Below are 53,936 nucleotides of genomic sequence, written 5' to 3'. Positions count from 1 at the left end.
TCGGCCTCGAACACGAGAGCAGCCGCGCGGTGCTGACCCAGGCGGTGCTCGAAGGTGTCACCTTTGCGATCCGCGACAATCTCGAGGCGCTGAAATCAGCCGGTACCTCGATTTCCCGCGTCACCGCGATCGGCGGCGGCTCGCGTTCACGCTACTGGCTGCAGTCGATCGCCACCTCTCTCGGCGTGCCGGTGGATATTCCGGCCGACGGCGATTTCGGAGCCGCCTTCGGTGCCGCCCGGCTGGGGCTGATCGCTGCAACCGGTGCCGACCCGCTTTCCGTCTGCTCGGCGCCGAAGACCGACGAGACCATCGAGCCGGTCTCGGGGCTGTCGGAGGCTTATGAGGCTGCCTATGGGCGCTACCGGGCGCTCTATCCGGCGATCAAGTCGCTGGCGCATTGAACGGCTTCCACTTGGAGGTGCGTTGAAAAGACCCCTCCCAACCCCTCCCCACAAGGGGGAGGGGCTTTATTGCCCCGAGTTCCGCTTTTCCGATTGGGCAAGGCGGTGCCACCAGCGTTCTCCCCCTTGTGGGGGAGATGCCGGCAGGCAGAAGGGGATCTTTAGCGCTCTCAAATACTCGATAGGAGAAACACCCCATGAGCACAGGCTTTTTCGGAGACATCCAGAAGATCAAATACGAAGGCCCGGATAGCACCAATCCGCTGGCCTTCCGCCACTACAACCCCGATGAGATCGTCGCGGGCAAGCGCATGGAGGATCACCTCCGGTTCGCCGTCGCTTATTGGCATACCTTCACCTGGCCGGGCGGCGATCCCTTCGGCGGCCAGACATTCCAGCGCCCGTGGTTCTCCGACACGATGGAAGCGGCGAAGATGAAGGCGGACGTCGCGTTTGAATTCTTCCAGCTGCTCGGCTCGCCCTTCTACTGCTTCCACGATGCCGACGTGCGTCCGGAAGGCAACAATTTCGCCGAGAACACGAGGAACCTCAACGAGATCGTCGACTATTTCGAGAAGAAGCAGGCCGAGACCGGCGTCAAGCTGCTCTGGGGCACTGCGAACCTCTTCTCCAACCGCCGCTACATGTCGGGTGCCGCCACCAATCCGGATCCGGACGTCTTCGCGTTTGCCGCGGCAACGGTGAAGACCTGCCTCGACGCCACCAAGAAGCTCGGCGGGTCCAACTACGTGCTGTGGGGCGGCCGCGAAGGTTACGAGACGCTGCTCAACACTGACCTGCCGCGCGAGCTCGACCAGATGGGCCGCTTCCTCAATCTGGTGGTCGAATACAAGTACAAGATCGGTTTTGAAGGCACGATCCTGATCGAGCCGAAGCCGCAGGAGCCGACCAAGCACCAGTACGACTACGACGTCGCGACCGTCTACGCGTTCCTGCAGAAGAACGGGCTTGAGAAGGAAGTGAAGGTCAATATCGAGCAGGGTCATGCGATCCTCGCCGGCCATTCCTTCGAACACGAGATCGCCATGGCCAACGCCTTCGGCATTTTCGGCTCGATCGACATGAACCGCAACGACATGCAGTCCGGCTGGGATACCGACCAGTTCCCGAACAACGTGCCGGAAATGGCGCTCGCCTATTACCATGTGCTCGCCGGCGGCGGCTTCCAGAACGGCGGCACCAATTTCGACGCGAAACTGCGCCGCCAGTCGCTCGACCCGCAAGACCTGCTGATCGGCCATATCGGCGGCATGGACTGCTGCGCCCGCGGCATCAAGGCGGCGGCGAAGATGCTCGACGACGGTGCCTTGAAGGCCCCGCTCGATGCCCGCTACGAGAAGTGGGACAGCCCCGAATACCAGAAAATGCTGCGCGGCGAATACAAGCTCGACGACATCGCCTCCTGGGTCGAGAAGCAGAACATCAACCCGGAACCGAAGTCGGGTCGCCAGGAGTATTTGGAAAACGTCGTCAATCGTTACGTTTGAACGTTTGCGTTTGATGGGCTCGCGCTGCCCCTCACCCTAACCCTCTCCCCGCTTGCGGGGAGAGGGGACGTGCCACGAGCGGCGTTGGAGAGGGGACGGAACGGTGCAGCATATGTCCTTCTCCCCGGTACGACGGGGAGAAGGATCCGCAGGACGCAGCCGGATGAGGGGCCGACGCTGCGTTGGAAAAGGACAACAACGCGACAAACGACAACCGGCAGGAGGTTTGCGCAAAGTGTCCCCACGTTCGCGTGTGAGCCTGGGAAATCTGCTTTACGTACCTCAGAATCTGGGCTAGCGTTCTCGTAGGGAGGAGCTTGGGTTGCAGATTATCATATACAGGCGTGCTGTCGGTAACGCAGCGGTCCACTGTCGGGCCGTGCTCTGCCCTATGGTCATGGGTGGCGCGCGATGAGTTCTGTGGACGCCAGCCCTACCGCGCCGCTTTTCGAAGCGACAGGTCTTTCCAAGACATTCGGCATCGTCGAAGTCCTCAAGGACATCAACCTTACCGTCCGCGCCGGCGAGGTTCACGCCATCATCGGCGAAAACGGCGCCGGCAAATCGACGCTGATGAAGATCATCGCCGGCAATCAGCCGCCGACCCGCGGCGAGATGAAGATCGATGGCGAGACCGTCAACTTTTCCGGTCCGGTCGATGCGGAACATCGCGGCATCGTGCTGGTGCACCAGGAAATCCTGCTGGCGCCGGATCTGACCGTCGCCCAGAACATCTATCTCGGCCGCGAGCTGCACAAGGGCGTCTTCATCGACGACCGCGCCATGAACGAGGGCGCGGCCAGGGCCGTCCGCGATCTCGGCAGCGATATCGATCCGAACACGATCGTCAGCCGCCTGTCGATCGCCCAGCGCCAGCTGGTGCAGATCGCCCGCGTGCTGCTGGTGCCGCACCGCATCGTCATCTTCGACGAGCCGACCGCGTCGCTGACGCCGCATGAGACCGACGCGCTGCTCAAGGTCATCCGGCAGATCCGCGCCAAGGGCGTCGGCGTGCTCTACATTTCCCACCGCCTGCCGGAGGTGAAGGAGATCGCCGACCGGGTGACGGTGCTGCGCGACGGAAGGCTCGTCGCCTCTCATAATACGAGCGAACTCCAGCCCGCCGACATGGCGCGGCTGATGGTCGGTCGCGACGTCGCAAAACTCTATCCGGACCGCCATGCGGCGCAGGCGCGCGAGACGGTGCTCGAAGTCGAGCATTTCAACGTTCCAGGGTATGCGCAGGATGCCTCGTTCCAGTTGAAAAAGGGGGAGATCCTCGGTTTTGCCGGCCTCGTCGGCGCCGGCCGCACCGAGCTTATGGAGGGCATGGTCGGCCTTCGCCCCAGCCGCGGTACCGTCCGCCATCTCGGCAAGCCGGTCAATTTCAGGGACGTGCATACGAGCCTCAAGGCCGGCATCGTCTATCTGTCCGAAGACCGCAAGGGCAAGGGCCTGCTGCTTACCAAGGACCTGATCGTCAACCTGACGCTCGCGTCGCTCGGCAAGTTCGCGGGCGCCCTGCAGATCGACCGCAAGCGCGAAAGTGCAGCACTCGACAAGGCGATCCGCGATTTCGACATTCGCACCGGCCGCAAGGACATCCTCGCCGGCCAGCTTTCCGGCGGCAACCAGCAGAAACTGCTGCTCGCCAAGATGATGCTGCTCGATCCGTCGATCGTCATCATCGACGAGCCGACGCGCGGCATCGATATCGGCAACAAGGAACAGATCTACAAATTCATCGCCAACCTGGCCGAGGAGGGGCGTTCGATCATCGTCGTCTCCTCCGAAATGCCGGAACTGATCGGCATCTGCGACCGCATCCTCGTCATGCGCTCCGGCCGGATCGTCGGCGAAGTGACGGGGGACCATATGAACGAAAACGAAATCGTCGTGCTGGCCACGGGCGTCACCAAAGGGGAGGCCGCGTGATGGCGAATGTCGCAAGCGAAACCGCCAAGGCGCCGAAGACCTCCAAGGACTGGGACATGGCGGCGATCGCTCCGTTCATCGCGCTCGCCCTTCTTCTGGTGCTCGGCTATTTCGCCAACTCGAATTTCATGACCACGGCCAACCTGCTGAACGTCGTGACCCGCAGCTCCTTCATCGCCGTCATCGCGCTCGGCGCCACCTATGTGATCACCGCGGGCGGGCTCGACCTTTCGGTCGGCGCCATGCTCGCCTTCGTCGCCAGCCTGATGATCCTGTTCCTGAATTCGGGAACAGTTGCCGACCCGGCCCTGGCGCTCACCGCCGGCATGGCGCTGGCGATTGCGATCGGCGCCGCCTGCGGTCTCGCCAACGGCCTGATCACCACGATCGGCCGGATCGAACCCTTCATCGCCACGCTCGGCACGATGGGCATCTATCGCGGCCTCACCACCTGGCTCAGTCAGGGCGGCGCCATTACCGTGCGCGACCGCGATATTCTGGCGCTCTACCGGCCGGTCTATTCCGGCTCGTTCGTCGGCGTGCCGGTGCCGATCATCGTCATCTTCGTCACCGCGGCGATTGCCGCCTTCGTGCTCTATCGCACCCGTTACGGCCGACATGTCACCGCGGTCGGCTCGAACGAGGACGTGGCGCGCTATTCCGGCATTTCGATCAACCGGGTGCGCACCGTCACCTATGTCATCCAGGGGCTCTGCGTCGCGGTCGCCGTGCTGCTCTACGTGCCGCGCCTCGGCTCGACATCGGCCACGACCGGCAGCTTCTGGGAACTGCAGGCGATCACCGCGGTCGTCGTCGGCGGCACCGCCCTTCGGGGAGGGGTCGGGCGCATCTGGGGCACGATCTGCGGCGCCTTCATTCTGGAAATCGTCGGCAACATCATGCTGTTGTCCAACTTCGTCAGCGAATACCTGATCGGCGCCATCCAGGGAGCGATCATCATCATCGCCATGCTGGTTCAAAGGTCGCTGATGCGGAAATAGGCCGCTGACGCGGATATAAGCCACGGAGGATTGACCGGGCTGATGGGTCGCGCCCGGTCCTGAAATATTAAAGACCCTGATATTGTGGGAGAGAGAAACAATGCGCAGACAAATTTTGGGACTGGCCGTGGCGTCGCTGGCACTTTTCGCCGGCACCGCCTTCGCCCAGGACAAGAAGGTGACGATCGGCGTTTCCATTCCGGCTGCCGACCACGGCTGGACCGCCGGCGTCGTGTTCCATGCCGAACGCGTCGCCAAGCTGCTGATGAAGGAACATCCGGGCCTCAACGTCATCGTCAAGACCTCGCCGGACGCGGCAAGCCAGGCCAACGCCGTGCAGGATCTCGCGGTCCAGGGGCTCGACGCGCTGGTCATCCTGCCGTCCGATCCGGATCCGCTCGTCAACGCCATCCAGCAGGTCAAGGACAAGGGCACGTTCGTGGCGCTGGTCGACCGCGCGCCTTCCGTCAACGACAGCACCATTCGTGACCTTTATGTCGCCGGCAACAATCCGGCACTCGGCCAGGTCGCCGGCGAATATATCAAGAAGACCACGCCGGACGCACAGGTCGTCATCATCCGCGGCCTGCCGATCCCGATCGACCAGCAACGCCAGGACGGTTTCGACAAGGGCATTGCCGGCTCCAAGGTGAAGATCCTCGATCGCCAGTTCGGCAACTGGAGCCGCGACGACGCGTTCAAGGTGATGCAGGACTTCCTGACCAAGTATCCGAAGATCGACGTGGTCTGGTGCCAGGACGATGACATGGCCGTCGGCGTTCTCGAAGCCATCTCCCAGGCCAAGCGCACCGACATCAAGTATGTGGTCGGCGGCGCGGGCTCCAAGGACATGGTGAAGAAGGTCATGGACGGCGACAAGATGATCCCGGTCGACGTTCTCTATCCGCCGGCAATGGTGGCGACCGCCATGGAACTCACCGCCGGCAATTTCTACGACAAGGTCCCGGTCAGCGGCACCTACATCCTCGACGCCACGCTGGTGACGAAGGACAATGCCAAGAACTTCTACTTCCCGGATTCTCCGTTCTGATAACCGACACGGCCGTGCCCGCCTTTATTTTTTGGCGGGCACGGCCACAACCTCACCCTCATTCCTGTGCTTGTCACAGGAATCCAGCCACGGCGCGTCTGCGCCGTGAAAAGGCTCTTCCGCGCCCAAGGACTTGGACGCACTGGATTCCTGTGGCAAGCACAGGAATGAGGGAGGAGAAGCAGTCCAGGCACGCCAATTTCTGAAGAGGAAAAATCATGAAGACGATCAAGGGCCCGGCCATCTTTCTCGGCCAGTTCGCGGGCGATGCGGCACCGTTCAACACCTGGGACGGGATCACCAAATGGGCGGCCGACAAGGGGTATCTCGGCGTGCAGGTGCCGACCTGGGCCGGTCAGCTCATCGATTTGAAGAAGGCTGCCGCTTCCAAGGATTATTGCGACGAATTCGCGGGTGTCGCGCGCGCCAATGGCGTCGAGGTGACCGAGCTCTCGACCCATCTGCAGGGCCAGCTCGTTGCGGTGCACCCGGCCTATGGCGAGGCCTTCGACGGTTTTGCGGCACCGGAAGTGCGCGGCAATCCGAAGGCGCGCCAGGCCTGGGCGGTCGATCAGGTCAAGATGGCGCTCACCGCTTCGAAACATCTCGGCATCAAGGCGCATGCGACCTTTTCCGGTGCGCTCGCCTGGCCGTTCATCTACCCCTGGCCGCAGCGCCCTGCCGGTCTCGTCGAAGCGGCCTTCGATGAGCTTGCCAAGCGCTGGACGCCGATCCTCGACCATGCCGATTCCTGCGGCGTCGACGTATGTTACGAAATCCATCCCGGCGAAGACCTGCATGACGGCGTCACCTTCGAGATGTTCCTTGAGCGGGTGAAAAACCACCCGCGCGCCAACATGCTCTACGACCCGTCGCATTACGTGCTGCAATGCCTCGACTATCTCGACAACATCGACATCTACAAGGACCGGATCAAGATGTTCCACGTCAAGGACGCGGAATTCAATCCGACCGGCCGTCAGGGCGTCTATGGCGGTTACCAGGGCTGGGTCGGCCGCGCCGGCCGCTTTCGCTCGCTCGGCGACGGCCAGGTCGATTTCGGCTCGGTCTTCTCCAAGATGACCGCCAATGATTTCGACGGCTGGGCCGTGGTCGAATGGGAATGCGCGCTGAAGAATTCCGAGGACGGAGCCCGCGAAGGCGCCGAATTCGTGAAGGCCCACATTATCCGCGTCACCGAAAAGGCGTTCGACGATTTTGCCAGCGGCGGCACGGACGAGGCGGCGAACCGGCGGATGCTGGGGCTTTAAGGAAACAGATCCCCTCCCCACAAGGGGAGGGGTTTAGCCTGCCGCATTGCTGACGCCCGATTTTGGACGGGTGATAGCCGCGAATCATCTCCCCCCTTGTGGGGAGATGGCCGGCAGGCCAGAGAGGGTCTTCTCGGGAGGCGAACTTGAGATACCTAACAAGTTGGGTTATTGATATATGGTCACCGTCCTGCGGCAGCACGGCCTGCGGTTCGTCATCTACACGGCGGACCACGAGCCTGCTCATGTGCATGTCTATGGCGACGGCGAAGCGCGGATCGATATCGAGACACTGAAGGTCCTGACCCAGGGCGGGATGTCCGACCGAGACGTTCGCCGAGCTGCCGAGGTTATCGAGGCCAACCGGCGGTTATTCCGGGAGACGTGGAGAAAGTACCATGGTTGAGATCACGGATGCCGAACTCACCCAGGCAAAACGACGGTGGGATACGGAGCGGGCGCAAAGGCCCGTGCCAGTCTCCGTCCGTTTCGACGCGCCTTTGGGCCGCATCGTCGTTGAGTTCGCCAATGGGGCCGCTTTCATGGTCCCCGCTCGTTCGCTCGAAGGGCTAACGGAGGCAGAGGATGAACAGCTGGCCGAAGTCGAGCTGCTCGGGGAAACCGGCCTGCATTGGGAAAGCCTCGACGTGGACTATTCGATTTCTGGTCTCATGAGCGGCGTCTTCGGCAGCCGGACCTTCATGGAAGCACAACGTCGCGGCGGACAATCCAAGTCGCCGGCAAAGATCGCCGCGAGCCGCGCCAACGGCGTCAAGGGCGGCCGGCCGCGCAAAGTCATCAAGGGCTCCTGATTGCCCGGCAGCCCCATCCATATTCAATTTTTCTAGGAGAATCATCATGGCAATTGAAGGCAAGGACGAACAGGCGCGGGAGCCGCGCATCCGGCTCGGCATGGTCGGCGGCGGGGCGGGGGCGTTCATCGGGGCGGTGCATCGCATGGCGGCAAGGCTGGACGATCAGTTCGACCTGGTCGCCGGCGCGCTGTCGTCGGCGCCGGAAAAGGCGATCGCATCGGGCCGCGATCTCGGTCTCGATCCGTCGCGCACCTATGGCAGCTACAAGGAGATGGCGATCCGCGAGGCGCGGCTGAAGGACGGCATCGAGGCGGTGTCGATCGTCACCCCGAATCACGTGCATTACGATGCCGCCAAGGAATTCCTGAAGCGCGGCATCCATGTGATCTGCGACAAGCCGCTGACCTCCAACCTCGCGGACGCCAAGAAAATGAAGAAGGCGGCCGACGAGAGCGGCGCGCTGTTCATCCTCACCCACAATTACACCGGTTATCCGATGGTGCGGCAGGCCCGCGAAATGGTCGCCAATGGCGATCTCGGGAAAATCCGCGTCGTGCAGGTGGAGTATCCACAGGACTGGCTGACCGAGGCCGTCGAGCAGACCGGCGCCAAGCAGGCCGTCTGGCGCACCGATCCGGCCCAGTCGGGCGCCGGCGGTTCGACCGGCGATATCGGCACGCATGCCTATAACCTCGCCGCCTTCATCACCGGCCTGACGCTCGAAAGCCTCGCCGCCGATCTCGACAGTTTCGTCGAGGGTCGCAGGCTCGACGACAACGCGCATGTGATGCTGCGCTACGAAGGCGGCGCCAAGGGCATGCTCTGGTGCAGCCAGGTGGCGCCCGGCCATGAGAACGGCCTGAAGATCCGTGTCTACGGCACCAAGGGCGGCATCGAATGGGTGCAGGCCGATCCGAACTATCTGTGGTTCACGCCGTTCGGCGAGCCGAAGCGGCTGATCACCCGTAACGGCGCCGGTTCCGGCCCGTCCGCCGCCCGCGTTTCCCGCATCCCGTCCGGCCACCCGGAAGGTTACCTCGAAGCCTTCGCGACGATCTACACGGAAGCCGCCCGCGCCATCAACGCCGCCAAGAAGGGCGTCGCAGTCGACAAGGCGGTGATCTACCCGACCGTCGACGACGGGGTGAAGGGGGTTGCGTTCGTCGAGGCATGCGTGGCGTCCTCGAAGAAGAACGGGGCGTGGGTGAAGCTTTGAGGGGGCTTGCGCCTCAGGCCAAAATATCGCCGACAAGCGCACCGGCCGGGATGTGCCATGCCCGGCTGATCTTCCTGATCTGATCGAGATTGATCTCGCGCCGGCCGTTCAAAAGATCGGCGGCGCGCGATTTCGAGCCGACGATCTCGATCAGGTCGGCGCGGGTGTAGTTGTTCGCTTCCATGACCGATTTCAGCACCTCGATCGGCGAGGCCTGCGGGATAGGGTAATGCTTGGCCTCGTATTCCTCGATCAGCAGCACGAGCGCATCGAAATGCGCGGCTGCGATTGTTCCGGCTTCCGGTTCGTTGTCGAAATAGGCGCGCACGGATTTCAACGCCGCTTCGTATTCCGTCTCGTCGATGAGGGTACGTACAGAATCGATATCCATTTCATCAGGCCTTCTAAAGTTCTGCCACGTCGATGCGATCATATTCGGCGTGGGTTCCGACAAACAGAATGAAAACCCGCTGGGTTCGGAAGCCAATAAGCGCAACCACGCGATATTTGTTACCACCGACGTCAAAGACGATCTTTCCACCGGAGACGTAGTCCGCCGAATTAAATGTCGCCTTGACGTCCGCAAAATTGGCCCAGGCGGCATTCGAAACCGTCGCGTACCAATCCGCCATTGCAGCTTCCGCGGTCGCCCTTGGTCCCTTCGGCAGCCGCTGACAGAACTTTACGAGGGTCGATTTCGCTATGACACGCATTCCGCTTCCAGATATCATGTTCCCATTTTGGAAACAAGGCTGGCGCAGGGTCGGATTCTGGGAAACAGCGCAGCACTTTTCACGGCCTTGGAGAGGATGGCCCGGGCGGAGATCCTGCAACGTTTCAGAATTCTCATCTGTACAACAGCGCCCCGCTTGGTTAAACCGCCGCGAAAGATGGTCCGGCAGACCCCTCGCAACAGAATTGGCGGCATCCTCATGACCGATCCCAAGATGAGCAATCCCCAGCCCCGCAATCTCAAAACGCCCGACGCCGAAAAATTCGCGGCGGGGTTTCCCGGCGATTTCCTCTGGGGGGTCGCGACGGCTTCCTACCAGATCGAAGGGTCTACCAAGGCGGATGGCCGCAAGCCCTCGATCTGGGATGCGTTCTCGAAGATGCCGGGCCGGGTCTATCAGGGGCACAACGGCGATGTCGCCTGCGATCATTACAATCGCTGGGAAGAGGATCTCGATCTCATCAAGGAGATGGGCGTCGAGGCCTACCGTTTCTCGATCGCCTGGCCGCGGATCATTCCGGACGGTACCGGCCGGATCAACGAGCAGGGGCTGGACTTCTACGATCGCCTCATCGACGGCTGCAAGGCGCGCGGCATCAAGACCTATGCGACGCTCTATCATTGGGACCTGCCTCTTTCGCTGATGGGCGAGGGTGGCTGGGCGGCGCGCTCGACGGCCTACGCCTTCCAGCGTTACGCCAAGGTGGTGATGGCGCGGCTTGGCGACCGGCTGGATGCGGTTGCCACCTTCAACGAGCCCTGGTGCATCGTCTGGCTCAGCCACCTCTACGGCATCCATGCGCCGGGCGAGAAGAACATGCAGGCGGCGCTCGCCGCCATGCACCATGTCAACCTTGCCCACGGGCTCGGCGTCGAGGCGATCCGGCATGTGACGCCGGACGTGCCGGTCGGCACCGTCATCAACGCCGCGTCGATCATCGCCGGCTCCGATAGCCCGGCGGATCTTGCCGCCGCCGAGCGCGCCCACCAGTTCCATAACGGCGCCTTTTTCGATCCGGTCTTCAAGGGCGAATATCCGAAAGCGTTCCTGGAAGCGCTCGGCGACCGCATGCCGGTCGTCGAAGACGGCGATCTCAAGATCATCAGCCAGAAGCTCGACTGGTGGGGTCTCAACTACTACAAGCCGGACCGGGTCCATGATGATGCGACGCGGACCGGCGATTTCCCCTGGACGGTCGAGGCCAAGCCCGCCAGCGACGTCAAGACGGATATCGGCTGGGAGGTCTATGCACCGGGCCTGAAGCTGTTGGTCGAGGATCTCTACCGCCGCTACGAACTGCCGGATTGCTACATCACCGAGAACGGCGCCTGCTACAACATGGAGCCGGCGGGCGGCGAGGTGGATGATCAGCCGCGTCTGGATTATTATGTCGAGCACCTTTCGGTGGTCGCCGACCTGATCAGGGACGGCTATCCGATGAAAGGTTATTTCGCCTGGAGCCTGATGGACAATTTCGAATGGGCGGAGGGCTACCGCATGCGGTTCGGCCTCGTGCATGTGAACTACGAGACCCAGGAACGGACGATCAAGAAAAGCGGCAAGTGGTATCGCGAGCTGGCGATGCAATTCCCGAAAGGCAACCATAAATCGGCGTAAATTCGAAGATCCTTTTTTAAGGGGTGCTGTGATACCCATCGCCTCCTGATTGCGGGAGATAGTGTGATGGCTGGTTGTGTGGGATGCCGCGATGGCGAGGGTTTCGAAATCCCATTTTCGATGGCTTTCCAGCCGATCGTCGATCTGCGAACCGGTACGGTCTTCGCGCAGGAGGCTCTGGTTCGCGGGCTCGGTGGGGAGGGCGCCATGTCGGTCCTGTCGCGGGTAACCGAGCATAACCGCTATGCGTTCGACCAGCAGTGCCGCGTCAAAGCCATTCAGCTTGCGGCGCGCCTGGGCGCTGGTTCTCCGGACACCAAGCTTTCCATCAATTTCATGCCGAACGCCGTATACGAGCCGCGGGCCTGTATCCGACTGACGCTTGCGACGGCCACGCAGGCGGGTTTTCCGCTGGACCGGATCATTTTCGAATTCACCGAGGGCGAGCAGGTGGATGTGAAACATCTCCTGAATATTCTGCGCACTTACAAGGACATGGGGTTCAAGACGGCGATCGACGATTTCGGCGCCGGTTATTCAGGGCTCAATCTGCTTTCGCAATTCCAGCCGGACATCGTCAAGCTCGATATGGAGCTGATCCGCGGGATCGATCAGGACGCGGCCAAGCGCGTCGTCGTCAAACACAGCTTGGCCATGCTCGACGAATTCGGCGTCGTTGCCGTCTGCGAAGGCGTTGAAACGCATGAAGAGCTCAAGGTCCTGCGCGATCTCGGCGTGTCGCTCGTGCAGGGCTATGTTTTCAGCCGGCCTACCTTCGAGAGCTTTGCAAGTCCGGAGTTGAAACTCGCGTCGTAAGGCGGATTGCCACCTAAATCCGCCCGAATATTTTCCATCCCCTGCAATATCTGGAAATTCGTTTCTCGGTTCGGCAACGCTGCGGTGCAATAAGAGCACTGGATTGTCGGCCGAGTGGCGGCCGCGGGTGGAATTGCCGGCCGAGTGGCGGCTGCGTGTGGACGAGACATGGGTAGACTATTATATCGGCGCGTGAACCGTCGAATGTGCGACTGACCAGCGGGATGTTCCCCTTGTGTCACCGTTGCGCCGGCCGGCGCCCCGTAAAAGAGTTTTCCGATGTCTACAAACGTTCAAATCCCGTCCAAGGCGCAGAATGGCGCCCTGTCGATACCGCCTGAACAGCCTCTGTCTTCGCCAACGCCCATGGTGACGTTCGAGGCGGTGACGAAGCGTTTCGGCGGCGCCGACGACAAGGCGCAGTTCACCGCGCTTGATGGCGTCGACCTCTCGGTGGCGCGCGGCGCGATCACCGGCATTATCGGCCGTTCGGGGGCCGGCAAGTCGACCCTCATCCGCCTCGTCAACGGGCTGGAAAAGGCGACCTCCGGCCGCGTCGTCGTCGACGGTGTCGAGGTGGGCGGCCTTACGGAAAACGGGCTTCGGGATCTGCGCCGCCAGGTCGGCATGATCTTCCAGCACTTCAATCTTCTCTCCTCTCGCACCGCCTTCGACAATGTCGCGCTGCCGCTCGAGATCGCCGGCCTTTCCGCCAAGGCGATCCGCGACAAGGTCGCGCCGCTGATCGATCTCGTCGGCCTCGGCGACAAGTCGGACCGTTACCCGGCCGAGCTGTCCGGCGGCCAGAAGCAGCGGATCGGCATTGCCCGGGCGCTCGCCACCTCGCCCAAACTGCTGCTCTCCGACGAGGCGACCTCGGCGCTCGATCCGGAAACGACGCAGTCGATCCTGGCGCTCCTGAAGCGCATCAATGCCGAACTCGGCCTCACCGTGCTTCTGATCACCCACGAGATGGAGGTGGTGAAGACCATCGCCTCGGATGTGGCGGTGATCGACCGCGGCAAGATCGTCGAGGCCGGCCGCACGTTTGACGTCTTTACCGGCGCCAGGCACGAGACGACCCGCTCGCTTCTTTCGGCCGCACTCGGCACCAACCTGCCGGAATGGATCCGCTTGAACCTGAAGCTGCAGCCGTCGGCAGGCGACCGCGTGCTGGTGCGGCTGATCTTCTTCGGCTCGACGGCCTTTCAGCCGCTAACCGCCCGGCTGGTCACCGAACTTGGCGCCGACGTCAACATTCTGGCCGGCACGATCGAGGAGATCGCCGGGGAGCCCTACGGCTCGCTGGTGGTCGCCTACCCGGCCGATCCCGCAGTCACGGAGCGCGCCGAGCGCTTCTATGCCGCAACCGGCCTGTCCACGGAGGTGCTCGGTTATGTCGCTTGATATGCTTTTTGGCCTGCTTTCGAAGGCGCTGTGGCAGACCCTGCAGATGGTCGTCGCCGCCGGCCTGATCGGCGCTTTGATCGGCCTGCCGATCGGCGTGTTCCTGGCGACCAGCGGCAAGGGCGAGCTCTTTCCCGCACCGGTTAGCAACCGCATCATCGGCGCGATCGTCAATGCGGCGCGCTCGACGCCGTTCATCATCCTGGTCGTGGCGATCATCCCGTTCACGCGCTTCATTACCGGCACCTCGATCGGCACCTATGCCGCGATCGTGCCGTTGACGGTGGCGACCATTCCCTTCGTCGCACGTCTTGCCGAAGCGGCGATCCGCGAGGTCGACAAGGGCCTGATCGAGGCCGCCCGCGCCATGGGTGCGACGCCACTGCAGATCGTCTTCAAGGTGCTGCTGGCGGAAGCCAAGCCCGGCCTGACGCTGGCGCTGACGCTCACCCTCGTCAGCCTGGTCGGCTATTCGGCCATGGTTGGCGCAGTCGGTGGCGGAGGCTTGGGTGATCTCGGCATCCGCTACGGTTACCAGCGCTTCATGCCGGACGTGATGCTGGCCGTCGTCGTGGTGCTGATCGTGCTCGTCCAGGCGATACAGAGCGCCGGAGACGCGCTCGCCCGCCGCTTCGACAAGCGCAACCGCAAGACCTGATTATTCCGAAAACCAGCCTCCCAAGACACAGACCCAAAAAGACTGGCGCATATAAGCAAACCCAAGGAGACACTTATGAAGAAGCTCATCATCGCTGCGGCACTCGCCGCCTTCGCTGCCGGCCCGGCGCTTGCCGAAGACATCAAGATCGGCGTCACCCCGGGCCCGCATGCCCAGATCATGGAAAAGGTGAAGGAAGTCGCGGCCACCAAGGGCCTCAACATCCAGATCCTCGAATTCTCCGACTACGTCGTGCCGAACCAGGCGCTGGCGGACGGCGAGCTCAATGCCAATTCCTTCCAGCACCAGCCCTATCTCGACAACCAGGTCAAGGATCGCAAGTTCGACATCGTCAGCGTCGCGCAGACCGTCAACTTCCCGATGGGCGTCTATTCCAAGAAGGTGAAGAGCCTCGCCGACCTGAAACAGGGCGCCACCGTTGCCATCCCGAACGATCCGACCAATGGCGGCCGCGCGCTGCTCATCCTCGCCGACCAGGGCCTGATCAAGGTCGATGCCGCCAAGGGCCTGAAGATCGGCCCGGCTGACGTCACCGAAAACGCCAAGAAGATCGAGTTCGCCGAACTCGACGCCGCCCAGCTACCGCGTTCGCTCGACGACGTTGATGCCTCGGTCATCAACACCAACTACGCATTGGAAGCGGGCCTCAACCCGAAGACCGATCCGATCGCCAAGGAAGGTGAAAAGGCCCCTTACATCAACATCCTCGCGGTCAAGGCGAAGGACAAGGATGCGGCCTGGGTCAAGACGCTCGTCGAGGCCTATCACAGTGCTCCGGTGAAGGACTTCGTCAACACCCAGTTCAAGGGCGCCGTCATCGCCGCCTGGTAATAATATAGAATTTTCGAAAATACTTGGTGGGCCGGCTCTCAAGTGTGGGGGCCGGCCTTTTCCTTTAACGCTATCTGAAGGAATACCCGCGAAAGATGTAGGGCTTCATGAGGTCTTAGATGCGGCTTCTTCCGTCCCGCTTTCGCCGCTCCGCAACACTTGGCCGTCGCTCCGCCGTGACGTCGATGCTGCTTGCCTTCGCGGTGGTCGTGGTGCTGGTGACGATCTTCATCCTGACCGCGCTCGACCGCATTGCCGACTACGCCAATCGCCTCGACGACGAACGCTCGCGCGAGACGACCTCGGGCGCGATCCAGACGTTCCAGGAGCAGCTGCACGCGACGCTGAACGACTACGCGGCGTGGGACGACGCTGCCCAGTTCGTTTATGCCGGCGACGATGCCTGGGTCGTCGGCAACTACGGCGACATGACCGCCAACAGCGATCTTTTCGACGTGGCGCTGATCATGGATACGAATCGCAACGTTCTGATGGCCTATCACGACGGCGCTCCCGTCACCTGGTCGCCGCAGAATTATTTCGACACCTCGCTCTGGACGCTGTTCGACAAGGCAAGCAGCGCCGGCGCCGAAACGGTGCCGGAGGCGGTGGGTTTCGTGGAGACCAAAAACGGTATCGCGGCCGTCGGCGTGGCGCTCATCCGCCAGAAGTCCGGTGAACTCGCCCAGCCCGTCGAGGGGCGCCGGTTCCTGATCTTTGGCCGCCATCTCGACGAGAAGAAGATCCTGAAGCTCTCGGAAACCTATGTCATCGGGGGGCTTCGTTTTGCCGGTGACGGCGATAGGGTCCCCAACATGGTGGAAATCCGCAATATTCACGGCAAGGCGCTGCAGCGGCTCGTCTGGAATTCGCGCATGCCCGGCAATGCCGCCTATCTGCAGGTCCGGCCGCTCGTCTATTGCGCGTTGGCGATGGTCGGCCTGTTTTTCCTCCTCCTCTTCGTCAGCGGCAGCAATACGCTCAACCGCCTCACGGCGGACGAGGCGGCGGCACGGCATCTGGCCATGAGCGACCGGCTGAGCGGGCTTCTCAATCGCGCCGGCTTTTTTGCAGCACTCGACGCGCTGGTCCTCCAGAGCCGCCGCAGCAACGAGGACGTGGCGCTGCTCTATCTCGATCTCGACGGTTTCAAGGAAGTCAACGACGCCTATGGCCATGGCACCGGAGACAAGCTGATCCGTGGAGTTGCTGCCGGCCTCAAGACGCTGGTCGGAGAGACGGCGATCCTTGCCCGTGTGGGCGGCGACGAGTTCGCCATCGCGCTCGCAGCCACGGATATCGGCCGGGCGGTGGAGACGCTGAGCGATCATATCCTCGGCTTCTTCGGCGAGCCCTTCGTGATCGGCGAAAGGGTCGCGACCATCGGCACCTGCATCGGCGTCGCCATCTCGCCGCGCGGCAAGGTCTCCGGCGAGGAGCTGGTGCGGCGTTCCGACATGGCCATGTATCACGCCAAGGAAACCGGCCGTGGCCGGACCGAATATTATCGGCCGGAAATGGATGCCGAGCGCGAAGAGCGCAACATGCTGGAGATCGATCTCAGGATCGCCATCGAGCGCCGCGAGGTCAACGTCGTCTACCAGCCGGTCGTCGATGCCAGGACATGGCGCATCGTCGGCGTCGAGGCGCTGGCGCGCTGGCACCGCACCGGTTACGGCCCCGTATCTCCCGAGGTCTTCATCCCGATCGCCGAATCGACCGGCCTCATCGACCAGCTCGGCCTGTTCGTGCTGCACCGCGCCTGCGAGACGCTGACGCTGTGGCCGGAGCTCAAGCTGGCGGTCAATATCTCCCCCGGCCAGTTCCGTGATCCGGCGTTTGCCGTGCACGTCGCTTCGGTGTTCCGCAAGACCGGTGCCGATCCTTCCCGCATCACGCTCGAAATGACCGAGGGTTATTTCATCCAGAACCCGGAGCGCGCCCGCGCCGCGCTCGCCAAGCTGAAGCAGCTTGGGGTGAAGATCGCGCTCGACGATTTCGGCGCCGGCTTTTCGAGCGTCGGCTACCTGCGCCAGTTCGGCTTCGACCGGATGAAGATCGACAAGTCGCTGGTGCACGCGCTGGAAGAGGGCGGCCGCGCCGTCGATCTTCTGCAGGCCACCGTGGCGCTCGCCCGCTCGCTGGAGATCCCGGTCACCGCCGAAGGCGTCGAAACCGAGGCGCAGGCTATACAACTGCGCCTGACCGGCTGCGACGAACTGCAGGGGTATATGTTCGGCAAGCCGATGTCGTCTCAGGAAATCGACATCATCTACCGCGGCAACCGCCTGCCGGGGGGCATGAGCGGGGCGGCGTAGTGTCATACGCCTGGCGCGGGGCACTGCGTTCTGAGGTGTGGATCCTCGGGTCAAGCCCGAGGATGACGACCGAGAGGTGGTGCTACGGGGACTCCAAAAGAGGCCCATCGAATTGCTGCTACACTGTCGTGGCTGGACGATTGTCGCCAGCGGTCCCGCACATTCCGTCATCCTCGGGCTCGACCCGAGGATCCATCCCCCCGGCAGACGAACCGTCGGACCCCATTTGTCCGGGGTACTAGCCAAACCATCTCCGCCGATATGCCTCACGCCGCGCTTCTTGGCGACCCTGATTTGGAGCTGGCACCGGCTGCAGAGGCAGCTCCTTTACCCCACATACGCCATGTACGCTAATTGACATACGCGGCGTATGTGGGGTAAGGCGCATACGAGGCGTATGTCAACGCGCCCGTATATTGAAACCAAAGGCCGGACGTGAACAGCCGAAGCCGTGTGCCCATCCCGGTGGCATCACGACGCTGCGGAAACCGGCCTTCCAAAGAGGAATGAAACAATGAGCCCACGCGAGGCAATCTTTCCCGCCGGTCGGCACGCACTCTATGAGCAGCACCGTTATTCGGCGGCCATCCGCTCGGGAGATCTTCTGTTCGTTTCCGGCCAGGTCGGCAGCCGGCCGGACGGATCACCGGAGCCTGACTTCGAACGTCAGGTGCAACTGGCGTTCGACAATCTGGAGGCCGTCCTGAAGGCGGCCGGCTGCACGTTTCGGGACGTTGTCGACGTCACGAGCTTCCATACCGATCCTCAGACTCAATTCGAAACCATGATGGCGGTGCGGGAAAAGGTGCTCGGCGAGCCGCCCTATCCGACCTGGACGGCCGTCGGCGTCAACTGGCTTGCCGGTTTCGATTTCGAAATCAAGGTGATCGCCCGGATACCTCAGGCGGTTTGAGGCAGCCACGACCCGCTCGCGCCAGCCCGTCTGGCGCGGGCAAACCTTACCCGCCGATATGCCTCACGCCGCGCTTTTTGGCGAGCGCGATCTGGAGCTGCCGCTGGCGGTAGCGATCGCGGTCGTCCTCGGTGCGGGTTGGGTAGCAGTGAGAGCAGGAGACGCCTTCCTCGTAATAGGGCGAGCTCACCTCTTCAGCCGTGATCGGGCTGCGGCAGGCGTGGCAGAGCTTGTGGTTGCCCTCCTTGAGGCCGTGCTCCACGGAAACGCGCTCGTCGAAGACGAAGCAGGCGCCTTCCCAGAGGCTTTCCTCTGCGGGCACTTCCTCCAGATATTTGAGGATGCCGCCCTTCAGGTGGAAAACCTCGTCGAAGCCCTGTTCCTTCATGAAGGCGGTGGCCTTCTCGCAGCGGATTCCGCCGGTGCAGTACATGGCGATCTTCGGCTTGTTGTGGAGGCCGGAATTGTTCTTCACCCAGTCGGGAAACTCGCGAAACGTCTTGGTTTGCGGATCGACCGCGCCCTTGAAGATGCCGATCGCCGTTTCGTAATCGTTGCGGGTGTCGATGACGATCGTTTCCGGATCGGAGATCAGCGCGTTCCAGTCCTTCGGCTCGACATAGGTGCCGACGATGCGCTTGGGGTCGATATCCTCGACGCCCATGGTGACGATTTCCTTCTTCGGCCGCACCTTCATGCGCAGGAAGGGCTTCTTCGACGCGCGGCTTTCCTTGTGCTCGAGGCCGGCGAATTCCGGCTGGGCGCGCAGATAGGCGAGAAGCCCGGTGATCGCTGCGTCGGAGCCGGCAACCGTGCCGTTGATCCCCTCGCGGGCGATCAGCAGCGTGCCCTTGATGCCGTTCTCGTCGCAGAAGGACTGCAGCGGCTCGCGGAAGCTCTCATAGCGGTCGAAACGCGCAAAATGATAGAGCGCGGCAACGAGCCAGGCGCCCGTCGCTTCCGGGCGGGTTTGAAAGATGTTTTCGGTCATGGCGCTGAAATACAGTTTCCGGACTATCCGCGCAACGCGGTTTCTTTCTCGTGCGTCGCGACAGCCCTGTGCAGCTTTGCCGCACGGCGCTCCTTGCGCGGCGCGGTGGCCGCCTTTTCCCATAGCAGCGCGATCAGGCCGCTTTCCGTCTCGGCGCTGTCGGCAAACACCTCGTGGGCCGCTTCCAGCGCCGCGTGCCGCAGCGCCTGCTGGCGGGTGATGATGGCGCCGAGCACCCGGGCCAGCGTGTCGCTATCACCGAACAGTTCAGGGTTCTCGTTGACGAGCCCGGTCAGCACCGAAAGATCGTGTTCGTGGCCGAGCAGATCGACCAGGGCCTTCGCCTGCTGCTGCTTGGCGAGCATGGCGGAAGGCCAGATTCCGCCGAGCAGCGACAGGTGCATCCAGTAGGTCTGACCGCATTTGCGCAACTCGTGATAAGTCTCCGCATCGCCGTGTTCCTCGCAGCCGGCGAGTGCGCCGAGCGCCTTCTCGCGCTGGTCCTTCCAGGCCTTGGCGAGCCGTTTGGCCGACTTGTGCGGATCGTCGTCGAGGTCGAGGTCGTCGAGGGCCGCGATCGCCGCGCGGCAGGTGTCGGCGGCGGCCGCCATCTTGGCCGGCAGGTCGTGTTCCTCCGAAGCGATCCGGTCGCGACGTTCGGTCAGCGCCCCGGAGGCCGCGGTGAGGCCGGCAAGCTCTTCGGCAGAGCCTGCATGGCCGGCGAGATAGTCGACCGTCTCGACCAGCGCGGTGGCGTCGCGCACGGCCGACAGCGTCTGCGCCATGTCGCGGATACGGGTGTTTTCCTGCCGGCGGAACGTTTTTGCGTCCGGCTGGATCAGCCGATAGAGGGCGCGCACCCGCTTGAAGCGTTTTCGCGCGTCGTGCACCGCTTCGTGCGGCCCGTCCGGCTGGTCTTCCAGCAGCCGGATCGCGTGGGAAAGCTGGCTTTCCGCAACCGAGCGGAACTCGTCGGTGAAGGATTTAGCGGGCCGCAGACGGTACGCCATGACACAATTCTCCGCTCAAATCTTCAGTCGCCATCACCGTGTTGGAATACCGCCGGTCGCCGGTGATCTCCTCGCCGATCCAGTCCGGAATGTCAGGCAGAGCGCCCTCGTCTTCGACCTCGACCTCTGCGACGACCAGTCCCCTGTAGGCTCCGTCATAGACATCCACCTCCCAGGTGTAACCCTCGTACCGGATCTCGTGGCGGGTCTTTTCGAGCACCACGCCGACGGCGGCGTTCGCCATCTCCTCGGCGTCGCCAAGCGGAATTTCGTATTCGAACTCGTCGCGGGCAAGCAGTTCCCGCCCGATCTTGATGGTCAGTTTGGCGCGCTTGCCGTCGATGATCCGCACCCGCACCGAACGGTCGTCGCCGGATGCGACATAGGCCTGCAGGAAATCGGAGGATGACGAGACCTCCGAGCGCCAGCCGTCGCTCTTCACCAGAAATTTCCGTTCGATTTCCTTGGCCATGCTCTGCCCGCCGCCTCGGGAACTTCCACAATTGTCGCAACCCTAGAGCAAACTCCGCTTTCCGCAAACCCGTTCGACGGCGGAGGCCTGTTTTTTCTCGACAATGACGGGCTTGAAGGGTATCTCGACCTCAAAGTTTCAATCGTTTTAGCGGAGACCTTACCATGACCGGCAAGACGGAAAAGCTGCTTTCCATCCTGAAACTGCAGCCGGTGGTACCGGTGCTGATCGTCGACGACGCCAAGTCGGCGGTGGGTCTGGCACGGGCGCTGGTCGCCGGCGGCCTGAGGGCCATCGAGATCACCATGCGCACGCCGGCCGCCCTCGATGCGGTCAAGGCGGTAGCCGCCGAAGTCGAAGGCGCCAATGTCGGCGCCGGCACCATCCTGAACGCCCGCGACTACGAGGCGGCCGTCAAGGCGGGCTCAACCTTCATCGTCTCGCCCGGCGTGACGCCCGGCGTGCTTTCCGCCGCCAAGGACTCTCCCGTGCCGCTTCTGCCGGGTGCCGCGACCGCCAGCGAAGTGATGACGCTGCGCGAAGCCGGCTACGAGGTGCTGAAATTTTTCCCCGCCGAACAGGCCGGCGGCGCCGCCTACCTGAAGGCGCTTTCCTCGCCGCTCGCCGGCACGCTGTTCTGCCCGACCGGCGGCATTTCGCTGAAGAACGCCAACGACTACCTGTCGCTGCCGAACGTCATCTGCGTCGGTGGCTCCTGGGTCGCGCCGAAAGAGCTGGTCTCGGCCGGCGACTGGGCCGGCATCACCAAGCTCGCGTTGGAAGCGGCGGCGCTGAAGGCGTAGCCGGAACGCGTTTCCGAGCTCTGACTGGTGGCAGGGGAGGGCTTGCATGCACAAGGGATCATGTCTCTGCGGCGCGGTCACCTTCGAGATCGAGGGTGACCTGTCCGCGCCGGATGCCTGTCATTGTTCGAAATGCCGAAAGCATTCCGGCCATTTTTTCGTATCCACGGATGTCGCCAGGGAGCGGCTGGCGATCAAGGGTACCGAGAATATCACCTGGTTTCAGTCTTCCGAGAGGGTCCGGCGCGGGTTTTGCGCCACCTGCGGCTCTTCCCTCTTCTGGGATCCGCCGCACAAAGACTGGATCGCCATTGCCATGGGCGCGTTTGACGGCCCGACCAGGACCCGGTTGAACAAGCATATCTTCGTCGCCGACAAAGGCGATTATTACGACATTGCCGACGGCTTGCCTCAGAACCAGCAATGAATTTCTTCGAGACCCTGTTTCTCCCGCGACACCAGGCCACTGCAACCCGTCTTTGTAATTTCACAATCGCATCCCTATCTCTCCCCGGAAACACAACAGGGAGATGTGCGATGTTCGACGCGAAGAAGCTTCTCGACCAATTTCTGGGATCACAGATTCCGGGCATGTCGGGGGGAAGTGTAAAAGACCGGGCAGGGCAGGCGACCCAGCTCGCCAAGAACAATCCGCTCGCCACCGGCGCGATCCTCGCGGCCGTCCTCGGTACCAAGACCGGCCGCAACATCGCCGGCAATGTCGCGGCGGTCGGTGGCATCGCGGCCATCGCCGGCCTCGGTTATCTCGCCTACAAGAACTATCAGTCCGGCCAGTCGCCCCAGACGGCGCCGCAGCCAGCCCCTCAGGCCGACAAGCCGCTGCTTGCGCCGCCCGCCGATTCCCCCTTCCATCCGCAGTCTCCCGCTCTCACCAATGATTTTGCGCTGACTTTGGTGCGCGCGATGATCGCCGCTGCCAAGGCCGACGGGCATATCGATGCCGGCGAGCGCGCCAACATCATGGACAAGGTGCATGCGGTCGATCTCGGCGCCGAGGCGGAAGCCTTCATCGAGAACGAACTCGCCAATCCGGTCGATATCGACGACCTCGTGGCCGCTGCCCGCACCGAGGAGCAGAAGGTCGAGATCTACGCCGCCTCGCGACTCACCATCGACCCGGACACCCGTGCCGAACGCGGTTATCTCGACCTGCTGGCCGGCCGCCTCGGATTGAACGATGCGCTGCTCGAGCATATCGATGCCACCGTTTCGGCAGCCAAGGTCAAGGCGTAAGCCGCGCCAGTCGTACGTCGCCAAACGGCGCGCATTTTTCTGGTCTCGGCCCGCCCTGGTGGGTTAGGGAACGGGAATGGCGCGGCCGCCCGGCAGACTGGCGTCAGTCGGCAAGCTTGACCGCTGTACCGGTCGCCGCAACAAACAGGATGCCGCCGCCCCCTGCCATCGACAATTCGCTGAAGTCGATCTTGATTGCGATGATCGCATCGGCATTCAGGTGGACCGCTTCGCGGCGAAGCTCGATCATGCAGACGGTCCGGGCGTCGCGAACGGCGGATTGCACCGTCTTGCTGCGGCCACCGAAGAAATCGCGGAAATTGTTGGCGATATCCTTGAATATGCTGAGGCCCAGCGCCGTCTCGGCGCCGACGACATCGACGATGCTGTCGATCCGCCGGCCGGGAATTTCGCTGCCCGTCGTGATGATGATCCTGGCAAGGGCCGGATCATTCAGGTCCTCCGGGGAAACGATACCGTTTTCGATCTTCCGGTAGGCCGACTCCATGCTTGCGGCTTCCGCCTTCGCGCGGCAGTCCCTGCATATGCCGCCTCTGACATCTGCGAAGCCGAACTCCCGATTGCATGAGGTGCAGACCGCCATTGGACAACTCCCATGATTGATCTCTCAAGGGAAGCAGAGAGCCGGGACCGTGTCCATCTCAAAGTGAAGATGGGACCTCCCTCTTCTCCCCTCGGGGAGAAGATGCCCGAAGGGCAGATGAGGGGGAATGCGGCAGGCTCGATGTGCGCTCTTCGGCTCCGCCCCCCTCATCCGCCTGCCGGCACCTTCTCCCCGCTGGGGAGAAGAGGTATGCCGCGCCGTCTTCTTCCCCATCAGCGTCGAGCTCGGCAGGTCCTGCTACTCGCACGCAGGCCGCCTCGCTACCCGTTGCCTTTCCCCCGCCGCTGGCCTAAGCCTCAGCCACGATGCAAGAGGCTGATATGCGCGATCTGAAGAACTACAAAGTTGCCGCCCCGGCTCCGGTCACCCTCAAGGGCCGGTTCGTGACGCTCGAACCCTATGACAGGGACACCCACCTCCAGGCGCTGTGGGAAGGGCTCGGCGGCGCCGAGGGCATCAATCCGCTTCTCAGATATTTCCCCAACGACGATTTTGCCGATGTCGGCGCCTTCGGCGACTGGCTGGAAAACGCCCGCGTCCATTCGAGCTTCGTGACGCTCGTCTCGCGCGACAATGCGAGCGGCAAAGTGGTCGGCATGGCGAGCTACATGCGGCCGGACCCGAAGAACGGTGTGATCGAGGTCGGCTCGGTCGCGCATGGCGCTTCCATGAAGCGTTCGCCGCTATCGACCGAAGTCCATTACCTGATGGCCAGGCATGTGTTTGAAGGGCTCGATTACCGCCGCTACGAATGGAAATGCCATAACGAGAACGAGCCCAGCAAGACGACCGCCCGTCGCCACGGCTTCACCTTCGAAGGCGTGTTCCGCCAGCACGTCATCTCCAAGGGCGCCAATCGCGACACCGCCTGGTTCTCCATGATTGATGCGGAATGGCCGCTCCTGAAGGCCGCTTTCGAAGCATGGCTTTCGCCCGAGAATTTCGAGGCGGACGGCACCCAGAAGCGGCGGCTCGAGGATATCCGCGCCGAGCTTGCCGAGGGAGCGGCGGCATGACGCCCGAGGCAAAATCGCAGGCGATCGCCGCGGCCGTCATCCTGATCGGCATCGGGCTGGTGATCTATTTCCTGCCGACGATCGTGATGTGGATCGCCCAGTTTTCTCCGGTGCTCGCCGTCGTCATCGGCTCGATGCTGCTGCTCGGCTTCTTCGCCATTTTCTGGCTGAGGGCGCGCTACCAGCGCAATCGCGGCCGCTGACCGTTCCAGCCGCGATCTGGGCCAGAGCGGGCCGGCGTTACGCCTGCAGCGCGGCGCCGAGCAGCGACAGGCCGACCAGCAGCACGAACAAGGCACCGCCGATCTCGATCGCATGGGTGACACGCCGCCCAGTGCGCGAGCCCGGGCCGGCAAAGCGGACGGCGAGGTCCTTGGCGGTGACCGCGAGCGTCGCAAGGATGGTGACGGTGATCGCCGTTCCGATCGACATGGCGAGAACCGAAAGCACACCGCCGAGATAGAGGCTGTTCAAAAGCGCGAAGCTCATCACGAGGATGGCGCCGGAGCAGGGGCGCAGGCCGACCGCAATGATCGCCGACCAGGCCTCGTGCAGGCTGAAATCTCTGGACTTCAGCAGGGCGGGATCAGGCATGTGGCTGACGCCGCAGGTCTCGCAATAATCGCCGGTTCCCCGGTAGTCGTGGTCGTCGATCTCGACTGCCTGGAAATTGAGCCCGGTGGCGCCGCGCCCGTTACCGGCGGGGGCTGCCATGGGCATGTTGACGACACGCATCCGAAGCGCCCGGATCTTCTTCACCAGCAGCCAGGCGCCGAAAAGGGCGACCATGGCGAAGCTGGCGATCTCCATCGCCTGGGTCGCCGCCGTCATGGTGATGCCCGAGCCGCGCAGCAGGAGATAGGCCGTACCGACCAGCAGAACCGCGACCACGCCCTGCAGCAGCGCGGAGATGAAGGAGATGACGACGCCGCGTCTGAGCTCGACCTCGTTGGCGATCATGTAGGAGGAGATCACCGCCTTGCCATGGCCGGGACCGGCGGCATGGAAGACGCCATAGGCGAATGACAGCCCGATCAGGCCGGACAAAGCCCAGGGGTCCTCGCGCATCGCCTTCAGCGAACCGGTCAGCGCCCGGTAGAAGGATTGCTGGTAAAAATTGATCCAGGCGAAGAACGGGCCGAGCGGCCCGCCGATCGAGAACGAGGGCTCGGCCGAACCGACGCCGAGCGGCGATTGCGCATGCGCCGACCCCGCCATCAGGATGCCTGCCGCAGCTACAACGAGAAGGGCAGAGATCATGGCCGAAGGGGAGAGGGCACGGCTGATCCTCAGCATGTCAGTTCCAGTCGGGTGGCGAAGAGTTTCGACATGTCGGTGCCGGTCGGATCGTTGAAGAAGGCGTCCGTCAGCGACGTGGTGTTCTGCGAGATCACCTCGTCGGGGTCGGGGCGCACCACCTTGTGCTGGCAATGCGAAAAACCGTCGCCCTTGACGCTCAGGTCGCCATCGGTCGGGAAGTCGATCGAGGTGTACATGGAGGGGTCGTAGACCCCGAAGGTCAGCCGGCCCTTGAGCGGTACCGGCTTTTCGGGCTTCACCGCAAACAGGACAAGGAGCTGGTTGCCGTCGAGCGAAACGTGGATCACGTCCGGCTTCTGCACCCCGACGGTAGCGCCGTTCATGGTGATCGTCGTGAAATAGTGGTAGTCGCCGAGCGATTTGCGCATCACCTCGCCGAGTGCCGCAAGTTCCTTCGCGTCGAGCTTCAGGTCGGTGTTCTTGTCGAAATCCAGCAGCACGCTGGACGAGAACACCTCGTCGAACCGCCAGACATTGTGCAGTTCCGCGACGTTGCCGTCGGTTCCGGCCACCACTTCGAGCCGCGCCTCGGCGAAGATGTGCGGATGGGCGACAGCTGGCAGCGGAAGACAGGCAGCCGTCAGCGCGGCAATGGTCAAGACTCGATATCGCATTCGCCGTGTGGCTCCCGGTTCGTCCGCCCCTTGCAGTGCAGCGCAAATGAGACGGAATTTCGACTCGAACGGGTCCCATGTCCAGCCCCGGTCTAGTGCCGGGTGAGATTTTCCAGATGCTCCATACGTTTGCGGAACTGGCTCTCGAAATCCCAGCCCTGGGCGAACTGAAGCGCGTTTTCGGCCCGCTCCAGAATGGATGCGCGGTCCTTGTCCAGGGCGGCCAACCGGTCGGCCATCGCCCTGATATCGCCGAGCGGGGCGATCCAGCCGGCTTTCGATTCGGCCATCAGCGCCGACCACATCTTGTTGTCGTAACCGGCGATCGGAACGCCGCAGCCCATTGTCTCGATATAGGTGCAGGAGGGATCCGACTGCCTGTGGCAGCTGAGGAAGATATCGGCCCGGTTGCGCGTCAGCGGCACGAGCTCCTGCTCGAAATCGACCGAATCCTTGAGGAAGACGCAGTCGTGCAGCCAGTGCCTTCGGATATCGGCGGCGATCGCACCGGAAAGGCTTCCCTCGCCGTAGATCGTCAGTGTGAAATCGACGCCCCGTTCGCCAAGCAGTCTGGCGATCGGAACGAGGTCCTGCACACCCTTCATCGGTTCGAGCCGCCCGGAATGGATGAGCCGTAACGGCTCGCCGCTCAGGAGATGCCGTTTTCGGGCGTTCATCTCCTGCGGCGTCGCGAACATCGCCGGTTTCATGCGGTTGTCGAGGTAAAGGAGCTGGCTGCCGCCCATGTCGCGGTAGGCCGTGTGGGCCGGGTAACCGTTCGCCTGGATGCCGCGGGCGGCGCGGAAGGCGCGCTTGCGCTTGTATTCCTGCATCACCGTCCAGGCCATGCCGTAGATTTTCCGCGGCAGGCTGCGCGTGTCGTCGAGCGAGATGATCTGCAGCCGGGTCTGGTGGGTGTATTCGATCGAGTAGACTACGGCGCTTCGGGCTTTCCGGATCGCCTCGGGGGCTAAGAGGTCGAGGTAGGAATCTCCCGACAGCAGCGCGAGGTCGAAATCGGCGAGATGGTCCACCGATACCCGTTCCTCCGGCTCCAGGATACGCACCCGGAAATCGAGCTCGCCGATGTCGTAGCGACCGCCGAAAGGTATGTCGGTCGCACCGCGCCGGATGAAGCAGGTGACCGGCCCCGACCAGTGCTGCACATGCAGGGCCATGCCCGAGACGAACTTCTTGTCGAGCACCAGCTTGCCGCTCCCGGCCTCGATCACCGGGGCCGACACGAACATTGCCAGGCTTTTCTGCATGGGTATCGATCCTCCGCGGTCCAGGCACTTTGAACGCCGGCCCAATATGCGGAGCGGAGACAAGCGCGGGCAAGCCGGCCAATAGGCCGACATGCCGCGGAGGCGTTACCTCATTCGCCGTAGGCGCCTCGTATTCGTCAATGCTGGCGGCGGAACCAGGTAGAAAGGAAGTCGACGAAGCTCCTGACCTTCGCCGGCAGATAGCGGCGATGCGGATAGACCGCATAGATGCCGCGGTCCTTGGCGATATAGTCGTCAAACAGCGTTACCAGCTCGCCCGACTGGATCGAAGCGTTGGCGATGAAATCCGGGATGATCGCGACGCCGAGGCCCGCGCGGGCGGCACGCAACGTCGCCTGCGGGCTGTTGATCTCGACCGGGCCGCTGACGGCGACCGAAATCGTCGAGCCGTCCATGTCGGTGAAGCGCACATTGTTGTGCCAGCGGGAATTGGTGTCGATGATGAAGGGGACGCGGTTCAGATCCCGGGGGTGTTCGAGCGGGCCGTATTTGGCGACGAAATCTGCGGTCGCCACCGTATAGACCCGGAAGTCGGAGAGTTTTCGGGCGATCAGGCCGGAATCCTCCAGCTTGGTGATGCGGATCGCGAGGTCGAAATTTTCCTCGATCAGATCGACGAACCGGTCCTCGGCGACGATTTCCAGCGACACTTCCGTATGGCTCTTGGCGAAATCGATCAGCGACTGGCCGACCTCGGCATCGACGAAGGTCCGAGGCACGGAAACGCGCAGGCGTCCCTTCAGATCGGCATTGTTCTCGCGCACCAGGTCGGCGAGATTGTCGATCTCCTTGAGGATGTCGGCGGCGGTCCGGTAATAGGTGTGGCCGGCCTCGGTCATCGAGAACTGGCGAGTGGTGCGGTTGAGCAGCAGCGCGCCGAGATCGTCTTCCAGTTCGCGCACGTATTTGGACAGCAGAGCCTTCGACCGCCCGGTCCGCCGGGCTGCGGCTGAAAAGCCTTCTGCTTCAACCACATCGATGAAGGCCCGCATGCGGGTGAGAGTATCCAAATGTCGCCCCTTTTGGTCTGGTCGATCCTAGTTGGGATTTTGCACGGAATTGTGCAATGCGAATTTTCGGTGACGGGCAAAAAAACTCTTGATTATGACTGCGAATATTCTTATCTCCCGGTCAGCCCAAAGTCGCACGTGCCCGTGGGTGTCCGCCGACCCTCTATTTGGTGAGGTCATCGGTAAGGTACCTGGAACTAACCCCTCCAGTCGCTATTCCGGCCATCCGGGAAATGCGAGGACATCTGAAGCAACGACGGTGCGGGCCTTTTTGTTCTCTCCCTGCTTTCCATCAGCGGGGGTTACTGAAGAGGCACACCATCATTGCCGGAAGTGCGGTAGGGACCTCCCTCCAATCCATGGCAGACAAAGCCGGATCATTGTTCGTGGCAGAACGCTGATCCACTTATCGCGCGTTTGAGCGTGTCAAGGAACCGGTGTCTCCACCGATCGGGTCCTAGCGCATTCTCATCCGTCCTTTGTCCTCCGGTTCACAGCCGGAGCTTTGAGATTTGAAGGGACTGACCGATGACCACTGCTCGTATCCTTGACTTCATCAAGACCCAGCGTCCCGAAGGACCGTATCTTGTTGTCGATCTCGACGTCGTGCGCGACAATTTCACCGCTTTCCGTCATGCCCTGCCGGACAGCGCGATCTATTACGCGGTCAAGGCCAACCCGGAACCGGCAATCCTGAAGCTGCTCGCTTCGATGGGTTCCAACTTCGACTGCGCCTCGGTCGCCGAAATCCAGATGGCCCTCGATGCCGGTGCTTCCGCCGACCGCATCTCCTTCGGCAACACGATCAAGAAGGAACGCGACATCGCTCGCGCCTTCGCGCTCGGCGTCGGCCTCTATGCCGTCGACAGCCATGAGGAAGTCGAGAAGATTTCCCGCGCTGCCCCGGGTGCCAAGGTATTCTGCCGCGTGCTGACCGATGGCGAAGGCGCCGAATGGCCGCTGTCGCGCAAGTTCGGCTGCGTGCCGCAGATGGCCGTCGATGTGCTCGTCTACGCTCACCAGATGGGTCTCGAGTCCTATGGCGTGTCCTTCCATGTCGGCTCGCAGATGACCAAGGTCGATGCCTGGGATGCGGCTCTTGCCGATGCCAAGCGCGTCTTCGGTTCGCTCGCAAAGCAGGGCATCGTCCTGCAGATGGTCAACATGGGCGGTGGTTTCCCGACCAAGTACCTGCGCGACGTGCCGAAGGCCGAGGAATACGGCAAGGCGATCTTCGCTTCGCTGCGCAAGTATTTCGGCAACAACCTGCCGAAGACGATCATCGAGCCGGGTCGCGGCATGGTCGGCAATGCGGGCGTCATCAAGGCTGAAGTCGTCCTCGTGTCGAAGAAGTCGGACAACGACAACCACCGATGGGTCTTCCTCGACATCGGCAAGTTCGGCGGTCTCGCCGAAACCATGGACGAGGCCATCCGTTACCCGATCCGCACCGAGCGGGACGGCGACGAGATGGAACCCTGCGTTCTCGCCGGCCCGACCTGCGACAGCGCCGACGTGATGTACGAGAAGAACATGTATCCGCTGCCCGTCACCCTGACGATCGGCGACGAGGTTCTGATCGAAGGCACCGGCGCTTATACGACGACCTACTCGGCCGTCGCCTTCAACGGTTTCGACCCCCTGAAGGCCTACGTCATCTAATACCGCCGGCCCCGTAACCAGCCGGGGCGGCAAATCCACAATTCCTCTTCATCGCCGCTGATAACGGTATTGGGTACGGGAGGCCACGATGGCCGCTGTTCTTGATTCTGTGCGCGCATTCTTTGCGCCCAACTCCACTTTCACCATCGACGCCGAAACCCCGGCCGACGTGGTCGCCCGCGAAACCTTGCTCGATCGCGCCATGGGCCCGGATCGTCGCCGGAAGTCGTCGGAAAAGATCCGCCGCAACCGCGTGCCGGCCGAAGGTCTCGCCATCGTTGCCCGCGATGGCGCCGGCCACGTGGTCGGCACCGTGCGTCTTTGGAACGTAGAAGCCGGCATTTCGTCCGAAGGCCAGGCCATCGATGCGCTGCTGCTCGGCCCGCTCGCGGTCGACTCGGCTCATGAAGGCAAGGGCATCGGGGCGGCGCTGATGCGTGCAGCGATCACCGAGGCCCACAAGCGCGGCCACGGTGCGATCCTGCTGGTCGGCGATGCGGCCTATTATGAACGGTTCGGCTTCTTCGCCGACAAGACCCGGCATCTCGTCATGCCCGGCCCCTTCGAGCGTTCGCGTTTCCTGGCGCTCGAACTCAAGGCCGGCTGGCTGGAAGGTGCCGCCGGCATGATCGTCGCCAACGGGCGCAAGCTGGCCTGACAAGGTCGAGTTTTCGATCCCCAAGGCATTCAGCACTCAAGGCCTCGCGCCCCGACGATCTGCCGAAACCCCGTCTCCCCGATGAAGCGTTCCCGTTGGAGCGCCCCAAGGGGAGGCGGGGTTTCTCATGCGACAAATTCTCCCTTTCGGGCTGCAACCGCGCCTCCGCTGGCGGCGATTGATCCTGATCAATCCGACTCTTGATGCCCCCTCCTAAGCCTCTCCTGCAAGATCAATATGCAATCAAGGAGAGCTTACATGAACACGAGCGGGGCACGGCATCTGAGATGGATCGCGGGCGCGGGTGCGGCTTTTTTCGCATTCGGGGCAGCGGCGGCGGATCTGACGCCCGTTTCCGTTGCCCCTCCGGCGGAGGAATCGGCGGTGGCATCGAGCCCCTGGCAGATCCGCGTGCGCGGCTTGGGCGTCATCACTGAGAACCGCGGTTCGATCAACGGCGTTGCGGGCTCCGACCTGTCCTTTTCCGACTCGGTCATCCCCGAACTGGATATCAGTTACTTCTTCACCGACAATATCGCCGCCGAACTGGTCCTCGGCACGACTTATGCGAACATCAAGGAAGACGGTGCCGTCGGCGTGCCGGTCGGCCGCGCCTGGCTTCTGCCGCCGACGCTGACGCTGCAGTACCACTTTACCGATTTCGGTGCGTTCAAGCCCTATGTCGGTGCCGGCGTCAATTATTCGCTCTTCTACAACCAGTCGGAAAAGCCGGGCTTCCACAATCTCGACGTCGAGAACAATGTCGGCGCGGCCCTGCAGGTCGGTTTCGATTACATGATCGACCAGCATTGGGGCGTGAATTTCGACGTGAAGAAGATTTTTCTCGAAACCAAATGGAAAGCCGACCACGACGTGCTCGGGCCGCTGAGCGGCAAGGCGAAAATCAATCCCTGGCTGATCGGGGCAGGTGTCACCTACCGCTTCTAAAAAACAAAAAAAGATCGGTGGGGGACGGGGCCGGCGCCAGACAGGTGGCGCCGGCCTTGTTTTTTCAGTTTTCAAGGTATGCAGAGCGGCGGTGTCGCCGTTGACGACGAGCATTCGCGCCGGTCACTCCCGCCCGGTGGGAGGACCAGGCGAGAGCGTGAGCGTCCAATATTTCAGTCGCTGTCCTTGGCGCGATAGGCATCCGGGATCACGAAAATCTCGTCGGCGCGGCCGTATCCGCCGTCCTTGACCTCCTCGATCAGCACCATGGTGTGAGGCCGCGCGGCCTCGCTCATGTATTCGACCAGCATCTCGGTGGTCCGGTGGACGATCTCTTGCTTCTGGGCCTTGCTGAGTGCTGCTTCGGGCGTCTTGATGTTCACGAATGGCATTATTCTATCCTTTGGTTTTGGTGTTTCAGATCATGCCGCCATTGGCACGCAGCACTTGGCCGTTGACCCAGCCGCCATCCGGGCCGGCGAGGAAGGAGACGACGGAGGCGATGTCCTGCGGCTGGCCGAGCCGGCCGAGCGGGATGGTTCTCACGATATTCTGGACCAGTTCCTCAGACTTGCCGGTCATGAACAGCTCGGTTTCGACAGGGCCGGGCGCGACCGCGTTGACGGTGATCCCCCGCCGGCCGAGTTCCTTGGAGGCGACATGGGTCATCGCTTCGACGGCCGCCTTGGTGGCGGCATAACCGCCATAGGCCGGACCATAGGCGCCGACCACGCTCGACGAGAAGTTGATGATGCTGCCGCCGTCGCGCAGCCGCTTGCCTGCTTCGCGGATGCCGCGGAACGTGCCGGTCAGATTGATGGCGAGTAGGGTTTCGAAGGCCTCGTCGTCCATCTCGGTGAGCGGTGCAAGCCGCATCACGCCGGCATTGTTGACGAGGATATCGGCACCGCCGAAACTTTGTTCGGCGGCGTCGAACAGGGTTGCGGCAGCGGTCGGGCTGCCGATATCCGCCTGCACCGCGACCGCCTTGCCGCCGCCCGCTTCGATCTGTGCAACCACCTCGTCGGCGGCCTGCCGGCTGGTCGCATAGTTGACGACGACGGCGATGCCGTCCTCGGCGAGGCGGAGCGCAATGGCTCTGCCGATGCCCTTCGAAGCGCCGGTGACGATCGCGACGCGTTGTCCGTTGGTGGTCATTGGGTCTCTCCTTGGTTGGTGGGCAGGAGATATTGCTGACACGGGCCGAGAACAATTGGCGGTGAATTGACATCAGAATTCGCCTGTGGTGAACAAGGTCATGGATCGCCTCAACCGCATGCAGCTCTTCGTCCGGATTGTCGAACGGCGCAGTTTTTCCGCTGCGGCCGCGGATCTCGGTCTTGCCCGTTCGACCGTCACCGAAGCGGTCAAGCAGCTCGAGGAGGGGATCGGCACGCGACTTTTGGAGCGGACGACGCGCTACGTCACCCCGACGCTGGACGGCCGGGCCTTCTACGAGCGTTGCCTCGCGATTCTCGCGGAGGTGGACGAGGCGGAGAACATCTTTCGCGACGCGCAGCCGCGCGGCCTGCTGCGTGTCGATGCGCACGGGTTCCTGACCCGCACCTTCCTCTTGCCGCGCCTTCATGAATTCCTCGACCGCTATCCGCTCCTGGAACTGCAGATCGGCCAGGGAGACCGGCTGGTGGATCTCGTTCGCGAAGGCGTGGACTGCGTCATCCGGGCAGGCGAGATCGACGACAGCGGGCTGATCATGCGCAGGCTCGGAACCATCACCGAGATCACCTGCGCCAGCCGCGCCTATGTCGAGAAACACGGGCTGCCGTCATCGCCCGACGCATTGGAGGGGCATTTCGCCATCGGCTTCCTGTCGTCGCGCACCGGCCAGATCATGCCGCTCGAATTCACGGTTGGCGACGAGGTGCGCTACGTCACCCTTCCAAGCCGGCTGACGGTCAACAATTCCGATACGATGGTCGATCTCGCCCGCCGCGGCTTCGGGCTCATACAGGTGCCCCGTTATCGCCTGCAGCGGGATATCGACGAGGGCGTGCTCGTCGAAGTGCTTGCCGATTTCCCGCCGCCGCCGACACTACTTTCGGCACTCTATCCGCAGAACCGCCAGCTTTCGCCGCGGGTGCGCGTCTTCCTCGACTGGATCGTCAAGGTGTTCGCCGAAGCGGGGCTTTGAGATCCGGACATGCGAGGATTTCCTATGGGGACGTCTTACGGCCGATAGATCGCCTGCAACTTGGCAAGGTCGGCGATCTTCAGTTCCACGGGATCGAGGTCGTCGCGCGAAGGCTTGAACCAGGCGGTCGCCTCCTGGATATGCCGGCCATAGGGCTCCGGATACATGCTCAGACCCAACACCCACTGGCGGACGATTTCGCGGTCCATGCGGCCCGAGGCATAGCGGTCGTGCATGGTCCTGGCGGACGTGGTGAGGTCTTCGACATTCTTCATCAATGCACCGCGGGATTGGGTTCGGGTTCGCCGAAGAAGGAGCGGATGCCGTCGCGCTCGACGGTCGCCAGGAACTCGTCGAAGGCTTCGCGGTCGGTCGGAAACGGTTCTTCCCAGGAGGTGACGTCATCCTCCTCGGTGATGACTTCGAGCGTCCAGTCGCCCTGGGTGCCGGCGGGGCGGTAGATATCGACCAGCACGGTAATGCCGTCGTCGGTGAATTCGCCGGCGAGTTCGGAATGTTCAGTCTTGGGTGCCTTGGCCATGTCGTATCCGATCGTATAAACGGCTGTCCCCGCGCTGCGGGTCCGGTCCAGTGAGGGAATCGGGTACGCAACGATTAAGACGGTCGGGATGGTCCCATACACTGCTTTCTCCTGTCGCTCCACTGGTGGTGATTGTTTGAGGCTGCAGGAATGTGGAGTTGCTTGGGATGAAACGGCTGCGTGGAGCCCCTCCCCCTTGTGGGGAGGGGTTGGGGAGGGGACTTCGCTCTGGGTCAAAACCCCTCCCGCCTGCCGGCCACCCTCCCCACAAGGGGGAGGGTTAAGACTGCCGCACCCCATTCATCCTCACGGCTCCATCATCTCTGCGTGAATCCACCCTTTCCGCCATAGTCTCGGCCGGCTTGCCGTCCTAGCTTCGTTGCATGATCACACGCCGTGCAACCCTCCTGTCCCTCCCATTCGCTCTGATTGCGGCCCGCAGCCTTGCCCAGGGCGCGCCCCAGGGACCTGTGCCGCAGCCGCCCGTGACGCTCGATACCGTGCTTGGCGGTGCGGCGGAACTGGAGCCGCTGAAGGTCGTGCTCGTCGCCCGCAATGGCGAGATGCTCGCCGAGCGGGCGTTCAACGGTCATTCGCTGGACGCCTCCACCAATATCAAGTCGGCCTCGAAATCGATCATCTCGGCTTTGACAGGCATCGCCATCGACCGCCGGCTGCTCGAAGGTCCCGACCAGAAGATCGCGCCGATCCTGAAGGCCGACCTGCCGGCAAATCCGGACCCGCGCATCCACAGTATCACCATCGGCAATCTGCTTTCGATGCAGGCGGGGCTCGGGCGGCTGTCGGGGCCGAACTACGGCCGCTGGATCGCGAGCCGCAACTGGGTGCGGTTCGCACTCGCCCAGCCGTTCGACGACGATCCCGGCGGTTCGATGCTCTATTCGACCGCCTCCAGTCACCTGCTTTCGGCGGTCCTCACCAAGGTGGGCGGGAAGTCGACGCTGGCGCTGGCGCGGGAATGGCTGGAGCCCGTCGACGGGTTCCGGATCGGTTCCTGGGAGCGCGACCGCCAGGGCATCTATCTCGGCGGCAACCAGATGGCGATGACCGCCCGCTCGCTTCTGGCCTTCGGGGAACTCTACCGCAACGGCGGCAAGACGAAGGACGGCCGCCAGGTCGTCTCGAAGGGCTGGATCGACCAGTCCTGGATGCCGCGCACCAATTCGCGTTTTTCCGGCGATGGCTACGGATACGGCTGGTTCCTGCGCAATATCGGCGGCGAGGAGGTCAGGTTCGGCTGGGGTTATGGCGGGCAGATGCTCTATATCGTGCCGTCGCTCGGCCTCACCGTGGTGATGACGTCAGATGAAAGTGGCCCCTCGGCCCGCAGCGGTTATCGCGATGACCTGCACAACCTGCTTGCCGAAATCATCGGAGCCAACCGCGTTGCTTGAAGCCGGTTCACATAAACTTGAATGAGCGGGCTCACCGAATGGTAACCGTCTGACGCTAGCATGCCCCGCGTCGCCATTGGGGGTGTTTCATGCTGGATCTGCGGACGATCTATATCGTCTCGGCTATGACCTGCTCGGTCCTGGGCATCGTCCAGATGATCGCCTATTCCAGCGGCCGGTTCGAACGCTGGCTGTTCTGGTGGAGCGCCAGCGGCATAGTCATCGGAGCCGGCCTGTTCAGCGTCGGCCTGCGAAACGTGTTGCCGGATGTCGTCTCGATCCTGATCGGCAACAACCTGATCCTGGTCGGCTATCTGCTGCTGATCGTCTCCGTCCGGCTTTTCGGCGGCCGCCCGGCCCGCTGGGGCCTGAGTTGGCTGATCCTTGCCGTTCTTTCGACGCCGCTGATCCTCTTGTGGCGGGACGATGCCAGCACCGCGCCGCGCATCGCCATCTTCTCGCTCGTCTGCGCCCTCGGCGATCTCCTGGTGATGCTGGAGGGTATCCGCCTCGCACGGCAGGAGAGGCTGCGGTCGGCATGGCTGGTCGCTGCGATCTACATGCCGACTGCCGCCATCTTTGCGGCGCGCGCCCTTCTGGCGGTGACGGGCTGGATCGGCGAAGGCGGGCTGTTTTCCCCCGGCAACGGCGCCGATGCCTGGCTTGGGCTCTGGGCGGCGCCCTTCCTGGCATTGCGAAGCATCGTCATCAATCTGATGGCGGCCGAACGGGCGGGAAACAAGCTCAGTGACCTGGCGGACCGCGACGCCCTGACCGGCGTACTCAATCGCGGCGGGCTGATGCGCTGCTATGCCGGCCTGGAGGCCGGGCCGGTCGCGCTGATGCTGATCGACGTCGACCATTTCAAGCAGCTCAACGACACGCATGGGCACGCGGTCGGCGACGAAGTGCTGCGGCGGTTCGCATCCTCCGCATCCCTGCACCTGCGCAACGGCGACCTCTTCGCCCGGCATGGCGGCGACGAGTTCGTGATCGCTCTCAAGGGAAGCCCGGTCGAGAAGGCTGTCGGGACCGCCCAGAAGATCCGTGCTGCCTTCGCTGATTCCCTGAGGGAGATGGAAGACCTTACGGTGCTTCCGACGCTCAGCATCGGGGTGGCCGCCGAGATCTGCGGCCCGGGCGAGCTCGAAAGCCTGCTGCAGCGGGCCGACCAGGCGCTTTATACCCGCAAGCGCAACGGCCGCGACGGCATCGATACGTTCGAGGAAGACCGCCAGGCGGCGTGAAGGCGGGGACGATTTCGCTGCGGCGAACAGAAATTCCCTTTTCGTTTGAAGCAATTTCCGTCGAAAGAGTTCCGCGGCATCCCCGCCTGCGCCGGGGCGGTTACAGTGGTCGCGTCACAGGACAGGGGCCGGGTCGCGAACCGGGTCGCATCCCCCGGAGAGCAACCGGCGTCCGGTGATGGTCGTAAAGGTGAGGAAGGCGCCGTCAGGGCGCCGACCGCCGAAAGGTTCAAGGTTTCGGATCCAGACCCTCCGTTACCTGCCTTTCGGAAGACACCGGAGCGATCGGGCAGGCAGAAGAGCCTGACACCCATACCACTTCTAACACGCTGCCTGCCCATCCCGCATGGACCAGGCCGCGGCGGAGATTTTTTCCGCCGCGGTTATTCGTGCTGCAAGCTTTCAGGCTGCAATATCGATGACGCCGCAATCGCCGGCATCTGAGGAGAAGGCGACGAGCTTGCCGTTGGCGCTCCAGCTCAATCCGGTAATGCCGCCCTTGCCGGGCCGGCGTAGAAGCGCTTCCTTTGCGTCGGCGAGCCTGACGCCAAGGATCATGCCGTCGATGAAACCGATGGCGAGCACTTCCTCGGCCGGATGGAAGGCCACCGACGTGACCATGATATCGGCGCGGGTGCCGAGTTCCTGCGGCGCCTTGCCCATCGGTCCGTCCTTGGCCGAAAACGGCCAGACGATCGCGGCCGGAGCCCCGGACGAAGCGAGCCATTTGCCCTTCGGCGACCAGGAGAGCGACTTCACCTTGGCCGGGTAACCGGTCATCCGCATATGGCGGTTCTCGCCCGGCTTGCCGTCGAGCTTCCAGCCGTGCAGGGCGTTTTCCTGCATGGTCGTCACCAGGAAACGCCCGTCCGGCGAGAAGGTGACGGCGTTATGGGCGCCCTTCCATTCGAGATCGACCGGCGGTGCATTGGTGCCGACCCAGTGCAGCGAGACGCCGTTGTAACGGGCGGCGGCGATCCTGAGGCCCTTGCCCGCGAAGGCGAGGCCTTCGACGCTGCGTTCTTCGGGAAACTCCTTCAGCGTGCCGTCGTTCAGCTTTACGAAGCTCGACTTGCCATGCGCATAGGCGACCGCATTCTGCGGGCCGCCGGCGACGACGCTGATCCATTTGCGCGGTGCTTCAGCCACCAACGTGGCTTCGCCATCCTTGCCGATGCGCATCACCTTGCCGTCCTCGCCGCCGGTCAGCAGCGTGGCGCTGAAGGGATCGCGGATGCAGGTCAGCAGACCCTGATGGGCCTCGGTGACCTTTTCGCCGCCATCCAGGCGGTGGATGGTGCCGGCGGCGGTGGCAAAGAACGGAACGTCGCCGAGGAAATGCGCGGCGACGACATGGCCTTCGAGATCAAGCGGTGCGACTGTCGGCATCAGGCAGCAACGGCCTCGCACGCCCTGAAGCTCTTCTCGATCTTGTCGACATCGAGATCGCGGCCGATGAAGACGAGGCGCGATTCGCGCTTTTCGCCGTCCTTCCACGGACGCTGGTGATCGCCCTCGACGATCATGTGGACGCCCTGCACGACATAACGTTCCTCGTCGCCCTTGAAGGCGATGATGCCTTTCAGGCGCAGGATGCTCGGGCCGTCCGTCTGGGTGATCTTCTGGATCCAGGGGAAGAACCGTTCCGGGTTCATCTCGCCGCCACGCAGCGAGATCGACTTCACCGTCACGTCATGGATCGGCGACATTTCGCCGTGGTGATGATGATGGTGATCATGGTCGTGATGATCGTGGTCGTGGTCATGCGCATGATGGTCATGATCGTGGTCATGGTGATGGTGGTCGTGCCCATGGTCATGGTCGCAATCGGGGCCGCAGACATGGTCGTCATGGCCCTGATCGAGGAAATGCGGGTCGTTTTCGAGCGCGCGTTCCAGGTTGAAGGCGCCCTGGTCGAGCACGCGGGCGAGATCGACGCCGGAACGGGTGGTCTTGTAGACGCGGGCAGTCGGGTTGATGGCACGCACGACGTCTTCGATGATCGCCAGTTCTTCCGGCGAAACGAGGTCGGTCTTGTTGATGACGACGACATCGGCAAAGGCGATCTGGTCTTCGGCCTCGCGACTGTCCTTCAGGCGCAGCGGCAGGTGTTTTGCATCGACGAGGGCCACGACCGCATCGAGCTCGGTCTTGGCGCGCACGTCGTCATCCATGAAGAAGGTCTGGGCGACCGGAACCGGATCGGCAAGGCCGGTGGTCTCGACGATGATGCCGTCGAAGCGGCCGGGGCGGCGCATCAGGCCCTCGACGACGCGGATCAGGTCGCCGCGCACCGTACAGCAGACGCAGCCGTTGTTCATTTCGTAGATCTCTTCGTCCGACTCGACGATCAGGTCGTTGTCGATGCCGATCTCGCCGAACTCGTTGACGATGACCGCGTATTTCTTGCCATGGCTTTCGGAAAGAATACGGTTGAGCAGCGTCGTCTTGCCGGCGCCGAGATAACCGGTGAGCACGGTGACGGGAACGGGCTTGACGGTGGCTGTTTCGGTCATTTTTTCGGCCATGGGGAAACCTCGAGAGACTTTGGAAGCGCCCGATCGGCGATCGGCGCGGAAGCTTGGTTCGCCTCATATAAGGGCAAGCCGGGACGAGTTCAAAGGGTTTGTATGTTATAAGATCACATCGGCCACAGGATGCCGCGTGATCGATCTTGCTGCTCATGCTGGCGGCGACGCGATTGCGGAAACCACGTCGGTCTTGGCGAAGTCCTCTCCGACATAGAGAAGCGGACAGTTGAATTCCTTCGCTGTCGCATAAGCGAAGCAATCGCCGAAATTGAGCGAAGCCTTGTGAAAGCCCTTGCCGAACAGAGCGTAAGCGGCCGCGGCCCGTTCTGCTCTTACAGCATCCAGCTCGACGATGGTGATGGGAAGCCGGTCAATCAGGTTGGTAAGACCAACCAGACATTTCTTTCCACGAGCCACAATCAGTGCTTCGGTGAGAGTGGCGGCGTTGAGGAGGACCTTGGATTCCCCCGTGAGCACCTCCTGGCAGTCAAAGGCACCAATTTCGTTCTTGACGATGGCGATCAACGCTGACGTATCGACGACAATCATGCCGGCATGCCGTCGTCACCATAGAGAAAATCCTGGCTTCGCTCCGCGGGTACGTCGTTGCCATCAGGGGCAGGCGCCATTGCTCTGATCTCTTCGATCAGCGCTCTGCGTTGATCGCGCGTCAGTTCCTGCTCGATCGGTACAAGCCGCGCAATTTTATGGCCCCTGCGGGTGAAGATAACGTCCTCTCCCGCTTCTGCCCGATGCAGGAGCTCAGTCAAACTTGCCTTCGCCTCGCTTACGGAAATTTCCATGATGCTCTCCGATGGTCCAATTGGATGGTCCAAACATAGGCGTATCATGCTGTAGATTCAACTACGCCCCGGAGGCGGTTTGATCCTTACGGCCTCGTATCGGCGCCCGTCTGGCGCAGAAGCTGGTCGAGCGTGAGGAGAGGCTGCTCCGTCACCTTGGCATAGGCGCAATGAAAACAGTCGAAATTGCTGAGATATCGGTGCCCAATCCCGTGCTCCTCGGCGACTGCGACTGCATAATTCAGAAGCTGCCGAGGTGATCCCGCCTCGCGAATCTCGATGCCCCGTGCATCCAGCCATTCAACGACCGCGCCTTCCGCCTGGTGATAACGGCAATCCAGCTGATCCGGGCGAGACAGGACGATGATCGCTTCCCAAGCGGCCAATGGTGAAGTGAAAGGCGAATTTGCCCGCAGAAGCGCCGTTTCGTAGGCTTCCGCAGTCTCCTCGCCGGCCATCATCGCGACGATCGCGCAGGCATCGACGAACATCAGGTGTCATCCCCGATCTGGTGATCGAGATCGTGATAGGCGTCGGGGGGTACAGGCTGCCTGTTCGCCTTGAAGGCAAGGCCGCGCTGCGTGAGAATTCTCTTTGCGGTCTCGCGAGGCGTTTCCTGGCGGATACGTTTTTCGATGGTTTCCTTCAACGCGGAAATCACCGCGTCGGTGATGGTCGTTCCGTCGATCCGGGCCAGTTCACGGGCCAATGCATCGGCCTCTTCGTTTCGGATATTCAGCGTCATCCGCGGCTACTCCACGTGTAGCTCAATATCGCACATTGTGTAGCTTCTTCCTACTTCAATGTTCGGAGATCAAACCTCGCCACATCTTCCAGCAGCTCGATGATGCCTTTCACCGCATGCGCGACCAGCAGTTCACCCCGTTCGGCCGTCGCCGCGGCCGCGTTGCCGGCGACGCCCTTGGCATTGAGGTCGGACATCTTCCAGCCGAAGGCGTGTGGGCCGTAGGCGCGCAGATGTCTGAAGTCGCGGGAAAAATCCGATTGGCGGGAGGGGAAGTTCTCCGCCCTCGCCATGTCGACCCGGTCCGGATGGAGCGTCAGCATCACCGAAGTCTCGATGTCTCCGCCGTGGATGTCGACTGCCTTGTCCTCCGGAGCGATCCAGCCGGCAGGCTGGCCGAAGCGGGTCCAGCTCGTGGCGACGACCAGCATGCCGAACCGGACCCGCGCCTCGGTCGCTACGATGGTCATGAGCGGCGAATTGCCGCCATGGGCGTTGAGCAGCACCAGCTTGCCGATGCCTTTGCTGTGAAGATCCCCGGCAATGCCGAGCCAACGGTAAACGGCTTCGTCGAAAGCAAGCGTCTTCGTACCGATGACATCCATATGCTCTATCGAATAGCCAATCGGCTCCGTGGGCAGGAACGTCACCGGCAGGTCGGCGGGCAGGGCAGGGATGAGGCGGGCGACCAGCCCCTCGGCGATCAGCGTGTCGGTCTCGAAAGGCAGGTGCGGTCCGTGCTGCTCGTGGGCGCCGAGCGGCAGGACGGCGATCCAGTCTCGCCTTTCTGTGGACGCAAGTGTCGTATCATTGTCATGATAGCGCGGCGAAGGGTGCGACATCTGGCGGTGGTTTCCCGGTTTCGATATGGATAGCGCGCCACAGATATAACGGCTACTTCTTTAGGGCAAAACGGGCGGAGCGAATGAGCAAGAAGAAGGGCGATAAAAAAGCCAAGTCCGGCAAGAAGAAGGAGCTGGAGGGCCTGTCGGCGACCGAGCTTGCGCCGGCGATCACCCAGGCCGCCCGCTCGATGCGCACCGCACTCAGCCGCAGCCTCGGCGAAAGCGGGCTTTATGCCGGCCAGGACGGCGTCATCACTATCCTCGCGGAGGAGGACGGAATGACCCCCGGCCAGCTCGCCATACGGCTCGGCGTCAAGGCCCCGACCATGACCCGCACCATCGGCCGGATGGAGGCTCAAGGCTTCCTGGAACGCCGCGCCGACGGCACTGACGGGCGTCTCACGAAAGTGCACCTGACGGAAGCCGGATTGCAAACCGTCGAACAGATCGGCCGTTCTGTTTCCGAGTGTGGTTCGATCGCCGCAAAGGGCCTCTCCGACAAGGAGATCCGCACCCTCCTCAAACTTCTGAAAACCATCGAGCAGAATCTCCAGTCGGAGTCCTCCGACGACAGGGGCTGATTTCCCTCTAATTTTCGCCTTCACAGGATTGTCGCACCGAATTAAATTGTTTATTTAAAGTTTAATTCGAGCATCGGATAGCGATGCCGGCCATTGCGGGTGGGGGAAATGGCACAAAAGATCAAGTTGTCGACGATCGGCGAGAGCCTCGGTCTTTCAACTGCTACCATATCGCTTGCGCTGCGCGACAGCCCGCTGGTCGCGGCCGATACGCGGGAAAAGATCAAGGAACAGGCCAGAGCGCTGGGCTATATCTACAACCGCCGCGCCGCCAGCCTCCGTACCTCGCGCTCCGGCATTATCGGCGTCGTGGTGCACGACATCATGAACCCGTTCTACGGGGAAATCCTCAAGGCGATCGAAAGCGAGCTCGACCGCAGCCGCCATACCTTCATCCTGTCAAACCACTACGATTCGGTCGAGAAACAGCGCACCTTCATCGAAACGCTGCTGCAGCTCGGCGGGGACGGAGTGATCATGTCGCCGGCGATCGGCACGCCGATCGAGGATATGAGGCTTGCAGAAGAGAACGGCATGCCGGCCATCCTCGTCGCCCGTTCGATGGAAGGCGTCGAACTGCCGACCTATCGCGGCGACGACAGCTACGGCATTTCGCTTGCGACCAACCATCTGATCAGCCTCGGACATCGGGTGATTGCCATGATCGGCGGCACGGACCAGACGTCGACCGGCCGCGACCGCTACCAGGGTTATGTCAATGCGCTGCGCAAGGCGGGCATCGAGGTGGATCCGAACCTGCGCATTCCCGGGCCGCGCTCGAAGCAGGGCGGGTTCGAGGCGGCGGTGCATTTCCTCTCCCTGCCGCAGAAGCCGACCGCTGCGGTCTGCTGGAACGATCTGGTGGCGATCGGCCTGATGAACGGCATTGCCCGCGCCGGGCTGGTGCCCGGCCATGACATCTCCGTCACCGGCTACGACGACCTGGAAGAGGCCTCCATCGCGACACCTGCACTGACGACGGTGTGGAACGGCCAGACGGAAGTCGGCCGGCTTGCGGCGCGCGCCCTGCTCGACCGCCTTGCCGGGAGCCACGAGCCCGACGGTATCCATCTGATCAAGCCGGAAATGCGCATCCGCCAATCGACCGGCGTGCACCGGCCGAGGGCCTGAGCTTCAAGCAGCGATGTTCTGAGCTTCAGGCCGCCACGCTAGTCGCGTCAAGCCGCCACGTTGGTAATCGCCTTGCGGGCTGCATAGGCGCGAACCGCTTCGCCGAACGCGTGGAACAGTGCCCGGGACGGCGCATCGGTTTCCGCCCAGTATTCCGGGTGCCATTGCACGCCGACGGCGAAGTTTTTGGCGTCGATGACCGAAACAGCCTCGATCGTGCCGTCTTCGGCCGTCGCTTCGATCTTCAGCCGAGGGGCGGTTTCGGCGATCGCCTGGCGATGCAGCGAGTTGACCTGGACCTCGCCTGTCAGGCCCAGATAATTGGCGATGCAGGAGCCTTCGGCCACGAAGACCGGCTGGCGGATCGCATACATGCTGTCGCGCTCCTTCACATCGGGTTTGCGGTGGTCCCAGACGCCCGGCTGCTCCTGGATTTCGCTCGCCAGCGTGCCGCCCAAGGCCACGTTCAGTTCCTGGATGCCGCGGCAGATGGCGAGCAGCGGAATGCCGCGGTCGATCGCCCGGCGGATGAGGGGCAGGGAGGTTGCATCGCGGGCCGGGTCGAAGGGGCCGTCGCTGTCGCTCGCTTGCTTGCCATAGAGCGACGGGTGAACATTGGTCGCCGAACCGGAAACCAGCACGCCATCGACCCGGTCGAGGATGGCGTCGGTCTCGTTGCCTTCTTCGAAAGCCGGAATGATGAAGGTCATCACATCCGCCACTTTCAATGCTGCCTGGACATACTGGTTCGGCGAGGCATGCCAGATCGCTCCATCCAGTTGGCGGATATCGGCAGGCAGGGCGACGATCGGTTTCGGCATCAGGCTCTCCAACGAGGCTCGCTATCGCGTCTCTCTTCGTTGTGCCGCGGCACCGCGCTTCAAGTCAAGATCGAGGGCCGCTTCGGGGGACGCCGCTGCCCAAAGAATAAGCATTGGCGCTTTGAAATATCTTGTGAATCCAGTTTGGGCAGGACGCTACGAAAGTCTAAGGACAAAAGACGTTCCCGCATTAAGGAATATTAGCTCCGGCGCTTGCAACCCATAGGCCAAAATGTTTACCTCGCGGCAGGATCGGGGGAGTGGGAACAGATAATCCCTACGGTTTGTCTTACTGGGAGGTATTTCATGGATCGTCGTTCATTCTTTAAAAAAGCCGCCGTCACCGGCGCAGGTGCAGCTGCCGCTACGGTGCTTGCCGCTCCGGCCATCGCGCAGTCGGCGCCTAAAGTCACCTGGCGTCTGACGTCTTCATTCCCGAAGTCGCTGGACACCATCTATGGCGGCGCGGAAGACATCGCCAAGCATGTCGCCGCAGCAACCGATGGCAATTTCACCATTCAGCCGTTTGCCGCCGGTGAAATTGTTCCAGCCGGTCAGGCTTTGGATGCCGTCAGTAACGCGACGGTCGAAATGTGTCATACTTGCTCCTACTATTTCGTAGGCAAGGATCCAACGTTTGCCATTGGCACTGCAATTCCTTTCGGCCTCAACGCACGACTGAGCAATGCATGGTTCTACGAAGGCAACGGCAACAAGTTCCTGAACGAATTTTACGCCAAGCACAATGTCTACGGGCTTCCCGCGGGTAATACGGGCGCCCAGATGGGTGGTTGGTTCCGGAAAGAAATCAATACCGTAGACGATTTCAAGGGCGTCAAGATGCGCATCGCCGGGCTTGCCGGCCGGGTGGTCGAGAAGCTCGGTGTCGTGCCGCAGCAGATACCTGGCGGCGACATCTATCCGGCGCTCGAAAAAGGCACGATCGATGCGGCGGAATGGGTCGGCCCCTATGACGATCACAAGCTCGGTTTCTACAAAGTGACCAAATACTACTATTATCCGGCCTTCTGGGAAGGTGGCCCGGTCATCCACGCCTTTATGAATTTGGACAAGTGGAACGCCCTGCCGAAGAGTTACCAGGCGGCGCTCTCCGACGCCTGCGCGTTTGCCAATACCAGCATGATGGCGAAATACGACACGAAGAACCCGACGGCGATCAAGCAGATCGTCTCGCAGGGCACCACCCTTCGCCCGTTCAGCCAGGAAATCCTCGAAGCCTGCTACAAGGCATCTCTTGAGGTCTACAAGGAAATTTCTGCTTCGAACGAGACTTTCAAGAAGATCTACGAAGATCAGGTCGCCTTCAAGAAGGAAGCCTATCTCTGGATGCAGCTGTCGGAATATACCTACGACACCTTCATGATGATCCAGCAGCGTAGCGGCAAGCTCTGATCCCAGATCAGGCAAGTGTCACTTCAGGAACCCGGATCGAAAGGTCCGGGTTTTTTGTCTGAGCTGATGCCATCAAGCCGAGGAGGGAGGGGTCGGAGGGCGGTTCGTGAAGCGGCTGAAGACTTCCGGGGAAGGAAAGGCCAGTATGTTTTCGTAGGTCCGCGCCTCGGGGCGGTCGAACCGTTTGAGAACCGGCGCTCCGCCATGGCGGAAATTCCATCTCAGCTTTTCCAGCGCTGAAGCCGATGCAGGCGCATGTTCCAGGTCGTAGAATTGATAATCCGGCAGACAGGCGATGAGCTTGCCGAAGTCCTCTGGCCCTGCCAAATGGCCATGAAACTTGAAGGATACGATAGGTCGCTTGACGGCGATGGTGGCCCGTAGCCCTTTCAGAACCCGCAGCTTGAACCCCTCGAGATCGATCTTGATGAAATCGATCCTAGTTATTCCGAGCTGGTTGACGAGTTTGCTGGCTTCGAAAACCGGCAGGTGCAGGATACGGCTATGCGCCAATGGCTGGTCATCCTCCACAACGCCGCTGGCGCCCAGGTCCCCCGCGAGGTTTTCGCGGAACATCAGCGTATCGTCGCAATCGCCGAGACCCGCTTGATGCAGCCGGATGTTATCGAGCCGGTTCGAGCGAATGTTATCGGTCAACCGCCTGAAGACTTCGGGGTTCGGTTCGAAGCAATGGATCTCGGCGAAGTCTCGATTGAGGTGAATGGCGTTATTGCCGATATTGGCGCCGATATCGAGCGCCACGGCGCCAGGCTCGAAACGGCCTTGCAGGAATTCAAGAAACCGTCCCTCAAACCAGCCCTCGACGAAGATGGCCTCGTCTATGCTTTGTGCGGGATCGAGTTTGAAGATGTATCCCCGGATGGTGCGGTGAATGAAGACATGGCTCTCTCGCGCAAGCCGCCTGCGCCGCAACGGCTCCACTATGGTCCGACCGATCGACCTTCGCACAACGTACATAGCATTCGGCAATACGTGGCTTATCTGCATGTCGGGGCCCCGAGCGCTTCAGCCAAGTTGGTTGGGGACGACCGACTTCACCGTCGTGCCGTCTGCCAAACTTTATAGGCTCGACGGGCCGGTTAGTATGGCTACCTAAGTGTTAGCTGCGCCGGGATCTGGCGCCGGACCTCGGTCGGCATACGACTATTGCGGTAGAGGAACGGCCAAAAGACGAGTTTGACGTGGGGGCTCCGGGCTGGCCGGACTTCGCCGGGCTGCCTTGCCCGGCAGGAACAGCGATGGAGGACAGAGCGTCAACTCTGTCCTCCATGAGGTATGTCCCTATCAAGGGTGGACGGAGAGCCGCCCTTACGGGTTGATCTTCGGTGGCTCGCCGAAGTTCGGCATGCCGGGCAGGCCCTGCTGGCCCGGCTGGGCCGGGGTGCCGTCCATTGGAGGCAGGCCGAAATTCGGCATCTGGTTGCCGCCGCCGTTGCCGAAGCCGGGGATCTCGATCTTGATCGTGTTGAGATCGACGTCCGGCGCCTTGTCCAGCCAGTAGGTGACGGACTCGGGCCAGAAGATCACGATGGCGACGAGAACCAGCTGCATGCAGAGCCACGGAATGGCGCCGAGATAGATATCCTTCGTCTTTACCGATTTCGGCGCGATCGAGCGCAGGTAAAAGAGCGCAAAGCCGAAGGGCGGGTGCATGAAGCTGGTCTGCATGTTGATGCAGAGCAGCACGCCGAACCAGATCAGGTCGATGCCGAGAGCGCTCGCGACCGGTGCCAGCATCGGGATGACGATGAAGGCGATCTCGAAGAAATCGAGAAAGAAGGCGAGGAAGAAGATGAAGATGTTGACGAAGATCAGAAAGCCGATGGCGCCGCCGGGAACGTGCGACAGAAGATGCTCGATCCACAGGCCGCCGTCCATGCCCTGGAAGACCAGGCTGAAGCAGGTGGCGCCGACCAGGATGAAGACGACCATGGAGGTGATCGTCATCGTCGAATGCATGCCCTGACGCAGCAGATCCCAGGTGAGGCGGCGATGCATTGCGGCGATCACCATGGCGCCGACGACGCCGAGCGCGCCTGCTTCCGTCGGGGTCGCGAGGCCCATGAAAATGGTGCCGAGCACGAGGAAGATCAGTACGATCGACGGGACCATGCCCCAGAGGACCTTCATGACCAGGGCCATGTTCATCTCGCCCCGCGCTTCGAGAGGCAGCGGCGGAACGTCCTTCGGCCGGAAGATCGACAGACCGAGGATGAACAGCATGAAGATCGTCACCTGCAGGATCGAAGGTCCGATCGCGCCGAGATACATGTCGCCGACGGAACGGCCGAGCTGGTCGGCCAGAACGATCAGCACGAGCGAGGGCGGGATGACCTGGGTGATCGTTCCCGAGGCGGCGATGACGCCGGTCGCAAGCCGCGGATTGTAGCCGTATTTGAGCATGATCGGCAGGGAGATCACGCCCATGGTGATGACCGACGCCGCGACCGTGCCGGTGATCGCGCCGAGGATGGCGCCGACCACGATAACCGCATAGGCGAGGCCGCCGGGTACGGCGCCGAACAGCTTGCCGGTTCCTTCGAGCAGATCTTCGGCCAGGCCGCAGCGCTCGAGGATCGCTCCCATGAAGGTGAAGAAGGGAATGGCGAGCAACAGGTCGTTGGAGACAATGCCGAAAATGCGGAACGGCAGCGCCTGCATGAAGGCGAATTCGAAATGGCCGGTGGCGATGCCGAGAAGACCGAAGAAGAGGCCGACGGCCGAGAGCGAGAAGGCGACCGGGAAGCCGTAAAGCATGAAGATGATCATGCCGAGGAACATTGCCGGCGGCATTATACCGTATTGGAACATGAGCGGTTATCCCCCGAAAATGGTGTTATTGCAGCGGCTTTTCGTAGGTCGTATCGACCTGGAGGACGCCCAAAAGGCCGGCGATACGCTTCACCAGTTCGGAAAACCCCTGCAGCGCCAGGAGACTGAAACCCGCGACGATGATGAGTTTCACCGGCCAGCGGATCAGGCCGCCGGCGTTCGAGGACACTTCGCCCTGCGCATAGGAGAGGGCGAAGAACGGCCAGGCAAGCCACGCGAGATAGATGCAGGCCGGAATGAGGAAGACGATCAGACCGATCGTATCGATCCACAGGCGGGCGCGATCGGAAACGGCGCCGTAGATGAGATCGACGCGCACATGCTCGTTCAGCCTCAGGGTGTGGGAAGCGCCCAGAAGCACGATGAAGCCGAAGAGATACCACTGGATTTCAAGCCAGCCGTTGGAGCTGTAATTGAAGAGGTAGCGGATGAGCGCATTGCCGGCGCTGATGAGGGTGCAGGCGAGAACGAGATAGCCGGAAAATTTGCCTATAATTTCGCTGAGGCGGTCGATGAGACCGCTGATCTTCAACAGTGCAGCCATGGTTTCCCCAATTCAACGGGTCTCTCTTATCCCGCCCGCCATTGCATGGCGATGTAAACCAAGGTCTAATAAAAGGAAAGTCCTAAAAGCCTGGGTTTTCGTCTACAAAAAGCAGGGATCGAAAGGCGTTGCGCAAACCGGGAAGAGGTTGCGCCTCTGCCGAAGGTTGCGTGGTCGAAATTTTAGCTATCCTGTTGTCAATTTATTCAGCAAACTCTCAAGAACCCCCCAATGAAAGGGGGGCTGCGGCCCGCGGACAAGCAAATTTTAAAGGGTTTCCCGCAGTGTCGACCGGAAGACAAGGGATGAACCCGATGAAAGAGACAGAAGCGAAGACGCTGTCGACGGATGTGTATCTGTCGTTCGTCACGTCGCTATTTGGAAATCGCGGCACACTATGGACCGGCGTGGTTGTTCACGTCCTGTGGTGCCTGCTCGTTTTCCATTACAGCGGTGCGCAATTCTATCTCCTGTTCGCCTGCGGCTTCGCGGCGGTCTTTGCCTATCGCATGTACTGGTTCCAGCGGTTCGACAAGGTCGACAAGGAGGCGCTCACCTATGACGGCATCGCCGCCTGGGAGCAGCAATATGTGATCGGCGCGTTCCTCGCAGCCTTTCTGCTCGGCATCGCCAGCGGCTACGCGCTGCTCGTGCTCGAAAACCCGTTCGTCGGCTTTACCTGCATCGCCATGACGCTCGGCTCGATGATGTCGATCGTCGGCCGCAACTATGGCTCGCGCATCGCCGTCGATCTCCAGACGCTCGGCTGCTGCGGCCCGATCCTGATCGCCTGCCTGTTCACCGAGGATCTGCATCTGGCGCTGATGTCGCTGCTGCTCATCCCCTTCGGCCTGACCACAAGGTCGATGGCCAACGGGGTGCGCGAATTCCTTTATGAAAACGTCATCGCGTCGCGGAAGATGGCGATCATCGCCGGCCGCTTCGATATCGCCTTGAAGACGATTTCGCATGGCCTGGTGATGCTCGACGGCGAAGGCAAGATCCAGGTGATCAACCGCCGTGCCCGCGATCTGCTCGGCCTCGACAAGAAGAGCGATCTCAAGGACCGCGATTTCGCCGCCGTGCTCTGTGAGGACGCGGAGAATGCGCCGGAGACCATCCTGCGCCAGCTCTCCAAACTGGCCGACGGCTCGCTCGAACGCGCGCTCTTCAAGTTCAAGGACGACCGCCATCTCGAATTCTCGGTCAGCCCGCGCACCGACGGCGGTGTCGTGCTGATCTTCGAAGACGTCACCGCCCGTCTCGCAGCCGAGGAAAAGGTGCTGCACATGGTGCGGTTCGACGCCTTGACCGGCCTGCCGAACCGCGGCCACTTCGCGGATCTTGCGACCAAGAAGCTGAAGCGGCGGGGCGAGGCGCTCGCGGCGCTCGCGATGTTCGACGTGGACGGGTTCAAGCATGTCAACGACCTGCGCGGCCATGTGGTCGGCGACCGGCTGCTTGCGGCGATCTCGGCAAGGCTTTCGGCGCTGAAGACCGACGGCCTGCTGGCGGGTCGTCTGGTCGGCGACGAATTCGTCGTGCTTTTGACCGGCGGCGACGACAGTTGCGAGCTGGAGCGTCAGGTCCGCCGCATCCACGCCGAGATCCAGGGCGACTATTACGTCGACGGGCTTCGTCTTCCCGTTTCGATGAACAGCGGCTGCGTCATCCTGCCGTCGCAGGACTTCGACATGGAAAACTGGCAGATCAAGGCGGACCTTGCCCTCAACCATGCGAAGTCCACCGGCAACGGCACGCTGACGGTGTTCCTTTCGGAAATGGACGCCCAGTATATCGACGAGCAGAAGCTCCGCGTCGACCTTCGCCAGGCGATCGAGAACCATGGCCTGCATGTCGTCTACCAGCCGATGTATCGCCCCGACGGTTCCGGCATCGAATGCAGCGAGGCGCTCGTGCGCTGGCGCCATCCGGAGCGCGGCATGGTGGGGCCGAACGTCTTCATCCCCATGGCCGAGGACATGGGGCTCGTCTCGCATATCACCCATCTGGTGCTCGACCAGGCCTGCCGCGACTGCGCGACCTGGCCGGAGCCGATGGCAGTTTCCGTCAACCTCTCGATCCAGGACCTGCGCAACGACGACATCGTCGGTTATGTGGCGGACGTGCTGAAGCGCTATTCGCTCGATCCGTCGCGGCTGCATCTCGAAGTTACCGAAAGCTGCTTCATGGACGAGCCGGTGGCGGTCAGCGCCATTCTCAACCAGTTCCGCGTGACCGGGGTGACGATCGCGATCGACGATTTCGGCACCGGCTTCTCGAGCCTCAGCTATCTGGATTCCCTGCCGCTCGACGTGGTCAAGATCGACCGGGCGGCGTTCATCCGCAATATCGCCGAGGACCAGCGCAAGCTGAAACTCCTGCGCGGCATCGTGCATCTGTCCCGCGAACTCGGTCTCAAGATCGTCGTCGAAGGCGTGGAGACCAAGGAACAGTTGGCGCTGATCAACCGCCATCGGTTCTCGGATCTGGTCCAGGGTTACGTGTTCTCGATGCCGGTCGCTTCCGAAAAGATCATCGAACTGGCGGCCGAGGCTGCTCCCGCGGCCAAGCTCTCGTCCATCCGGCGTGGTGCCAAAAATGCACAGGCCTCGCCTCTTCTGGGCCGCAGCGCGCTAAATCCCGCCTGAAATTAGAACAATGTTAACGGTTTGAGACGCTGGCGAGCGGTCATTAACCGTTTGTTAACCATAACATTTAGAATTTTATTCAATTTGCGGTCCATCATTGCGGGCTATGGGTCTTTTAGGGTTAATCCATGGTTAAAGCTCATGGAACAAACCCCAATGCCCCTAGGCCAAACATTTTCTGACGGAAACTTTTCAGCCAAGCTTCTCTCCACTCTCGACCATGTCGAATACCGGCGGATCGAGAACAACGAGGATTTCGAAGATATCGCCAGGCTGCGGTACAGGGCCTACAAGACCCACAACGTGCTGCCGGTGGCCGCGACCAAGCTCATCGACGAGATCGACTTCGACAAAAATGCGCATGTCTTCGGCGTCTATTACGACGAGGAACTGGTCAGCACGATCCGCCTCCACCACGTCACGCCAGAACACAGGGTCTGCCAGTCGATCAGCATTTTCCCCGAGGCTGTGAACGGCCTCCTGGACGCCGGAATGACGCTGATCGACTCGGCCCGTTTTGCGATCGCCCCGGAATATGCCAGTGAACTTTCGGCCATGCCCTACCTGACGGTGCGACTGACGCCTGTCGCGGCGATCTATTTCGACGCGGACCGCGTGCTGCAGCCGATCCGTCCGGCGCATGCGGCATTTTATCGCCGGTTCTTCTATGCCCAGCCGGTGGTGCCGCCCCGGCGCATCCCGCAATACGATTTCGATCTGATGCTGCTCGCATCGCAGACCCGCGAATTGCGCTCCAAGATGATGAAGCGCTTCCCGGCGTTTCAGTCGGAGGCCTATGAGCGCCGCATGCTGTTTGCGCGCTCCTCGAATTTCGACACCGCGCCGCTCACCATCCTGCCGACGGCCCGCATCGCCGGCCGTCCGAATTCCCCCGAAATGTCCTATCTGACCTGAAGCGCCGACGCTTCGGCGTACCGGAAGCCATTGTGGCGGCATTGCGCTTTCCCATGGCTTTGTGTAAGGCCTGAAGTGACCTCCATCGTGCCGAACAAGGCATGATTCCGGATGTCGACAAGGGTTTTCCTGCAGGCGCCGGCGCTTCGATCGTGCGGGCGCGTGCGGCTGATGAAGGAGACGGGACTGATGGACAATCACCATAGCGGGCCGGTGGAAACGGGTGCTTCGATGGATTATGCGGAACACGACAGGACCTACAACGCCTTCCTCGCGGGTGCGAAATGGGGCACGATGGTTATCGTCATCCTGATGATCGCCATGGCTGCCGGTTTCTTCGGCGGAGCGGGCTTCATCGGCAGCCTTCTCGTCTTCATCATTCTCAATATAGCCGGCGTTTTCCTGCTGCGTTGATCCGGTTCGGCCAGTCCGGCCACCGGCTTTGAGGCAGGGCGGAATATTTCGCCCGCCTTGCGATATCGACTGGGAGGAGACAGTCTTTGCCGAAGATCGTATTTGTATGCCGTGAAGGTTCCGACGAACCGCGCGTCGCCGCTTCG

At 62.1% G+C, this 53,936-nt stretch carries 59 protein-coding genes (2 of these 59 only partly in view); 34 read left to right on the top strand and 25 right to left on the bottom strand.

Translation table 11 applies throughout. From position 1 onward, the window contains the following. From xylB to LZK81_RS17030, 9 genes are all read left to right on the top strand, one after another. Positions 1 to 404, top strand: partial view of a xylulokinase gene (gene xylB / locus LZK81_RS17070; protein ID WP_233954017.1) — the 3' end only. 1,051 nt of this gene lie to the left of the window's left edge; 404 of the gene's 1,455 nt are visible here — the last part of the coding sequence; the start codon falls outside the window, past its left edge; the stop codon is at positions 402 to 404. A gap of 197 nt (positions 405 to 601) precedes the next feature. After that, positions 602 to 1,912: a xylose isomerase gene (gene xylA / locus LZK81_RS17065; protein WP_233954016.1), complete on the top strand. Its 1,311-nt coding sequence runs from the start codon at positions 602 to 604 to the stop codon at positions 1,910 to 1,912. Between the two features lie 411 nt (positions 1,913 to 2,323). Next, entirely contained in the window at positions 2,324 to 3,847 is a 1,524-nt protein-coding gene (locus LZK81_RS17060; protein WP_233954015.1) for a sugar ABC transporter ATP-binding protein, read from the top strand. After that, complete coding sequence (locus tag LZK81_RS17055; RefSeq protein WP_233954014.1) at positions 3,847 to 4,848, top strand: ABC transporter permease; 1,002 nt, start codon at positions 3,847 to 3,849, stop codon at positions 4,846 to 4,848. Before LZK81_RS17060 ends, LZK81_RS17055 begins: the two co-directional genes overlap by 1 nt. 100 nt (positions 4,849 to 4,948) lie before the next feature. Then, the gene (locus tag LZK81_RS17050) at positions 4,949 to 5,899 is read left to right on the top strand and encodes a substrate-binding domain-containing protein (protein WP_233954013.1); all 951 of its coding nucleotides are present in this window, start codon (positions 4,949 to 4,951) and stop codon (positions 5,897 to 5,899) included. A gap of 218 nt (positions 5,900 to 6,117) precedes the next feature. Beyond that, a complete protein-coding gene (locus LZK81_RS17045; RefSeq protein ID WP_233954012.1) occupies positions 6,118 to 7,170 on the top strand; it encodes a sugar phosphate isomerase/epimerase family protein in 1,053 nt (350 codons plus the stop codon). Positions 7,171 to 7,348: 178 nt separating this feature from the next. Further along, entirely contained in the window at positions 7,349 to 7,576 is a 228-nt protein-coding gene (locus LZK81_RS17040; RefSeq protein ID WP_233954011.1) for a DUF4160 domain-containing protein, read from the top strand. Beyond that, positions 7,569 to 7,982, top strand: coding sequence for a DUF2442 domain-containing protein (locus LZK81_RS17035; protein ID WP_233954010.1), 414 nt, complete (start codon positions 7,569 to 7,571; stop codon positions 7,980 to 7,982). Before LZK81_RS17040 ends, LZK81_RS17035 begins: the two co-directional genes overlap by 8 nt. A gap of 46 nt (positions 7,983 to 8,028) precedes the next feature. Next, positions 8,029 to 9,201 (top strand): Gfo/Idh/MocA family protein, encoded by a 1,173-nt coding sequence (locus LZK81_RS17030; RefSeq protein ID WP_046604488.1) that lies wholly within the window; start codon positions 8,029 to 8,031, stop codon positions 9,199 to 9,201. 13 nt (positions 9,202 to 9,214) lie between these two features. On the opposite strand, the gene LZK81_RS17025 is transcribed toward LZK81_RS17030, so the two are convergent. Together LZK81_RS17025 and LZK81_RS17020 are read right to left on the bottom strand one after the other, a co-directional pair. Next, positions 9,215 to 9,592 (bottom strand): helix-turn-helix domain-containing protein, encoded by a 378-nt coding sequence (locus LZK81_RS17025; protein ID WP_046624724.1) that lies wholly within the window; start codon positions 9,590 to 9,592, stop codon positions 9,215 to 9,217. Positions 9,593 to 9,605: 13 nt separating this feature from the next. Continuing rightward, positions 9,606 to 9,833 carry a type II toxin-antitoxin system HigB family toxin gene (locus LZK81_RS17020; RefSeq protein ID WP_233954009.1) on the bottom strand — a complete coding sequence of 76 codons (228 nt, stop codon included), beginning with the start codon at positions 9,831 to 9,833 and terminating at the stop codon, positions 9,606 to 9,608. Positions 9,834 to 10,148: 315 nt separating this feature from the next. Here LZK81_RS17020 and LZK81_RS17015 point away from each other — a divergent pair, with 315 nt between their 5' ends. The 7 genes from LZK81_RS17015 to LZK81_RS16985 all read left to right on the top strand — a co-directional run bounded on the left by LZK81_RS17015 (position 10,149) and on the right by LZK81_RS16985 (position 18,516). Beyond that, positions 10,149 to 11,552: a GH1 family beta-glucosidase gene (locus LZK81_RS17015; protein ID WP_233956599.1), complete on the top strand. Its 1,404-nt coding sequence runs from the start codon at positions 10,149 to 10,151 to the stop codon at positions 11,550 to 11,552. A 66-nt stretch (positions 11,553 to 11,618) separates the two neighbouring features. Beyond that, a complete protein-coding gene (locus tag LZK81_RS17010) occupies positions 11,619 to 12,368 on the top strand; it encodes an EAL domain-containing protein (RefSeq protein WP_233954008.1) in 750 nt (249 codons plus the stop codon). Positions 12,369 to 12,734: 366 nt separating this feature from the next. After that, positions 12,735 to 13,775: a methionine ABC transporter ATP-binding protein gene (locus LZK81_RS17005; RefSeq protein WP_233956598.1), complete on the top strand. Its 1,041-nt coding sequence runs from the start codon at positions 12,735 to 12,737 to the stop codon at positions 13,773 to 13,775. Continuing rightward, positions 13,765 to 14,433: a methionine ABC transporter permease gene (locus tag LZK81_RS17000; protein WP_233954007.1), complete on the top strand. Its 669-nt coding sequence runs from the start codon at positions 13,765 to 13,767 to the stop codon at positions 14,431 to 14,433. Before LZK81_RS17005 ends, LZK81_RS17000 begins: the two co-directional genes overlap by 11 nt. Positions 14,434 to 14,508: 75 nt before the next feature. After that, positions 14,509 to 15,285, top strand: a complete 777-nt coding sequence (locus LZK81_RS16995; protein ID WP_046608405.1) for a MetQ/NlpA family ABC transporter substrate-binding protein — start codon at positions 14,509 to 14,511, stop codon at positions 15,283 to 15,285. 119 nt (positions 15,286 to 15,404) lie between these two features. Continuing rightward, positions 15,405 to 17,603 carry an EAL domain-containing protein gene (locus LZK81_RS16990; RefSeq protein ID WP_233954006.1) on the top strand — a complete coding sequence of 733 codons (2,199 nt, stop codon included), beginning with the start codon at positions 15,405 to 15,407 and terminating at the stop codon, positions 17,601 to 17,603. 514 nt (positions 17,604 to 18,117) lie between these two features. Further along, the gene (locus LZK81_RS16985) at positions 18,118 to 18,516 is read left to right on the top strand and encodes a RidA family protein (RefSeq protein WP_233954005.1); all 399 of its coding nucleotides are present in this window, start codon (positions 18,118 to 18,120) and stop codon (positions 18,514 to 18,516) included. Between the two features lie 46 nt (positions 18,517 to 18,562). Here LZK81_RS16985 and LZK81_RS16980 read toward each other — a convergent pair whose 3' ends face one another. From LZK81_RS16980 to LZK81_RS16970, 3 genes are read right to left on the bottom strand one after another with little or no spacing between them, the layout of a single operon-like run. Further along, complete coding sequence (locus LZK81_RS16980) at positions 18,563 to 19,507, bottom strand: rhodanese-related sulfurtransferase (RefSeq protein ID WP_233954004.1); 945 nt, start codon at positions 19,505 to 19,507, stop codon at positions 18,563 to 18,565. 23 nt (positions 19,508 to 19,530) lie between these two features. Next, positions 19,531 to 20,517, bottom strand: coding sequence for a CHAD domain-containing protein (locus tag LZK81_RS16975; protein ID WP_233954003.1), 987 nt, complete (start codon positions 20,515 to 20,517; stop codon positions 19,531 to 19,533). Next, positions 20,492 to 20,989 (bottom strand): CYTH domain-containing protein, encoded by a 498-nt coding sequence (locus tag LZK81_RS16970; RefSeq protein WP_233954002.1) that lies wholly within the window; start codon positions 20,987 to 20,989, stop codon positions 20,492 to 20,494. Before LZK81_RS16970 ends, LZK81_RS16975 begins: the two co-directional genes overlap by 26 nt. Before the next feature lie 164 nt (positions 20,990 to 21,153). Between LZK81_RS16970 and LZK81_RS16965 the strand changes: the two genes are divergently transcribed. The 3 genes from LZK81_RS16965 to LZK81_RS16955 all read left to right on the top strand — a co-directional run bounded on the left by LZK81_RS16965 (position 21,154) and on the right by LZK81_RS16955 (position 23,046). Continuing rightward, positions 21,154 to 21,792, top strand: a complete 639-nt coding sequence (locus tag LZK81_RS16965; RefSeq protein WP_046604500.1) for a 2-dehydro-3-deoxy-phosphogluconate aldolase — start codon at positions 21,154 to 21,156, stop codon at positions 21,790 to 21,792. 46 nt (positions 21,793 to 21,838) lie between these two features. Then, positions 21,839 to 22,219: a GFA family protein gene (locus LZK81_RS16960; RefSeq protein ID WP_233954001.1), complete on the top strand. Its 381-nt coding sequence runs from the start codon at positions 21,839 to 21,841 to the stop codon at positions 22,217 to 22,219. A gap of 110 nt (positions 22,220 to 22,329) precedes the next feature. Continuing rightward, positions 22,330 to 23,046, top strand: a complete 717-nt coding sequence (locus LZK81_RS16955) for a tellurite resistance TerB family protein (RefSeq protein ID WP_046604502.1) — start codon at positions 22,330 to 22,332, stop codon at positions 23,044 to 23,046. Positions 23,047 to 23,149: 103 nt separating this feature from the next. Here the strand turns inward: LZK81_RS16955 and LZK81_RS16950 are convergent, their stop codons facing one another. Continuing rightward, positions 23,150 to 23,554 carry a YbjQ family protein gene (locus LZK81_RS16950; RefSeq protein ID WP_233954000.1) on the bottom strand — a complete coding sequence of 135 codons (405 nt, stop codon included), beginning with the start codon at positions 23,552 to 23,554 and terminating at the stop codon, positions 23,150 to 23,152. 437 nt (positions 23,555 to 23,991) lie between these two features. On the opposite strand from LZK81_RS16950, the gene LZK81_RS16945 reads away from it, so the two are divergent. Both LZK81_RS16945 and LZK81_RS16940 read left to right on the top strand, forming a co-directional pair. Beyond that, positions 23,992 to 24,687, top strand: a complete 696-nt coding sequence (locus tag LZK81_RS16945; RefSeq protein WP_233953999.1) for a GNAT family N-acetyltransferase — start codon at positions 23,992 to 23,994, stop codon at positions 24,685 to 24,687. Next, positions 24,684 to 24,890 (top strand): hypothetical protein, encoded by a 207-nt coding sequence (locus LZK81_RS16940; RefSeq protein WP_233953998.1) that lies wholly within the window; start codon positions 24,684 to 24,686, stop codon positions 24,888 to 24,890. Before LZK81_RS16945 ends, LZK81_RS16940 begins: the two co-directional genes overlap by 4 nt. A 37-nt stretch (positions 24,891 to 24,927) precedes the next feature. Here the strand turns inward: LZK81_RS16940 and LZK81_RS16935 are convergent, their stop codons facing one another. The 4 genes from LZK81_RS16935 to LZK81_RS16920 form a co-directional block, all read right to left on the bottom strand. After that, positions 24,928 to 25,983: a nickel/cobalt transporter gene (locus LZK81_RS16935; protein ID WP_418936449.1), complete on the bottom strand. Its 1,056-nt coding sequence runs from the start codon at positions 25,981 to 25,983 to the stop codon at positions 24,928 to 24,930. Then, entirely contained in the window at positions 25,977 to 26,621 is a 645-nt protein-coding gene (locus tag LZK81_RS16930; protein WP_046608413.1) for a DUF1007 family protein, read from the bottom strand. The genes LZK81_RS16935 and LZK81_RS16930 overlap by 7 nt, the downstream gene beginning before the upstream one ends. Positions 26,622 to 26,713: 92 nt before the next feature. Continuing rightward, on the bottom strand, positions 26,714 to 27,889 hold the full coding sequence (locus LZK81_RS16925) for a glycosyltransferase (protein ID WP_233953997.1): 1,176 nt from the start codon (positions 27,887 to 27,889) through the stop codon (positions 26,714 to 26,716). Positions 27,890 to 28,026: 137 nt separating this feature from the next. After that, a complete protein-coding gene (locus LZK81_RS16920; RefSeq protein ID WP_046604508.1) occupies positions 28,027 to 28,920 on the bottom strand; it encodes a LysR family transcriptional regulator in 894 nt (297 codons plus the stop codon). A 528-nt stretch (positions 28,921 to 29,448) separates the two neighbouring features. Here LZK81_RS16920 and odc2 point away from each other — a divergent pair. The 3 genes from odc2 (at position 29,449) to LZK81_RS16905 (ending at position 32,188) form a co-directional block, all read left to right on the top strand. Further along, positions 29,449 to 30,582, top strand: coding sequence for an ornithine/lysine decarboxylase (gene odc2 / locus LZK81_RS16915; protein ID WP_046604509.1), 1,134 nt, complete (start codon positions 29,449 to 29,451; stop codon positions 30,580 to 30,582). 88 nt (positions 30,583 to 30,670) lie between these two features. Beyond that, entirely contained in the window at positions 30,671 to 31,240 is a 570-nt protein-coding gene (locus LZK81_RS16910; protein ID WP_233953996.1) for a GNAT family N-acetyltransferase, read from the top strand. Positions 31,241 to 31,498: 258 nt separating this feature from the next. Then, positions 31,499 to 32,188 carry an OmpW/AlkL family protein gene (locus LZK81_RS16905; protein ID WP_233953995.1) on the top strand — a complete coding sequence of 230 codons (690 nt, stop codon included), beginning with the start codon at positions 31,499 to 31,501 and terminating at the stop codon, positions 32,186 to 32,188. Between the two features lie 173 nt (positions 32,189 to 32,361). Here LZK81_RS16905 and LZK81_RS16900 read toward each other — a convergent pair whose 3' ends face one another. Together LZK81_RS16900 and LZK81_RS16895 are read right to left on the bottom strand one after the other, a co-directional pair. After that, on the bottom strand, positions 32,362 to 32,580 hold the full coding sequence (locus LZK81_RS16900; protein ID WP_046604511.1) for a tautomerase family protein: 219 nt from the start codon (positions 32,578 to 32,580) through the stop codon (positions 32,362 to 32,364). 25 nt (positions 32,581 to 32,605) lie between these two features. Next, complete coding sequence (locus LZK81_RS16895; RefSeq protein ID WP_233953994.1) at positions 32,606 to 33,346, bottom strand: SDR family oxidoreductase; 741 nt, start codon at positions 33,344 to 33,346, stop codon at positions 32,606 to 32,608. A gap of 100 nt (positions 33,347 to 33,446) precedes the next feature. Between LZK81_RS16895 and LZK81_RS16890 the strand changes: the two genes are divergently transcribed. Continuing rightward, positions 33,447 to 34,340, top strand: a complete 894-nt coding sequence (locus tag LZK81_RS16890) for a LysR family transcriptional regulator (RefSeq protein WP_046624817.1) — start codon at positions 33,447 to 33,449, stop codon at positions 34,338 to 34,340. Positions 34,341 to 34,375: 35 nt separating this feature from the next. Here the strand turns inward: LZK81_RS16890 and LZK81_RS16885 are convergent, their stop codons facing one another. Beyond that, complete coding sequence (locus LZK81_RS16885) at positions 34,376 to 34,615, bottom strand: hypothetical protein (protein WP_046608419.1); 240 nt, start codon at positions 34,613 to 34,615, stop codon at positions 34,376 to 34,378. Then, the gene (locus tag LZK81_RS16880; RefSeq protein ID WP_007768449.1) at positions 34,615 to 34,881 is read right to left on the bottom strand and encodes a hypothetical protein; all 267 of its coding nucleotides are present in this window, start codon (positions 34,879 to 34,881) and stop codon (positions 34,615 to 34,617) included. Before LZK81_RS16880 ends, LZK81_RS16885 begins: the two co-directional genes overlap by 1 nt. Positions 34,882 to 35,264: 383 nt before the next feature. Between LZK81_RS16880 and LZK81_RS16875 the strand changes: the two genes are divergently transcribed. After that, positions 35,265 to 36,296: a serine hydrolase domain-containing protein gene (locus tag LZK81_RS16875; protein WP_233953993.1), complete on the top strand. Its 1,032-nt coding sequence runs from the start codon at positions 35,265 to 35,267 to the stop codon at positions 36,294 to 36,296. Positions 36,297 to 36,385: 89 nt separating this feature from the next. After that, positions 36,386 to 37,543, top strand: coding sequence for a GGDEF domain-containing protein (locus LZK81_RS16870; RefSeq protein WP_233953992.1), 1,158 nt, complete (start codon positions 36,386 to 36,388; stop codon positions 37,541 to 37,543). A gap of 402 nt (positions 37,544 to 37,945) precedes the next feature. On the opposite strand, the gene LZK81_RS16865 is transcribed toward LZK81_RS16870, so the two are convergent. The 7 genes from LZK81_RS16865 to LZK81_RS16835 form a co-directional block, all read right to left on the bottom strand. Further along, positions 37,946 to 38,932: a WD40 repeat domain-containing protein gene (locus tag LZK81_RS16865; protein ID WP_046604516.1), complete on the bottom strand. Its 987-nt coding sequence runs from the start codon at positions 38,930 to 38,932 to the stop codon at positions 37,946 to 37,948. Continuing rightward, positions 38,932 to 40,059, bottom strand: a complete 1,128-nt coding sequence (locus tag LZK81_RS16860; RefSeq protein ID WP_233956596.1) for a CobW family GTP-binding protein — start codon at positions 40,057 to 40,059, stop codon at positions 38,932 to 38,934. The genes LZK81_RS16865 and LZK81_RS16860 overlap by 1 nt, the downstream gene beginning before the upstream one ends. A 165-nt stretch (positions 40,060 to 40,224) precedes the next feature. Then, positions 40,225 to 40,623 (bottom strand): type II toxin-antitoxin system VapC family toxin, encoded by a 399-nt coding sequence (locus tag LZK81_RS16855; protein ID WP_233953991.1) that lies wholly within the window; start codon positions 40,621 to 40,623, stop codon positions 40,225 to 40,227. Next, positions 40,620 to 40,877: a type II toxin-antitoxin system Phd/YefM family antitoxin gene (locus LZK81_RS16850; RefSeq protein ID WP_046608425.1), complete on the bottom strand. Its 258-nt coding sequence runs from the start codon at positions 40,875 to 40,877 to the stop codon at positions 40,620 to 40,622. Before LZK81_RS16850 ends, LZK81_RS16855 begins: the two co-directional genes overlap by 4 nt. Before the next feature lie 86 nt (positions 40,878 to 40,963). Continuing rightward, a complete protein-coding gene (locus LZK81_RS16845) occupies positions 40,964 to 41,368 on the bottom strand; it encodes a type II toxin-antitoxin system VapC family toxin (protein WP_233953990.1) in 405 nt (134 codons plus the stop codon). Continuing rightward, on the bottom strand, positions 41,368 to 41,622 hold the full coding sequence (locus LZK81_RS16840) for a type II toxin-antitoxin system VapB family antitoxin (protein WP_046604520.1): 255 nt from the start codon (positions 41,620 to 41,622) through the stop codon (positions 41,368 to 41,370). Before LZK81_RS16840 ends, LZK81_RS16845 begins: the two co-directional genes overlap by 1 nt. Positions 41,623 to 41,672: 50 nt before the next feature. Further along, positions 41,673 to 42,464, bottom strand: a complete 792-nt coding sequence (locus LZK81_RS16835; protein ID WP_233953989.1) for a creatininase family protein — start codon at positions 42,462 to 42,464, stop codon at positions 41,673 to 41,675. Between the two features lie 83 nt (positions 42,465 to 42,547). Here LZK81_RS16835 and LZK81_RS16830 point away from each other — a divergent pair, with 83 nt between their 5' ends. Beyond that, entirely contained in the window at positions 42,548 to 43,048 is a 501-nt protein-coding gene (locus LZK81_RS16830) for a MarR family winged helix-turn-helix transcriptional regulator (RefSeq protein WP_046604522.1), read from the top strand. Positions 43,049 to 43,156: 108 nt separating this feature from the next. After that, a complete protein-coding gene (locus LZK81_RS16825; RefSeq protein ID WP_046604523.1) occupies positions 43,157 to 44,179 on the top strand; it encodes a LacI family DNA-binding transcriptional regulator in 1,023 nt (340 codons plus the stop codon). Positions 44,180 to 44,226: 47 nt separating this feature from the next. Here LZK81_RS16825 and LZK81_RS16820 read toward each other — a convergent pair whose 3' ends face one another. Beyond that, positions 44,227 to 45,000 carry a gamma-glutamyl-gamma-aminobutyrate hydrolase family protein gene (locus tag LZK81_RS16820; protein WP_233953988.1) on the bottom strand — a complete coding sequence of 258 codons (774 nt, stop codon included), beginning with the start codon at positions 44,998 to 45,000 and terminating at the stop codon, positions 44,227 to 44,229. Positions 45,001 to 45,306: 306 nt separating this feature from the next. Here LZK81_RS16820 and LZK81_RS16815 point away from each other — a divergent pair, with 306 nt between their 5' ends. After that, entirely contained in the window at positions 45,307 to 46,413 is a 1,107-nt protein-coding gene (locus tag LZK81_RS16815; protein WP_046604525.1) for a TRAP transporter substrate-binding protein, read from the top strand. A 72-nt stretch (positions 46,414 to 46,485) separates the two neighbouring features. Here LZK81_RS16815 and LZK81_RS16810 read toward each other — a convergent pair whose 3' ends face one another. The 3 genes from LZK81_RS16810 to LZK81_RS16800 form a co-directional block, all read right to left on the bottom strand. Then, positions 46,486 to 47,421, bottom strand: coding sequence for an FkbM family methyltransferase (locus LZK81_RS16810; RefSeq protein ID WP_233953987.1), 936 nt, complete (start codon positions 47,419 to 47,421; stop codon positions 46,486 to 46,488). Positions 47,422 to 47,742: 321 nt separating this feature from the next. Next, positions 47,743 to 49,245, bottom strand: coding sequence for a TRAP transporter large permease (locus LZK81_RS16805; RefSeq protein ID WP_233953986.1), 1,503 nt, complete (start codon positions 49,243 to 49,245; stop codon positions 47,743 to 47,745). A 25-nt stretch (positions 49,246 to 49,270) separates the two neighbouring features. Then, the gene (locus tag LZK81_RS16800; RefSeq protein ID WP_037077292.1) at positions 49,271 to 49,810 is read right to left on the bottom strand and encodes a TRAP transporter small permease subunit; all 540 of its coding nucleotides are present in this window, start codon (positions 49,808 to 49,810) and stop codon (positions 49,271 to 49,273) included. Between the two features lie 314 nt (positions 49,811 to 50,124). Here LZK81_RS16800 and LZK81_RS16795 point away from each other — a divergent pair, with 314 nt between their 5' ends. The 4 genes from LZK81_RS16795 to LZK81_RS16780 all read left to right on the top strand — a co-directional run. Beyond that, on the top strand, positions 50,125 to 52,461 hold the full coding sequence (locus LZK81_RS16795) for a putative bifunctional diguanylate cyclase/phosphodiesterase (RefSeq protein WP_233953985.1): 2,337 nt from the start codon (positions 50,125 to 50,127) through the stop codon (positions 52,459 to 52,461). Positions 52,462 to 52,617: 156 nt separating this feature from the next. Further along, positions 52,618 to 53,376: an N-acyl amino acid synthase FeeM domain-containing protein gene (locus LZK81_RS16790; protein WP_046604528.1), complete on the top strand. Its 759-nt coding sequence runs from the start codon at positions 52,618 to 52,620 to the stop codon at positions 53,374 to 53,376. A 189-nt stretch (positions 53,377 to 53,565) separates the two neighbouring features. Continuing rightward, positions 53,566 to 53,790 carry an aa3-type cytochrome c oxidase subunit IV gene (locus LZK81_RS16785; protein WP_046604644.1) on the top strand — a complete coding sequence of 75 codons (225 nt, stop codon included), beginning with the start codon at positions 53,566 to 53,568 and terminating at the stop codon, positions 53,788 to 53,790. A gap of 86 nt (positions 53,791 to 53,876) precedes the next feature. Beyond that, a protein-coding gene (locus tag LZK81_RS16780) for a Re/Si-specific NAD(P)(+) transhydrogenase subunit alpha (RefSeq protein ID WP_233953984.1) crosses the window boundary here: on the top strand, positions 53,877 to 53,936 show its beginning. Its footprint extends 1,224 nt past the window's final position; the window shows 60 of its 1,284 coding nt (coding positions 1-60); the start codon lies at positions 53,877 to 53,879; the stop codon falls past the right edge of the window.

This window comes from Neorhizobium galegae (assembly GCF_021391675.1).
GTDB classification, from domain to species: domain Bacteria; phylum Pseudomonadota; class Alphaproteobacteria; order Rhizobiales; family Rhizobiaceae; genus Neorhizobium; species Neorhizobium galegae_B.
This window is presented reverse-complemented; position numbering and strand designations above follow the sequence as displayed.

Excerpts from the sequence above, each read along its gene's own strand:
- LZK81_RS16905 (WP_233953995.1), top strand. The coding sequence starts at position 31,499 with ATGAACACGAGCGGGGCACGGCATCTGAGATGGATCGCGGGCGCGGGT.
- LZK81_RS16880 (WP_007768449.1), bottom strand. The coding sequence starts at position 34,881 with ATGGCCAAGGCACCCAAGACTGAACATTCCGAACTCGCCGGCGAATTC.
- LZK81_RS17050 (WP_233954013.1), top strand. The coding sequence starts at position 4,949 with ATGCGCAGACAAATTTTGGGACTGGCCGTGGCGTCGCTGGCACTTTTC.
- LZK81_RS16855 (WP_233953991.1), bottom strand. The coding sequence starts at position 40,623 with ATGATTGTCGTCGATACGTCAGCGTTGATCGCCATCGTCAAGAACGAA.
- LZK81_RS17000 (WP_233954007.1), top strand. The coding sequence starts at position 13,765 with ATGTCGCTTGATATGCTTTTTGGCCTGCTTTCGAAGGCGCTGTGGCAG.
- LZK81_RS16935 (WP_418936449.1), bottom strand. The coding sequence starts at position 25,983 with ATGCTGAGGATCAGCCGTGCCCTCTCCCCTTCGGCCATGATCTCTGCC.
- LZK81_RS16975 (WP_233954003.1), bottom strand. The coding sequence starts at position 20,517 with ATGGCGTACCGTCTGCGGCCCGCTAAATCCTTCACCGACGAGTTCCGC.
- LZK81_RS16955 (WP_046604502.1), top strand. The coding sequence starts at position 22,330 with ATGTTCGACGCGAAGAAGCTTCTCGACCAATTTCTGGGATCACAGATT.
- LZK81_RS16800 (WP_037077292.1), bottom strand. The coding sequence starts at position 49,810 with ATGGCTGCACTGTTGAAGATCAGCGGTCTCATCGACCGCCTCAGCGAA.
- LZK81_RS16985 (WP_233954005.1), top strand. The coding sequence starts at position 18,118 with ATGAGCCCACGCGAGGCAATCTTTCCCGCCGGTCGGCACGCACTCTAT.
- LZK81_RS16845 (WP_233953990.1), bottom strand. The coding sequence starts at position 41,368 with ATGTTCGTCGATGCCTGCGCGATCGTCGCGATGATGGCCGGCGAGGAG.
- LZK81_RS16895 (WP_233953994.1), bottom strand. The coding sequence starts at position 33,346 with ATGACCACCAACGGACAACGCGTCGCGATCGTCACCGGCGCTTCGAAG.
- LZK81_RS17005 (WP_233956598.1), top strand. The coding sequence starts at position 12,735 with ATGGTGACGTTCGAGGCGGTGACGAAGCGTTTCGGCGGCGCCGACGAC.
- LZK81_RS16825 (WP_046604523.1), top strand. The coding sequence starts at position 43,157 with ATGGCACAAAAGATCAAGTTGTCGACGATCGGCGAGAGCCTCGGTCTT.
- LZK81_RS16885 (WP_046608419.1), bottom strand. The coding sequence starts at position 34,615 with ATGAAGAATGTCGAAGACCTCACCACGTCCGCCAGGACCATGCACGAC.
- LZK81_RS16875 (WP_233953993.1), top strand. The coding sequence starts at position 35,265 with ATGATCACACGCCGTGCAACCCTCCTGTCCCTCCCATTCGCTCTGATT.
- LZK81_RS16815 (WP_046604525.1), top strand. The coding sequence starts at position 45,307 with ATGGATCGTCGTTCATTCTTTAAAAAAGCCGCCGTCACCGGCGCAGGT.
- LZK81_RS16785 (WP_046604644.1), top strand. The coding sequence starts at position 53,566 with ATGGACAATCACCATAGCGGGCCGGTGGAAACGGGTGCTTCGATGGAT.
- LZK81_RS16925 (WP_233953997.1), bottom strand. The coding sequence starts at position 27,889 with ATGCAGAAAAGCCTGGCAATGTTCGTGTCGGCCCCGGTGATCGAGGCC.
- LZK81_RS16995 (WP_046608405.1), top strand. The coding sequence starts at position 14,509 with ATGAAGAAGCTCATCATCGCTGCGGCACTCGCCGCCTTCGCTGCCGGC.
- LZK81_RS17055 (WP_233954014.1), top strand. The coding sequence starts at position 3,847 with ATGGCGAATGTCGCAAGCGAAACCGCCAAGGCGCCGAAGACCTCCAAG.
- LZK81_RS17040 (WP_233954011.1), top strand. The coding sequence starts at position 7,349 with ATGGTCACCGTCCTGCGGCAGCACGGCCTGCGGTTCGTCATCTACACG.
- LZK81_RS16810 (WP_233953987.1), bottom strand. The coding sequence starts at position 47,421 with ATGCAGATAAGCCACGTATTGCCGAATGCTATGTACGTTGTGCGAAGG.
- LZK81_RS17035 (WP_233954010.1), top strand. The coding sequence starts at position 7,569 with ATGGTTGAGATCACGGATGCCGAACTCACCCAGGCAAAACGACGGTGG.
- LZK81_RS16790 (WP_046604528.1), top strand. The coding sequence starts at position 52,618 with ATGCCCCTAGGCCAAACATTTTCTGACGGAAACTTTTCAGCCAAGCTT.
- LZK81_RS16850 (WP_046608425.1), bottom strand. The coding sequence starts at position 40,877 with ATGGAAATTTCCGTAAGCGAGGCGAAGGCAAGTTTGACTGAGCTCCTG.
- LZK81_RS16805 (WP_233953986.1), bottom strand. The coding sequence starts at position 49,245 with ATGTTCCAATACGGTATAATGCCGCCGGCAATGTTCCTCGGCATGATC.
- LZK81_RS16940 (WP_233953998.1), top strand. The coding sequence starts at position 24,684 with ATGACGCCCGAGGCAAAATCGCAGGCGATCGCCGCGGCCGTCATCCTG.
- LZK81_RS17010 (WP_233954008.1), top strand. The coding sequence starts at position 11,619 with ATGGCTGGTTGTGTGGGATGCCGCGATGGCGAGGGTTTCGAAATCCCA.
- LZK81_RS17015 (WP_233956599.1), top strand. The coding sequence starts at position 10,149 with ATGAGCAATCCCCAGCCCCGCAATCTCAAAACGCCCGACGCCGAAAAA.
- LZK81_RS16870 (WP_233953992.1), top strand. The coding sequence starts at position 36,386 with ATGCTGGATCTGCGGACGATCTATATCGTCTCGGCTATGACCTGCTCG.
- odc2 (WP_046604509.1), top strand. The coding sequence starts at position 29,449 with ATGACCACTGCTCGTATCCTTGACTTCATCAAGACCCAGCGTCCCGAA.
- LZK81_RS16930 (WP_046608413.1), bottom strand. The coding sequence starts at position 26,621 with ATGCGATATCGAGTCTTGACCATTGCCGCGCTGACGGCTGCCTGTCTT.
- LZK81_RS16890 (WP_046624817.1), top strand. The coding sequence starts at position 33,447 with ATGGATCGCCTCAACCGCATGCAGCTCTTCGTCCGGATTGTCGAACGG.
- LZK81_RS16860 (WP_233956596.1), bottom strand. The coding sequence starts at position 40,059 with ATGACCGAAACAGCCACCGTCAAGCCCGTTCCCGTCACCGTGCTCACC.
- LZK81_RS16970 (WP_233954002.1), bottom strand. The coding sequence starts at position 20,989 with ATGGCCAAGGAAATCGAACGGAAATTTCTGGTGAAGAGCGACGGCTGG.
- LZK81_RS16835 (WP_233953989.1), bottom strand. The coding sequence starts at position 42,464 with ATGTCGCACCCTTCGCCGCGCTATCATGACAATGATACGACACTTGCG.
- LZK81_RS16865 (WP_046604516.1), bottom strand. The coding sequence starts at position 38,932 with ATGCCGACAGTCGCACCGCTTGATCTCGAAGGCCATGTCGTCGCCGCG.
- LZK81_RS16910 (WP_233953996.1), top strand. The coding sequence starts at position 30,671 with ATGGCCGCTGTTCTTGATTCTGTGCGCGCATTCTTTGCGCCCAACTCC.
- LZK81_RS16795 (WP_233953985.1), top strand. The coding sequence starts at position 50,125 with ATGAAAGAGACAGAAGCGAAGACGCTGTCGACGGATGTGTATCTGTCG.
- LZK81_RS16830 (WP_046604522.1), top strand. The coding sequence starts at position 42,548 with ATGAGCAAGAAGAAGGGCGATAAAAAAGCCAAGTCCGGCAAGAAGAAG.
- LZK81_RS17020 (WP_233954009.1), bottom strand. The coding sequence starts at position 9,833 with ATGGCGGATTGGTACGCGACGGTTTCGAATGCCGCCTGGGCCAATTTT.
- LZK81_RS16980 (WP_233954004.1), bottom strand. The coding sequence starts at position 19,507 with ATGACCGAAAACATCTTTCAAACCCGCCCGGAAGCGACGGGCGCCTGG.
- LZK81_RS17025 (WP_046624724.1), bottom strand. The coding sequence starts at position 9,592 with ATGGATATCGATTCTGTACGTACCCTCATCGACGAGACGGAATACGAA.
- LZK81_RS17045 (WP_233954012.1), top strand. The coding sequence starts at position 6,118 with ATGAAGACGATCAAGGGCCCGGCCATCTTTCTCGGCCAGTTCGCGGGC.
- LZK81_RS16820 (WP_233953988.1), bottom strand. The coding sequence starts at position 45,000 with ATGCCGAAACCGATCGTCGCCCTGCCTGCCGATATCCGCCAACTGGAT.
- LZK81_RS16965 (WP_046604500.1), top strand. The coding sequence starts at position 21,154 with ATGACCGGCAAGACGGAAAAGCTGCTTTCCATCCTGAAACTGCAGCCG.
- LZK81_RS16950 (WP_233954000.1), bottom strand. The coding sequence starts at position 23,554 with ATGGAGTCGGCCTACCGGAAGATCGAAAACGGTATCGTTTCCCCGGAG.
- xylA (WP_233954016.1), top strand. The coding sequence starts at position 602 with ATGAGCACAGGCTTTTTCGGAGACATCCAGAAGATCAAATACGAAGGC.
- LZK81_RS16945 (WP_233953999.1), top strand. The coding sequence starts at position 23,992 with ATGCGCGATCTGAAGAACTACAAAGTTGCCGCCCCGGCTCCGGTCACC.
- LZK81_RS17060 (WP_233954015.1), top strand. The coding sequence starts at position 2,324 with ATGAGTTCTGTGGACGCCAGCCCTACCGCGCCGCTTTTCGAAGCGACA.
- LZK81_RS16900 (WP_046604511.1), bottom strand. The coding sequence starts at position 32,580 with ATGCCATTCGTGAACATCAAGACGCCCGAAGCAGCACTCAGCAAGGCC.
- LZK81_RS16840 (WP_046604520.1), bottom strand. The coding sequence starts at position 41,622 with ATGACGCTGAATATCCGAAACGAAGAGGCCGATGCATTGGCCCGTGAA.
- LZK81_RS17030 (WP_046604488.1), top strand. The coding sequence starts at position 8,029 with ATGGCAATTGAAGGCAAGGACGAACAGGCGCGGGAGCCGCGCATCCGG.
- LZK81_RS16960 (WP_233954001.1), top strand. The coding sequence starts at position 21,839 with ATGCACAAGGGATCATGTCTCTGCGGCGCGGTCACCTTCGAGATCGAG.
- LZK81_RS16990 (WP_233954006.1), top strand. The coding sequence starts at position 15,405 with ATGCGGCTTCTTCCGTCCCGCTTTCGCCGCTCCGCAACACTTGGCCGT.